This window comes from Rahnella sp. 1L-D-7-B-C2 (assembly GCF_057290995.1).
This window is the reverse complement of record NZ_JBXAVQ010000013.1, coordinates 57,209-114,879: the sequence shown is the minus strand read 5'-3', so window position 1 is coordinate 114,879 and position 57,671 is coordinate 57,209. Positions and strand designations below refer to the sequence as shown.

Annotated in this window: 42 protein-coding genes and 1 tRNA gene (2 of these 43 running past the window's edge); 24 read left to right on the top strand and 19 right to left on the bottom strand. The window is 53.8% G+C overall.

What is annotated here, in order from left to right; all coding sequences use genetic code 11:
- The 4 genes in view from AC0Z7K_RS18485 to AC0Z7K_RS18470 are tightly spaced (at most 55 nt apart) and all read right to left on the bottom strand, a layout consistent with a single transcriptional unit that may run on beyond the window.
- Positions 1 to 583, bottom strand: the start of a protein-coding gene (locus AC0Z7K_RS18485) for a heparinase II/III domain-containing protein (protein ID WP_485615449.1). It extends 1,445 nt beyond the left edge of the window; the window shows 583 of its 2,028 coding nt (coding positions 1–583); the start codon lies at positions 581 to 583; its stop codon lies off the left edge, out of view.
- Positions 584 to 602: 19 nt separating this feature from the next.
- Positions 603 to 1,823 (bottom strand): alginate lyase family protein, encoded by a 1,221-nt coding sequence (locus AC0Z7K_RS18480; RefSeq protein ID WP_485615448.1) that lies wholly within the window; start codon positions 1,821 to 1,823, stop codon positions 603 to 605.
- Positions 1,824 to 1,856: 33 nt separating this feature from the next.
- Positions 1,857 to 2,615, bottom strand: a complete 759-nt coding sequence (locus AC0Z7K_RS18475) for an oligogalacturonate-specific porin KdgM family protein (protein WP_485615447.1) — start codon at positions 2,613 to 2,615, stop codon at positions 1,857 to 1,859.
- A 55-nt stretch (positions 2,616 to 2,670) separates the two neighbouring features.
- Positions 2,671 to 3,963: an MFS transporter gene (locus AC0Z7K_RS18470; RefSeq protein WP_485615446.1), complete on the bottom strand. Its 1,293-nt coding sequence runs from the start codon at positions 3,961 to 3,963 to the stop codon at positions 2,671 to 2,673.
- 388 nt (positions 3,964 to 4,351) lie between these two features.
- On the opposite strand from AC0Z7K_RS18470, the gene AC0Z7K_RS18465 reads away from it, so the two are divergent.
- Together AC0Z7K_RS18465 and AC0Z7K_RS18460 are read left to right on the top strand one after the other, a co-directional pair.
- Entirely contained in the window at positions 4,352 to 4,822 is a 471-nt protein-coding gene (locus tag AC0Z7K_RS18465; protein ID WP_213052046.1) for a YehS family protein, read from the top strand.
- Positions 4,823 to 5,114: 292 nt separating this feature from the next.
- Complete coding sequence (locus tag AC0Z7K_RS18460; protein ID WP_485615445.1) at positions 5,115 to 6,518, top strand: carbohydrate porin; 1,404 nt, start codon at positions 5,115 to 5,117, stop codon at positions 6,516 to 6,518.
- A 129-nt stretch (positions 6,519 to 6,647) separates the two neighbouring features.
- Here the strand turns inward: AC0Z7K_RS18460 and fadE are convergent, their stop codons facing one another.
- Positions 6,648 to 9,116: an acyl-CoA dehydrogenase FadE gene (gene fadE / locus AC0Z7K_RS18455; RefSeq protein ID WP_485615444.1), complete on the bottom strand. Its 2,469-nt coding sequence runs from the start codon at positions 9,114 to 9,116 to the stop codon at positions 6,648 to 6,650.
- 269 nt (positions 9,117 to 9,385) lie between these two features.
- Between fadE and lpcA the strand changes: the two genes are divergently transcribed.
- Together lpcA and AC0Z7K_RS18445 are read left to right on the top strand one after the other, a co-directional pair.
- Positions 9,386 to 9,967: a D-sedoheptulose 7-phosphate isomerase gene (lpcA, locus tag AC0Z7K_RS18450; protein WP_037036516.1), complete on the top strand. Its 582-nt coding sequence runs from the start codon at positions 9,386 to 9,388 to the stop codon at positions 9,965 to 9,967.
- A 26-nt stretch (positions 9,968 to 9,993) separates the two neighbouring features.
- The gene (locus AC0Z7K_RS18445) at positions 9,994 to 10,761 is read left to right on the top strand and encodes a class II glutamine amidotransferase (protein ID WP_413529072.1); all 768 of its coding nucleotides are present in this window, start codon (positions 9,994 to 9,996) and stop codon (positions 10,759 to 10,761) included.
- On the opposite strand, the gene dpaA is transcribed toward AC0Z7K_RS18445, so the two are convergent.
- The gene (gene dpaA / locus AC0Z7K_RS18440) at positions 10,732 to 11,457 is read right to left on the bottom strand and encodes a peptidoglycan meso-diaminopimelic acid protein amidase (protein WP_413529073.1); all 726 of its coding nucleotides are present in this window, start codon (positions 11,455 to 11,457) and stop codon (positions 10,732 to 10,734) included. The two genes, AC0Z7K_RS18445 and dpaA, sit on opposite strands and share 30 nt — an antisense overlap.
- Before the next feature lie 280 nt (positions 11,458 to 11,737).
- On the opposite strand from dpaA, the gene dinB reads away from it, so the two are divergent.
- Complete coding sequence (gene dinB / locus AC0Z7K_RS18435) at positions 11,738 to 12,796, top strand: DNA polymerase IV (protein ID WP_413529074.1); 1,059 nt, start codon at positions 11,738 to 11,740, stop codon at positions 12,794 to 12,796.
- Positions 12,797 to 12,837: 41 nt separating this feature from the next.
- Here dinB and pepD read toward each other — a convergent pair whose 3' ends face one another.
- Positions 12,838 to 14,298: a beta-Ala-His dipeptidase gene (gene pepD / locus AC0Z7K_RS18430; protein ID WP_413529075.1), complete on the bottom strand. Its 1,461-nt coding sequence runs from the start codon at positions 14,296 to 14,298 to the stop codon at positions 12,838 to 12,840.
- A 293-nt stretch (positions 14,299 to 14,591) separates the two neighbouring features.
- Here pepD and gpt point away from each other — a divergent pair, with 293 nt between their 5' ends.
- The 8 genes from gpt to bhsA all read left to right on the top strand — a co-directional run bounded on the left by gpt (position 14,592) and on the right by bhsA (position 20,559).
- A complete protein-coding gene (gene gpt / locus AC0Z7K_RS18425) occupies positions 14,592 to 15,050 on the top strand; it encodes a xanthine phosphoribosyltransferase (RefSeq protein ID WP_013574288.1) in 459 nt (152 codons plus the stop codon).
- Positions 15,051 to 15,227: 177 nt separating this feature from the next.
- Positions 15,228 to 16,478: an esterase FrsA gene (frsA, locus tag AC0Z7K_RS18420; protein WP_485615441.1), complete on the top strand. Its 1,251-nt coding sequence runs from the start codon at positions 15,228 to 15,230 to the stop codon at positions 16,476 to 16,478.
- A gap of 63 nt (positions 16,479 to 16,541) precedes the next feature.
- Positions 16,542 to 16,943, top strand: a complete 402-nt coding sequence (gene crl / locus AC0Z7K_RS18415) for a sigma factor-binding protein Crl (RefSeq protein ID WP_112164758.1) — start codon at positions 16,542 to 16,544, stop codon at positions 16,941 to 16,943.
- Positions 16,944 to 17,094: 151 nt separating this feature from the next.
- A complete protein-coding gene (proB, locus tag AC0Z7K_RS18410; RefSeq protein ID WP_413529077.1) occupies positions 17,095 to 18,198 on the top strand; it encodes a glutamate 5-kinase in 1,104 nt (367 codons plus the stop codon).
- A 9-nt stretch (positions 18,199 to 18,207) separates the two neighbouring features.
- Positions 18,208 to 19,461: a glutamate-5-semialdehyde dehydrogenase gene (gene proA / locus AC0Z7K_RS18405; RefSeq protein WP_485615438.1), complete on the top strand. Its 1,254-nt coding sequence runs from the start codon at positions 18,208 to 18,210 to the stop codon at positions 19,459 to 19,461.
- 159 nt (positions 19,462 to 19,620) lie between these two features.
- A tRNA-Thr gene (locus AC0Z7K_RS18400) sits at positions 19,621 to 19,696 on the top strand.
- A gap of 254 nt (positions 19,697 to 19,950) precedes the next feature.
- Entirely contained in the window at positions 19,951 to 20,061 is a 111-nt protein-coding gene (locus AC0Z7K_RS18395) for a helix-turn-helix domain-containing protein (protein WP_485615460.1), read from the top strand.
- Positions 20,062 to 20,301: 240 nt separating this feature from the next.
- Positions 20,302 to 20,559, top strand: a complete 258-nt coding sequence (bhsA, locus tag AC0Z7K_RS18390) for a multiple stress resistance protein BhsA (protein WP_413529079.1) — start codon at positions 20,302 to 20,304, stop codon at positions 20,557 to 20,559.
- 61 nt (positions 20,560 to 20,620) lie between these two features.
- On the opposite strand, the gene AC0Z7K_RS18385 is transcribed toward bhsA, so the two are convergent.
- Positions 20,621 to 20,848 (bottom strand): hypothetical protein, encoded by a 228-nt coding sequence (locus AC0Z7K_RS18385; RefSeq protein WP_413529080.1) that lies wholly within the window; start codon positions 20,846 to 20,848, stop codon positions 20,621 to 20,623.
- Between the two features lie 151 nt (positions 20,849 to 20,999).
- Complete coding sequence (locus AC0Z7K_RS18380; RefSeq protein ID WP_413529514.1) at positions 21,000 to 22,685, bottom strand: NAD-dependent malic enzyme; 1,686 nt, start codon at positions 22,683 to 22,685, stop codon at positions 21,000 to 21,002.
- 495 nt (positions 22,686 to 23,180) lie between these two features.
- Between AC0Z7K_RS18380 and AC0Z7K_RS18375 the strand changes: the two genes are divergently transcribed.
- Positions 23,181 to 24,125 (top strand): AEC family transporter, encoded by a 945-nt coding sequence (locus tag AC0Z7K_RS18375; protein ID WP_413529081.1) that lies wholly within the window; start codon positions 23,181 to 23,183, stop codon positions 24,123 to 24,125.
- 21 nt (positions 24,126 to 24,146) lie between these two features.
- Here AC0Z7K_RS18375 and AC0Z7K_RS18370 read toward each other — a convergent pair whose 3' ends face one another.
- From AC0Z7K_RS18370 to AC0Z7K_RS18360, 3 genes are all read right to left on the bottom strand, one after another.
- A complete protein-coding gene (locus tag AC0Z7K_RS18370) occupies positions 24,147 to 25,448 on the bottom strand; it encodes a Fic family protein (protein ID WP_413529082.1) in 1,302 nt (433 codons plus the stop codon).
- Between the two features lie 141 nt (positions 25,449 to 25,589).
- Positions 25,590 to 27,236 (bottom strand): class I fumarate hydratase FumA, encoded by a 1,647-nt coding sequence (gene fumA, locus AC0Z7K_RS18365; protein WP_413529083.1) that lies wholly within the window; start codon positions 27,234 to 27,236, stop codon positions 25,590 to 25,592.
- Between the two features lie 192 nt (positions 27,237 to 27,428).
- A complete protein-coding gene (locus AC0Z7K_RS18360) occupies positions 27,429 to 28,940 on the bottom strand; it encodes an anion permease (protein WP_274611820.1) in 1,512 nt (503 codons plus the stop codon).
- A 700-nt stretch (positions 28,941 to 29,640) separates the two neighbouring features.
- Between AC0Z7K_RS18360 and AC0Z7K_RS18355 the strand changes: the two genes are divergently transcribed.
- Together AC0Z7K_RS18355 and AC0Z7K_RS18350 are read left to right on the top strand one after the other, a co-directional pair.
- Complete coding sequence (locus tag AC0Z7K_RS18355; RefSeq protein ID WP_485615435.1) at positions 29,641 to 32,418, top strand: flavocytochrome c; 2,778 nt, start codon at positions 29,641 to 29,643, stop codon at positions 32,416 to 32,418.
- 63 nt (positions 32,419 to 32,481) lie between these two features.
- Entirely contained in the window at positions 32,482 to 33,441 is a 960-nt protein-coding gene (locus AC0Z7K_RS18350; protein ID WP_485615433.1) for an FAD:protein FMN transferase, read from the top strand.
- Here AC0Z7K_RS18350 and dcuR read toward each other — a convergent pair.
- Both dcuR and AC0Z7K_RS18340 read right to left on the bottom strand, forming a co-directional pair.
- Positions 33,435 to 34,154, bottom strand: coding sequence for a two-component system response regulator DcuR (gene dcuR, locus AC0Z7K_RS18345; protein ID WP_413529086.1), 720 nt, complete (start codon positions 34,152 to 34,154; stop codon positions 33,435 to 33,437). The genes AC0Z7K_RS18350 and dcuR overlap by 7 nt on opposite strands.
- A complete protein-coding gene (locus AC0Z7K_RS18340; RefSeq protein WP_485615431.1) occupies positions 34,151 to 35,776 on the bottom strand; it encodes a sensor histidine kinase in 1,626 nt (541 codons plus the stop codon). The genes dcuR and AC0Z7K_RS18340 overlap by 4 nt, the downstream gene beginning before the upstream one ends.
- A gap of 210 nt (positions 35,777 to 35,986) precedes the next feature.
- Here AC0Z7K_RS18340 and AC0Z7K_RS18335 point away from each other — a divergent pair, with 210 nt between their 5' ends.
- Positions 35,987 to 37,144 carry a M20 aminoacylase family protein gene (locus AC0Z7K_RS18335; RefSeq protein WP_485615430.1) on the top strand — a complete coding sequence of 386 codons (1,158 nt, stop codon included), beginning with the start codon at positions 35,987 to 35,989 and terminating at the stop codon, positions 37,142 to 37,144.
- Positions 37,145 to 37,263: 119 nt separating this feature from the next.
- On the opposite strand, the gene AC0Z7K_RS18330 is transcribed toward AC0Z7K_RS18335, so the two are convergent.
- Positions 37,264 to 37,863, bottom strand: coding sequence for a CatB-related O-acetyltransferase (locus tag AC0Z7K_RS18330; protein WP_485615429.1), 600 nt, complete (start codon positions 37,861 to 37,863; stop codon positions 37,264 to 37,266).
- Between the two features lie 646 nt (positions 37,864 to 38,509).
- On the opposite strand from AC0Z7K_RS18330, the gene AC0Z7K_RS18325 reads away from it, so the two are divergent.
- The 3 genes from AC0Z7K_RS18325 to AC0Z7K_RS18315 are packed head-to-tail and all read left to right on the top strand — an operon-like array spanning position 38,510 to position 44,804.
- Entirely contained in the window at positions 38,510 to 40,843 is a 2,334-nt protein-coding gene (locus AC0Z7K_RS18325) for a type I restriction-modification system subunit M (protein WP_485615428.1), read from the top strand.
- Complete coding sequence (locus tag AC0Z7K_RS18320) at positions 40,840 to 41,559, top strand: restriction endonuclease subunit S (RefSeq protein ID WP_485615427.1); 720 nt, start codon at positions 40,840 to 40,842, stop codon at positions 41,557 to 41,559. Before AC0Z7K_RS18325 ends, AC0Z7K_RS18320 begins: the two co-directional genes overlap by 4 nt.
- Positions 41,556 to 44,804 (top strand): type I restriction endonuclease subunit R, encoded by a 3,249-nt coding sequence (locus tag AC0Z7K_RS18315; RefSeq protein WP_485615426.1) that lies wholly within the window; start codon positions 41,556 to 41,558, stop codon positions 44,802 to 44,804. Before AC0Z7K_RS18320 ends, AC0Z7K_RS18315 begins: the two co-directional genes overlap by 4 nt.
- A gap of 72 nt (positions 44,805 to 44,876) precedes the next feature.
- On the opposite strand, the gene AC0Z7K_RS18310 is transcribed toward AC0Z7K_RS18315, so the two are convergent.
- A complete protein-coding gene (locus tag AC0Z7K_RS18310) occupies positions 44,877 to 45,185 on the bottom strand; it encodes an Rdx family protein (RefSeq protein ID WP_485615425.1) in 309 nt (102 codons plus the stop codon).
- A gap of 806 nt (positions 45,186 to 45,991) precedes the next feature.
- Here AC0Z7K_RS18310 and recC point away from each other — a divergent pair.
- Genes recC through recD form a run of 3 tightly spaced genes read left to right on the top strand, consistent with a single transcriptional unit; the run spans position 45,992 to position 55,199 of the window.
- Positions 45,992 to 49,435, top strand: a complete 3,444-nt coding sequence (gene recC / locus AC0Z7K_RS18305) for an exodeoxyribonuclease V subunit gamma (RefSeq protein ID WP_485615459.1) — start codon at positions 45,992 to 45,994, stop codon at positions 49,433 to 49,435.
- The gene (recB, locus tag AC0Z7K_RS18300) at positions 49,432 to 53,148 is read left to right on the top strand and encodes an exodeoxyribonuclease V subunit beta (protein ID WP_485615424.1); all 3,717 of its coding nucleotides are present in this window, start codon (positions 49,432 to 49,434) and stop codon (positions 53,146 to 53,148) included. The genes recC and recB overlap by 4 nt, the downstream gene beginning before the upstream one ends.
- Entirely contained in the window at positions 53,145 to 55,199 is a 2,055-nt protein-coding gene (gene recD / locus AC0Z7K_RS18295) for an exodeoxyribonuclease V subunit alpha (RefSeq protein WP_485615423.1), read from the top strand. The genes recB and recD overlap by 4 nt, the downstream gene beginning before the upstream one ends.
- A gap of 17 nt (positions 55,200 to 55,216) precedes the next feature.
- Here the strand turns inward: recD and AC0Z7K_RS18290 are convergent, their stop codons facing one another.
- The 3 genes from AC0Z7K_RS18290 to AC0Z7K_RS18280 form a co-directional block, all read right to left on the bottom strand.
- A complete protein-coding gene (locus tag AC0Z7K_RS18290) occupies positions 55,217 to 55,459 on the bottom strand; it encodes a hypothetical protein (protein WP_413529098.1) in 243 nt (80 codons plus the stop codon).
- A 45-nt stretch (positions 55,460 to 55,504) separates the two neighbouring features.
- Positions 55,505 to 55,612, bottom strand: coding sequence for a small membrane protein YniD (yniD, locus tag AC0Z7K_RS18285; RefSeq protein WP_112164783.1), 108 nt, complete (start codon positions 55,610 to 55,612; stop codon positions 55,505 to 55,507).
- A 352-nt stretch (positions 55,613 to 55,964) separates the two neighbouring features.
- Positions 55,965 to 57,146 carry an MFS transporter gene (locus AC0Z7K_RS18280; RefSeq protein WP_485615421.1) on the bottom strand — a complete coding sequence of 394 codons (1,182 nt, stop codon included), beginning with the start codon at positions 57,144 to 57,146 and terminating at the stop codon, positions 55,965 to 55,967.
- A gap of 115 nt (positions 57,147 to 57,261) precedes the next feature.
- Here AC0Z7K_RS18280 and AC0Z7K_RS18275 point away from each other — a divergent pair, with 115 nt between their 5' ends.
- On the top strand, positions 57,262 to 57,671 hold the start of the coding sequence (locus AC0Z7K_RS18275) for a LysR family transcriptional regulator (protein WP_485615419.1). The gene runs 502 nt beyond the window's last position; only the first 410 of its 912 coding nucleotides appear in the window; it begins with the start codon at positions 57,262 to 57,264; its stop codon lies off the right edge, out of view.

The following is a 57,671-nucleotide window of genomic DNA, read 5'->3' as shown; positions in this document are numbered from 1 at the left end:
GCATCAGGAAATCCGCGCCTTCGCGCAGCAGCCGGACTTCAATTTCATTACGCTGATCTGCCGTCAGCGCATCGCGGATGAAGTCATACCCCAACGCGAATTGCAGATGGCAGTTGGCTTCACACAATGTTTGCGCATTGGCTTTGCCGGGGCCGTTATACGGAATGTCTCCATGCTCCTGATAATCCGGATAATATTTCGCGTAGTTCAGCAGGAGTTCGCGGACTTTCTCCAGATAGCGCACGTCGCCAGTGAGTTGCCACAGCAAACCGAGTTCCTGACAGGCTTTAGCATTCAGGCCGTTGAGCCAGCGCCACCATGCACCGTCATAAGGTTCGCCGCGAAAGACATGGCCGTCAGCCGGGCAACGGTGCGCCCTGGGCGAATTATATTCCCACTCCAGCCTCACCGCGTGCTGCGGGCAAAAATAGTAATGATTCCAGGTAGCGATGCCGGTTTCCGGAACCCGAGCCGGGTGCAACAGCACCACGGCGTTGTCGTGTTCGAGGGCATTAATGAGCTGTGGCGTGGCACGTAACCGCTGCCGGATATGCTGCATTTCATCCGCAGTGAATTGCTTCATGGTCGTAAGACTCCTCGCCTTAAGGCACCAGTGGCGCAGTGACGGTTAACAGATTAATGTTTTCAGGATATGCCAGCGTCAGCCGTTGTGCCTTTTCCTGGAACACGGCATCTTTCGGATAGGCGCGGCTGGCGGCGAGCATATTGCCGACGGCCTCTTCTTCATCAAATTTCAGCTCCGGATAGGTCCAGTCAGCCGGTTTACCGACCGGTTTGGCTGCCACCAGCAGCGCCTGTCTGAGCGTATGATCGTCAATATTCGACTGCCATAAATCCACGCCTGTAAGTTCGCCATAGCGTGCCAGACGTTGATAGGCTGAAAGCGCAAACTGTGTGTAATGCCACGAACGGGTACGTTCTATTTCTGCCGTGAGATGACCTTCGCGGTCGACCTGCGCCGTCAGGTGGCGCAGCTGCGCGACGCGCATTTGGCGTTTGGCAATATCAGGATGATCGCTGAACAGTGAAAACGCCACCACTTGCGCATCGAAGAAAGCGCCGTGATTATTGTGCCAGTTACCTTCTTCAAAACCGTTATCGCTGGTCAGCAGCCATTGTGAAAACTGCCCGTACCAATTTTTTATCGCCTGATAATCGGCGTCTTTCAGCGTGTCCGAGGGACGGATCAGCTCGATGGTATCCATTACATCAATCAATACCCGGCTGTCGATGATCCCGATCCCGCGCCCGTCAACCACGCCAGGGATCGCTTGTGCATGTGCCATATTCGGATTCATCCGGGTTTGCGGGCGGACAAACCAGACGCGCGCCATTTCTGCGGCTTTTGCCGCATAGGTTTTATTGCCTGAGAAATAATAGGCCAGCCCGAGCGCCCGCATATCGCTGCCAAAATGCGCCATTCTGACGCTGTCGGTCGCGTCGGTTTTGCTCTCAGGATTGGTCTGACCGTCTTTGCGGATGTAGGGCAGATGGCTGGAGGTATCAGGATTCGGCCACCAGTAAGGCCCGAAGCTGTAGTAATCATGTTTATCGCCGGAAGAGGGCGTCAGGAGTTTTTGTGTGACGCTCGGGGCCGGCTGTTTCAACGCGGCGTCCGCCGAGGCCAGCAGGGCACGGTAGGCGGGTTGCAGCGCGCTGTTCTTATCCGCCAGACTGTGTCTGGTTTGCGCCAGCGTCGCGGCCTCATAGGTAAAATAACGCGCGTTCGCCGCCTGGCTGACGCCGCTGAATAATACCAGCAGCACGCAGCTGCTCAGTACAAATATCGGTAATTTTTTCATTGTTCAGTTTCTCATTAAATAAGTGGGAGCATATTAAAGATTGAAAGTAATGCCGATGCGGTAACGGGATTCCGCTTTATCACCTTCGCCGTCGTAAAAACCTGTTTTATCGAGATAATCGTATTCCACATAGTTACTGACGGTGTTATTCCATTTATAACGAACGGAAAAGGCGTTTTCAGTTGACCATTGTTTTCCATTTTTATATTCATAACCATCACTGGCGTGACGATATACCGTACCCTGATAATTCACGCTCCACATGGGAGTGATTTTATAACCTAAATAAAGATCCAGGCGGTTGGCACTGTCGCGATGTGATTCTTTATTGGCATCTTTGGTTTCGTAATCATTGTAGTCATAGCGATAACGTAGACCGGTACTTAAAGTATCGGTGATTTTATAATTAAGGCGTATATAAGGGCGTAATTGTGTGCCGTTGCTACTCCAGTGAATAATGCCGCCAGGTTGAAAATTCCATTTATCACTGAGTTTATACGTATAGTTGGTTTCGATTTCATTATAATCTGCAGAAATGTCGCCCAGTGAATGTGAACTGTCACTTTTATCTGCTCCGTTAGCACCCCGGCCATTATTTTTATTGTTTTTATTATCTGTTTCCATACTGGCCCACCAGCCATTTTTCCAGCTGTTACTCACTTTAAAACGTGACTCATAAACGTGACTGGCAGCTTTATATCCGCCGCGTACATCAAATGTGACGGCATGGCTGATTAACGGCAACAAGGCGAGTAAACCACAGGCAAGACGCAGTGGCGTGTTATTCTTCATGCGGAATGTTCCTTGTGAATATTTTTCTATTTCAGCGTGACTTGATACGCTGTGATTAATTTAATTCAGGCTTGGAATGCGGCGGCAGCGGTGTGCTGATTTTTTTTGGATCACGGACCAGCATCCACAGGAAGAATGCGCCGATGAGGTCAAAGAAACCGAGCCCGACAAAGAAGGCGGTGTAGCCCAGCGTAGCAACGGTTGCCCCGAGGAACAGCGAGAACAGGAAGTTGCCTGTCCCGCCGGAAAGGGCAGCAAAACCGGTGACGGTACCGACTTCATTTTTGTTAAATAAATCCGCAGACATGGTGATGACGGTAATCGATAGGCACTGATGGGCAAATCCGGCAATACAGAACAGGCCAATCGCTACATACACGTTGCTGACCAGCCCGACGCCCGCCATTGAAAGCATCAGTAATGCCGCGAAGGTAAAAGTGATGCGGCGCGCGTTGATTATTGAGACACCGTGGCTGTTGAGTATGCGGCACATAAAGCCCGAGAACATGCAGCCAAAATCAGATGCAAGAAAGGGCAGCCAGGCAAAAATCGCAATTTCATGCAGATTCATATGGCGCACGGTAACCAAATATAACGGCATCCAGTAATGTAATGTGCCCCATGCGGGATCCGCCATAAAGCGCGGGAGAGATATTCCCCACAGATTACGGTTTCCCAACATTTCTTTTAATGGCGTACGGCGAGGTTTAATAGTCTTCGTATTGACAGCTTCCTGCCCCTGATGAATGTAGTTAATTTCTTCCTGTGTAATGGATTTATGTTTTTCCGGCGACTGATAAAATGCCAGCCATAAAAATACCCAGATCAACCCGACCGCACCGGTGATAACAAACGACATCTCCCAGTTATATTCTACTATCGCCCAGACCACTAGCGGTGGCGCCAGCATGGCACCCAGAGAGGTGCCGGTACTGTATAATCCACAGGCGATGCCGCGCTCTTTTGCCGGGAACCATTCGGCGACAACTTTCATTCCTCCTGGGTTAGCCGTAGATTCTGCCACGCCCATTAATCCGCGCAGAAACGCTAAAGGCTGCCAGGAACCGGCAAAACCGTGTGCCATGTTAAATACGGACCAGGCAACGGCAAATATCGCGAAGCCAACTTTTAAGCCTATTACGTCGATGATGTAACCGACAATCGGTGCGCCCAGTGCGTAAGTCGCCTGAAATGCACTCACGATGTAGGAATATTCTTGTTGGCTAATGCCCAGTTCTTTAATCAGGGTCGGTGCAGCGACACCCAGCGCACTGCGAGATAAATAGTTAGTGATAGTACCTAGCGTGACTAAAGCAATAATCCACCAGCGGAGTCCTTTAATTTTCATACATTACCTTCTCTCGTAGAATAATTTATAAAACACATTTAAATTAAAAATGAAACGATGTTTTATTATGCTTTTTATCTGGGGGTTAATAATGTGATTGATCTCAAATTAAATTAGATCTATATAATTAATGCATTTATGGGGATATATTCATATTTTGTATGAATACTGAATGGCATCGGGGAGCACCGGACGGGCAGACAGAGCGAAGAGGCGGCTTGGAAGGGATTCAGGGTACAGGTTTCATGATGGCAGGCATTTTCCTGACACTTTGCCACAATTAACAGGCGACCCGCGCGCTCAGGCTTGTATAATGCCCGCCTTCGAGGTGCGTAGGGGTAAACCCGGTGGCATTTCCTCGGTTTACTTTTAACAGGAATACAGAATTATGATGCACAACCATGTCTTACGCAGCGTCCGCTACATGCTGGATATGAGCGAAGGTCAACTGATTGAGATCCTCAAGACAACGGGCACGCCGGTCAGCCCTGACGTAATGTCCCGTTATCTGAAAAAAGAAGACGAAGAAGGTTATATGGAAGTGCCTGACGAAGTGATGGCCAATTTCCTCAATGGCCTGATTACCTTCAAACGTGGCAAAGACGATCGCTTCCCGGCGCCGGAAGTGGAAAAACGTCTGACCAATAACATCATGCTGAAAAAACTCCGTGTGGCGTTTGAGCTGAAAACCGAAGATTTGATCGCCGTGCTGAATGCGGCGGACTTCAAAGTCTCTGAAGGTGAACTGAGCGCGTTCTTCCGCAAAGAAGGCCACAAGAACTACCGTCCGTGCGGCGATCAGGTTTTGCGCTATTTCCTCAAAGGTCTGACTGCGAAAGTCCGCCCTAAAAAAAGCTGAGTATTGTTGATTCAGCCGATAAATAATTAAATCGTATTTATCTAAATAATCTATTAACGGGGCGCTTTGAATAAAGGCGCCCCGTGTTACGTTTATTGGTTTTGTAGGTACGAAATTTCGTTATACCAGTTTTACTTCACGTTTCATCGGATAGTATTTTGACAGTTTATTCCTCCCGCCTTTATCTTCTCATCTCGCCAATATTCCTCTGGCTTTTATTCATATAAATATTACAGCTCAATTTAATTAATTGATGAACGTCAATCTGGGTATAAGAAAAGGACATCAACACATGAGAAGAATTAAGCCGATTGCATTATTGATTGGTCTTGCTGTGTCGGGTTCCGCGCTGGCTTCTGGTTCGTCCTCCAGTCTGGAAGCCCGAATGGCACTGCTTGAGCAACGTCTTCAGCAGGCTGAGGCTCGGGCAGATACAGCAGAGAAACAGATCCAACAGTTGAAAAAACAAGATGTACAACGCGAGCAGGAAATAGCCAGCGTAAAAGAAGCCACGCCTGTCGAAGTAAAATCTGATGGTATTTCCACAACCAAACCTTTAACGCTTAACGGTTTCGATAATTTGAAACTGTATGGTGACGTGGAATTTAACGTAGACGGCGCAAGCCGTACCGGTCAATTAATATCGGCTAAAAGCGGTGACGGAAATAAATGGGCGGGCAGCAATGAACGCTGGGATGTTAACGGCCGTTTGTTGATTGGCCTTGATGGTTACCGCCGTAATGACAACGGACAATTCTCTGGTTTCTCCGTGCAGCCGACTGCGGATCTCAACGGGTCGACCAATGTCGATGATGCGGCATTCTTCTTCGGTGAAGAGAAAAACTGGATGGCGAAAATTGGACGCTTCGAAGCGTACGATATGTTCCCGCTGAATCAGGATACCTTTATCGAATACTCCGGTAACACCGCCAACGATTTGTACGCTGATGGCTACGGCTATGTGTACATGATGAAAGAAGGGCGCGGACGTAGCGACAGCGGCGGTAATATTCTGCTGAACAAAAATATCGGTAACTGGTATTTCGAGCTGAACACGCTGATGGAAAACGGCACCTCGCTGTTTGCCGATCAAAATTACCACGGCAACAAACTCGAACAGGATAAAAACGTCGCGTACCTGCGTCCGATCATTGCCTGGAAAGGGGATGCGTTCTCCATTGCGGCGGCAATGGAAACCAACGTCGTCAATAATGCTTACGGTTATAAAAACGATCAGGGTGAAACCATCGATCAGTCCAAACGTAACGGTTACGGTATGACGATGACGTGGAACGGTCAGAAAGCCGATCCGCAGGATGGCATTGTGGCGAACCTGAGTACGGCGTACATGGATGCTTCCGACGAGAAAGACTTTACCGTCGGCACCAATGCGCTGTGGAAGAACTTCGAACTGGGTTACATCTTCGCGCATAACCGCATTGAAGAGTTCAATGCCAACGGCCTGCGTCCGGTGGATAACGATAACGCCGGTGATGACTGGTTCAGCGAACCGGGCAGCTACGATATTCATACTATCCACGCGAGTTACCTGATCCCGAACGTGATGGACATGAAAAACTTCAACGTCTATCTGGGCGCGTATGTGTCGATGCTGGAAGCAGATAAAAACTACAGCAACGATAACGACAGCGATCAGCGGTATGGCGGGCGTGTCCGCTTTAAATACTTCTTCTGATTACCCGTCAGATTTCGCGCTGCCGCCTTTCTGCAACCCGAATTATTTAGGGTAATCCTCAGAAAGGTTGAAAACAAAAAGCCTGAGTGTGTGAACACCCAGGCTTTTTTGATCCGTTACTCTTTGGGATTACGCGGCTTCGGTATGACGCGGTTTCGCTTCATCCTTTTTTACGCTGGCTTCCTCTTGCTTTGGCTGGTGTGCGGCCAGTTCGTGCGGTTCGAACTCGTCAACGTTGATAGACCGCAGACGGCTCTCTTCCGCGCGACTGAGAATACGCGCATCGTCGGCGCTCAGATGACCGGCATCCAGACCTTTTTGCGCCAGAATATCCAGACGGGTGAACGGCAGCTTTTTCCCCATCGCCTCGCACAGGCGTTTATGAACCGGTTCGGCAGCCAGAATATCTTCCAGCGCCTGCTCCAGCAGACCGACCGGGTTGTGCTCGCTTGGCGTCAGATACTGACCGCGACCGATGCGGCTGCGGGTCGCGGATGGCACTTGCAGAATACGCGCCAGCTCGTGATCCAGACGGTCGGACGGTGCCGCGTGAGCGCCGCCGAGCGGGAACACCACCAGACGCATCACGCCTGCGACAAAGCGGTTAGGGAAGTTACGCAGCAAATCGTCAATCGCCACTTCTGCCTGATGCAGACAATCCTGCACGCCCCAGTGAACCAGCGGTAAATCAGCTTCGTGACAACCTTCTTCATCAAAACGTTTCAGCGTGGCGGTCGCCAGATACATCTGGCTGAGGATATCGCCGAGGCGCGCCGAAATACGTTCACGACGTTTCAGGCTGCCGCCGAGCACGCCCATCGACACGTCGGCCAGCAGCGCCAGGTTGGCACTCAGACGGTTGATGTGCTGATAGTAGCGGGCAGTGGCGTCGTTCACCGGCGTATCGCTGGTACGGCCGCGGGTCAGGCCGAGCCAGAAACTACGCATCGTGTTGCCGCCGACGTGGCCAAGATGTCCGAACAGTGCGCGGTCAAAATCAACCAGATCGTTTTTCTCTGCCGCCGCCATTTCACGCAGAACGTAAGGATGACAACGGATCGCGCCCTGACCGAAAATAATCATGCTACGGGTGAGAATATTGGCACCTTCAACGGTAATCGCGATTGGCGCGCCCTGATAGGTACGGGCCACAAAGTTGCTTTTACCGAGCATAATGCCTTTCCCGCCGGTGATATCCATTGCATCCATCACGGCGCGCTGGCCACGGTGCGTACAGTGGTATTTCACAATCGCCGACAGCACCGCCGGTTTTTCGCCAAGCATGATGCCGTTGGTGATAAGCGTCGCCGCAGCGTCCATCACGTAAGCGTTACCCGCAATGCGCGCCAGCGGTTCTTCGATACCTTCCATTTTGCCGATCGGCAGTTTGAACTGACGGCGGATATAGGCGTAAGCGCCGGTCGCCAGCGCCAGTGATTTCAGGCTGCCGGTTGAGTTGGATGGCAGCGTAATGCCACGGCCAACCGACAAACATTCCACCAGCATACGCCAGCCCTGGCCGGCCATTTTCGGGCCGCCGATGATGTAGTCGATAGGCACGAAGATGTCATTACCACGCGTAGGGCCGTTCTGGAACGGGACGTTAAGCGGGAAGTGACGATGGCCGATTTCTACGCCTTTAGTATCCGTTGGGATCAGCGCACAGGTGATGCCCAGTTCTGTATCATTGCCGAGCAGGTGATCGGGATCTTTCAGTTTGAACGCCAGACCGAGCACGGTGGCAATCGGGGCGAGCGTGATGTAACGCTTATTCCACGTCAGGCGCATGCCGAGCACTTCTTTGCCCTGCCACTGGCCTTTACAGACGATACCGAAATCCGGGATCGCACCGGCATCAGAACCGGCTTCGGGGCTGGTCAGCGCGAAACACGGAATTTCCAGACCTTCGGCCAGACGTGGCAGATAGTGATCCTTTTGTTCTTCAGTGCCGTAATGTTGCAGCAGCTCGCCCGGACCGAGGGAATTCGGCACGCCGACGGTGATCGCCAGTATCCCTGATACCCCCGCCAGTTTCTGTAAAACGCGCGCCTGAGCGTAAGCGGAGAATTCCAGACCGCCGTATTCTTTCTTAATGATCATCGCGAAGAAGCGATGTTCTTTCAGATACGCCCAAAGCTCCGGCGGCAAATCGGCCAGTTCATGGGTTATCTCAAAATCATTCGCCATGCGGCAGGCTTCTTCCACCGGCCCGTCGATAAAGCGCTGCTCTTCTTCGGTCAGGCGTTGTTCCGGGTAATCTTGCAACTTTTTCCAGTCTGGCTTACCGCCAAACAGATCGCCTTCCCACCACGTCGTACCGGCTTCAATGGCTTCTTTTTCCGTGCGGGACATGGCGGGCATGACCTTGCGGAAGGTGCGAAGCGCCGGTCCCGAGAATAATGCGCGGCGTACGGCAGGGATGTTCAGTGGCAATAAAATGATCGCCAGCGGCAGCAACAGCCACAGCGTCCACAGGTTGATTGCGCCCATCACGGCGGTAAACGCCAGCAAAATCAGGCTGCTAAGCGGGAGATTGACGCGGTGATAGAACAGCGCGCCCAGGATAACGATAAATGCAACAATGCTAAGAACCATCATAGTAAAGCCCCTGAGTAGTAGGAGGTCTGACCTGTTGTAGGGATATAATGGTTTTAGTCCATGCTCATTTCTTTATCAATGTGTTTACATACTAATTACAACACAGCTCACAAACCGGCCGCACGAAGCGTCAAAAATGGAAACTATCGGAATCATTACCGCTTCATTGCTTCTCGGCGATCCGCCGATCCGTTACACTGCACAGCGGAAAGTTTTATTGCTATCGGCCGCGTACAACACGGCTGCAAATGGACATAAAAGAGGTTGCTATGTACCAGGACATTATCCGTACTGAACTGAACGAAGCTGCTGAAACGCTGAATAAATTTATCAGCGATCCGGCAAATATTGAGTCTATTCAACGTGCAGCAGTACTGCTGGCAGATTCCTTTAAAGCGGGCGGGAAAGTGATTTCCTGCGGCAACGGCGGTTCCCACTGCGACGCTATGCACTTCGCGGAAGAACTGACGGGCCGCTACCGCGAAAACCGTCCGGGCTATCCGGCGATTGCGATTTCCGACGTCAGCCACATCTCTTGTGTCGGCAACGATTTCGGTTACGAATACATTTTCTCCCGCTATCTTGAAGCCGTAGGCCAGAAAGGCGACGTGCTGCTCGGCATCTCGACTTCAGGCAATTCCGGCAACGTGATTAAAGCCATCGAAGCGGCCCGTGCCAAAGGCATGAAAGTCATTACCCTGACCGGTAAAGACGGCGGTAAAATGGACGGTTCTGCCGACGTGGAAATTCGCGTTCCGCACTTTGGTTTTGCAGACCGTGTGCAGGAAATCCATATTAAAGTCATTCATATTTTAATTCTCTTGATCGAAAAAGAGATGGCGAAGGCATAAGACCTTTGTTGTAAAGGAGGCGGGAGATGTGCGAATTGCTCGGGATGAGCGCTAACGTTCCTACTGATATTTGCTTTAGCTTCAGTGGATTAGTGCAGCGCGGTGGCGGGACAGGCCCGCATAAAGACGGTTGGGGCATTACCTTTTACGAGGGGAATGGCTGTCGTACTTTTAAAGATCCGCTGCCGAGCTTTAATTCGCCCATCGCCCGCCTGGTTCAGGAATACCCAATCAAATCTTGTGCGGTGATTTCCCATATCCGTCAGGCAAACCGTGGCGAAGTGGCACTGGAGAATACCCATCCGTTTACCCGCGAACTGTGGGGCCGCAACTGGACCTATGCGCACAACGGTCAGCTGCGCGGTTATCGCCAGCTCGATACCGGCACGCTGCGCCCGATAGGTCAGACCGACAGCGAATATGCTTTTTGCTGGCTGCTGCACAAGTTGACGGAACGTTATCCGCGCCGGCCTGCGAGCTGGCCGGCGGTATTTCGCTATATTGCGTCGCTGGCGGATGAGTTACGGCAGAAAGGGGTGTTTAACATGCTGTTGTCGGACGGGCATTTTGTGATGGCCTATTGTTCGACAAATTTGTATTGGATCACCCGCCGCGCCCCGTTTGGCAAGGCCACGTTGTTAGATCAGGATGTGGAGATTGATTTTCAGCAGCAGACGACACCCAATGATGTCGTCACCGTGATTGCCACGCAACCGCTGACTGCAAACGAAACCTGGAACAAAATTGCCCCAGGCGAGTTCGCGTTATTTCACCTGGGTGAACGCCAGCTGTGAGGACAGCGGGGTATTGGACAGCGGCTGAAGCACTTCATATTTACCGTCAGTCACCACCACGTTCGGTGCCTGATGGTGTTTCTCAAAGTACGCATATCCCGGCTGAAGTTGACGCCAGAAGTTAATGTAGCTTGAGTTTTTATGTGCCTGCATGTTGGCATCCGTCATACGGAACGGGTAAATGCTGATCTGCAGATTACGCTGACCATACTGGAAAGCGGCCTGAACATAGGTGAAGATTTCATCCATGTAGCCGTCGGTCATTGCATAGCAACCAATGGATTTACAGTTACCGTGGATCATCAGGTACTTGCCTGAGTAACCCTGGGAAATGTCATAGGCGTTCGGGAAACCGATATTGATCGCGCGATAAAAGCGGCTGTCTGGTTTCAGGTGGTGGATATCCACATTGTAGAAACCTTCCGGGCTTTTGAAGTCGCCTTCACGACGTTTATTCCCCAAACCACCAGAAAAGTCACAGATACCATAGCTGCCGATCAGACGAAATTCGCCGTCGAGCTGGGCGTACAATTCGAGTTTACGTTCTTGCTTGAAAATCTGGATATATACCGGAGCGCCTAACAACTGCTTTTTAAGCGCAGCGTTAACCGGGACAGGTTCGCTGGCCACGGCGTAATTTGCTGTAAATAAAGGCAAACTGAGGAGCATCGCAAGGAACAGCGCGATTCTGATCATTCTAAATCCTGCTTAATAATAATTCTGATGTTTTGTCTGAAGATGTCACCATCTTTAAGACCGCCACTGATTGATTCTTATGTACTGACTGTCTGAAACGTTGCCATATTAATACTGATTAAATTTTTAGCAATCACCAAATAATGAATAATAGATTTCTTAATGTTAATTGTTTGTACTTGCCATCAGGCCAGATTCATTAAGTGAAATTAACCATTATTTTCTGTGTTTGAAATTGCATCTCTTCACTGTATACTTATACAGTTATCAGGGGAGGGCTATGCGTAAAATCATTCACGTGGATATGGACTGCTTTTTCGCGGCCGTTGAGATGCGCGATGATCCGTCCCTGCGCGACATTCCGATCGCCATCGGCGGCAGCCGCGATCGTCGTGGTGTGATAAGCACCGCCAACTATCCGGCCCGTAAATTCGGCGTCCACAGCGCGATGCCCACCGGGATGGCGCTGAAACTTTGCCCGCACCTGAAAGTCATCCCTGGCAGAATGGAAGCCTATAAAGAAGCCTCTAACCACATCCGTGAAATCTTTGCGCGTTATACGCCGCTTATCGAACCTTTGTCCCTCGACGAAGCCTATCTGGATGTCTCCGATGCCACCCAGTGCAACGGCTCCGCCACGCTTATCGCCGCAGAAATTCGTCAGGCGATCTCTGATGAAATCAATCTGACCGCTTCGGCTGGTATCGCGCCCATCAAGTTTCTGGCGAAAATCGCCTCTGACCTGAATAAACCCAACGGCCAGTTCGTGATCACGCCGGATAAAGTCGACGCGTTTTTACAAGATTTACCGCTGAGCAAAATTCCCGGCGTCGGAAAAGTGACCGCCCAGCGCTTGCAGGAACACGGACTTATTACCTGCGGCGATGTGCAACGCTATGATCTGGCCGCGTTGCTCAAAGGTTTTGGCAAGTTTGGCCGTGTCCTGTGGGAGCGCTGTCAGGGTATCGACGAGCGTGAAATTTCCGCTGAACGGCTGCGGAAATCGGTGGGCGTCGAGCGGACGCTGGCGGAAGACATACACAGTTGGGAAGAGTGTGCGGCGTTGATCGAACGCTTATATCCCGAACTGCATACGCGGCTGAGCAAAGTCAGTCCTACTCTTCGCATCGCGCGCCAAGGCGTAAAACTCAAATTTCATGATTTTCAGCAGACCACGCAGGAACACGTCTGGCCGGTGCTCAATAAAGAAGATTTACTGAAAGTGGCACGTGAAGCCTGGGATCAACGGCGGGGCGGGCGTGGCGTCAGGCTGGTCGGGTTGCACGTAACGTTGCAGGATCCGCAGATAGAGCGGCAGTTGCTGTTGCCCTGGGAATAATGTTAGCTCCTCCCCCTTCGCAGGGGGAGGAGCTAAAACAATTACTTACGCTCAGGAATCGCTTTCAGCAACGCCGTCAGCAGTTTCCAATACAGTTCAACGCTTTCGATTTCAACCTGCTCATCCGGCGAGTGCGGGCCGGTGATGGTTGGCCCGATGGAGACCATGTCCATATCCGGGTACGGTTTTTTGAACAGACCGCATTCCAGACCGGCGTGGATCACCATGATGTTCGGAGTTTTATTGAACAGCGTTTCGTAAGTTTCACGCACCAGCGTCATGACCGGTGAGCTTGGCTCTGGTTTCCAGCCCGGATAGCTGCCTTTTGCCAGACTTTTCGCGCCAGACAACGCGCTGAGTGAGTTCAGCATGCTGACCACGTACTCTTTCCCGCTGTCGATCAGCGAACGGATCAGGCTGTTGATCGCCACTTCGTCCTCTTTCATGGTGACAACGCCGACGTTCAGGGAGGTTTCGACCACGCCTTTCACGTCATCGCTCATGCGGATCACACCGTTTGGTGTGGCATTGAGCAGTGCGAGGAATTTGTCCTGTGAGTCGACAGTCAGCACTTTCGCCGGGCTTTCAGCCGGTTCAACCACCAGCGCGATTTTCTTCTCTACCGCAGACAGTTCGAACTGGATCGTCGCCAGGAATTCCTGCGCAGCCGCTTTCAGCGCGTCAGCTTTGTCAGAAGCAATAGCCAGCGTGGCGATGGCTTCGCGTGGGATCGCGTTACGCAGCGTGCCGCCGGTGAAGTCCAGCAGGCGCAGACCGAGGGATTGCGCGTGATCGGCCAGGAAACGGGCCAGCAGTTTGCTGGCATTGCCCAGACCCAGATGAATATCAGCGCCTGAGTGACCGCCTTTAAGACCTTTCAGGGTCAGTTTCAGCGTGCTGAAACCGGCCGGAACGGCTTCGCGGCTTAATGGCAGCGTGGCAGTGAAATCGATCCCGCCCGCGCAACCCATGTAGATTTCGCCTTCGGTTTCGGAATCGGTGTTGATCAGGATTTCAGACTGTAACCAGTTTGGTTGCAGGCCGAATGCGCCCGCCATACCGGTTTCTTCAGTCATAGTCAGCAGCACTTCCAGCGGGCCGTGTTCGACGCTTTCATCCGCCAGAACCGCCAGCGCAGAGGCCAGACCAATGCCGTTATCAGCACCCAGCGTGGTGCCGCGTGCTTTTACCCAACCGTCTTCGATGAACGGCTGGATGGGATCTTTAGTGAAATCATGAACGGTATCGTTGTTCTTCTGCGGCACCATGTCGAGGTGAGCCTGCAGGGCGACGGCTTTGCGGTTTTCCATGCCCTGGGTGGCCGGTTTGCGCAGCAAAATGTTGCCGACCTCATCACGCTCAGCGTGGATACCTTTTTCCTGTGCCCATTCAACGATGTGATTTGCCAGCGCTTCTTCATGATAAGAAGGGTGCGGAATTGAACATACTTTGGCAAAAATATCCCACAACGGTTGTGGCGAAAGCTGAGACAGTTCAGACACTATAAGTCTCCTGTAACAGTCAGCTCATTCAGGCTCCATGTGCAGGCGAACTGATTGAGATGCTGTAGGTTTAAGGTTAAGTAATCCCCGCCAGACGTTGTGGCGAGTGGCCTGACAGAATATCACTTAATCTTACGCTGTGCGCGTATGCGGGCAGAAAATCCAGGGTTTTTGGGCACCTGATGCCAGATAATCGCTGGTTTTTGTGAGCCAGAATCTCTATAATCCCGCGCAACCTTTTTTCCCCCGAATACATTCTTAGAAGCCGTCTTTTCACTGGCTGGGACACCTTTATGAGCGAAAAATACGTTGTAACCTGGGACATGCTGCAAATCCACGCCCGCACGATGGCTAAACGCCTGCTGCCGGCAGAACAATGGAAAGGCATTATTGCAGTCAGCCGTGGTGGTCTGGTTCCGGCAGCGTTGCTGGCGCGTGAACTGTGTATCCGTCACGTAGACACCGTCTGCATCTCCAGCTACGACCATGACAATCAGCGCGAAATGCAAGTGCTGAAACGCGCAGAAGGCGACGGGGAAGGCTTTATCGTAATCGACGATCTGGTAGACACCGGCGGCACCGCGAAAGCCATCCGTGAGATGTACCCGAAAGCTCACTTCATCACTATCTTTGCTAAACCCGCTGGCGCACCGCTGGTCGATGACTACGTGATAGACATCCCGCAGAACACCTGGATCGAACAGCCGTGGGATATGGGCGTGGTGTTTGTTCCTCCTTTAGTGGGAAAATGATTTACTGCGCTTGATAAAAGACGCCTGGCTCATTGCCGGGCGTTTTGCTTTCATTGACTTGAAATCCCTTCTGTTTGACCTCACTCCTGTCTTGTCGCACCGTTAACACGTTATAATGCCGTCATGAAAGGGTGGCCTGCGGGCGACCATCTGCTTGCTAACGGAGGATTACGCATTATGGCGCCAGTCAATCTCACGGAAAAACTGTTCAAACCTTCCTTCAAATACCCGGAAACCTCGACGCTGGTCCGTCGCGTTCATCATCACAATGCCAACCCGCCGATGCACTCTGCGCTGGAAGGGGATACGGTGAATTGCTGGTACCGGACCATTAACCGTTTGATGTGGATGTGGCGCGGCGTAGATCCGCTCGAAGTGGAAGAGGTGCTGTCGCGCATTGCGGTGTGCAAAGCCGAGCACAGCGATCCGCTGCTGCTCGATACGGTCATCGGCTATCGCAACGGCAACTGGATTTATGAATGGTCGAATCAGGCCATGCTCTGGCAGAAGAAAGCCGCAGAAGAGCAGGATGCGGATCTGGCCAGCGAATACTGGCTGAAAGCCGCCAACCTTTACAGCATCGCCGGTTACCCGCATCTGAAGGGCGATACGCTGGCAGAACAGGCCGAGGCGCTGGCGAACAAAGCGTTCGAGAAATCTTCCGAGCATTCGCCTTATGAACTCAAAGAGCTGGATTTTGCGATCCCCGGCGGCGCGCCGATCACCGGTTTCCTGCACCTGCCGAACGAAGGCAAAGCGCCGTTCCCGACGGTGATGGTTTGCGGTGGTCTGGATACGCTACAAAGTGACCATCAGCGCCTGTTCCGCTCTTATCTCGCGCCAATGGGCATTGCGATGCTGACTATCGACATGCCATCGATCGGGTTTTCCGCGAAGTGGAAACTGACGCAGGATACCAGCTTCCTGCATCAGCAGGTGCTACAGCAGTTGCCGAATGTTCCTTGGGTGGATGCCGGTCGCGTCAGCCTGCTTGGTTACCGTTTTGGCGCCAACGTTGCCGTGCGTCTGGCGTATCTCGAACCGCGCCGCGTGCGCGCTGTCGCCACACTCGGCGCGCTGGTGCACACGCTGCTCAGTGACCCAAAATGTCAGGAGCAGGTGCCGGATATGTACATGGACGTGCTCGCCAGCCGCATCGGCATGTCCAGTGCGTCGGACTCGGCGCTGAAAACCGAATTTAATCGTTATTCTCTGAAAATGCAGGGCCTTCTGGGGCGCAGAACGCCGACGCCAATGCTGGCTGCCTACTGGGAGAACGACGTGTTCAGCCCGAAGAGCGAAGCCAAGCTGATAGCGGATTCCTCCTCTGACGGCAAGCTGATGGCTATCCAGAGCGAGCCGCTTTATCAGCATTTTGATCGTGCATTACATGAGATTTGCGGCTGGCTGCAAAAGAGAATGCAATAACTTAATGGTTGCTTATTCTTAACGTTTTGCTAAAAAGGAGCGTCTATATATGGAGGTTGTACTATGACGTTACCAAGTGGTCATCCTAAAAGCAGGCTAATGAAACGTTTCGGTACGTTAGGGCCGTACATTAGAGAAGGGAAATGCGAGAACGACCGCTTTTTCTTTGACTGCTTAGCTGTCTGTGTCAACGTGAAGCCCGCGCCAGAGAAGCGTGAGTTCTGGGGCTGGTGGATTGAGTTACAGGCCGAAGCCGAACGTTTTACCTATGTGTATCACTTCGGTTTGTTCGACAAAGAAGGCGACTGGAAGGCTCAAAACATTAAGGATGCTGAAGTCCGCGAGAAGCTTGAGACGACGTTGGTAGGGTTTCACAAAAAACTCAATGCCATGATCGTAGAGATGTCGCTCAAACTGGAACCCGCTGATGATTTCAGCGAAGAACCGGTGAAGCTTTCCGCCTGATCTTTTGCACCATTGCGTACTACCCATTCCCATCATGAATGCTGCTATTATAGCGTTATGCCGGTTGGCATAACGCTTCTCTCCTGATACAAACACATCAAAGCAAAGCGTTTCATTTCAATCAAACACACTAATTAAACGGCAGATGACTATGAGTGGCAGCCAAACACTGGTTGTAAAACTGGGCACCAGCGTGCTCACTGGCGGTTCCCGCCGCCTCAACCGGGCTCACATTGTTGAGCTTGTCCGCCAGTGCGCGCAGCAACATGCGGCAGGGCATCGGATTGTGATTGTGACCTCGGGCGCGATAGCCGCCGGGCGCGAACACCTTGGCTACCCCGAACTCCCCGCCACCATTGCTTCCAAACAGCTGCTGGCTGCCGTCGGGCAAAGCCGTTTAATTCAGCTCTGGGAGCAATTGTTCTCTATTTACGGTATCCACATTGGCCAGATGCTGCTGACCCGTGCCGATCTGGAAGACCGTGAGCGTTTTCTGAACGCCCGCGACACCATGAATGCGCTGCTCGATAACCATATTGTACCGGTGATTAACGAGAACGATGCGGTTGCGACGGCGGAGATCAAAGTTGGTGATAACGATAATTTATCGGCGCTGGCGGCGATCCTGGCCGGTGCAGATAAACTGCTGCTGCTGACCGATCAGCGCGGCCTGTTCACCGCCGATCCGCGCACTAACCCCGAAGCGGAGCTTATCCGTGAGATCACTACCATCGATGACGCCCTGCGCGGCATCGCCGGTGACAGCGTCTCCGGCCTCGGCACCGGCGGTATGGCCACCAAATTGCAGGCGGCGGACGTCGCGTGCCGTGCGGGTGTTGATACCATTATTGCCGCCGGGAGTTTGCCGGGGGTGATCGCGGATGTGATCAACGGCGTGTCCGTCGGTACACGTTTCCATGCGATGGAGACGCCGCTGGAGAACCGTAAGCGCTGGATCTTCGGTGCTCCACCTGCCGGTGAAATCACCATTGATGATGGTGCGGTTGCGGCGATGCTTGAGCGCGGCAGTTCGTTGCTGCCCAAAGGCATCCGCGAAGTGAAAGGTGATTTCTCGCGTGGTGAGGTGATCCGCATCCGTAATCTGAACGGGCGTGACCTGGCGCACGGCGTCAGCCGCTATAACAGCGATGCGATGCGCATGATTGCCGGTCATCATTCCCAGCAGATCAGCGAAATTCTCGGTTACGAGTACGGCCCGGTGGCCGTTCATCGTGACGACATGATTGTCAGTTAAGGAGTTACCATGCTTAACGAGATGGGCAAGGCCGCGAAAGCCGCGTCCTGGCAGCTTGCCACCCTCAGCACCGCGCAGAAAAACCGCGCGCTGAGGCTGATGGCCGATATGCTCGAGGCCAACAGCCAGAGCATTATTCTTGCCAACGAGCTCGACATGTCCACTGCACGTGAAAGCGGCATGAGCGAAGCCTTATTAGACCGCCTGTTGCTGACGCCCGCCCGTTTATCGGCGATTGCCAGCGACGTGCGCGACGTCTGCCGCCTGGGTGATCCGGTCGGGCAGGTGATCGACGGTTCATTGCAGGACAGCGGTCTGCGCCTTGAGCGCCGCCGTGTGCCGCTCGGCGTGATCGGCGTGATTTATGAAGCGCGCCCGAACGTCACCATCGACGTCGCCAGCCTGTGTCTGAAAACCGGTAACGCGGTGATCCTGCGCGGCGGTAAAGAGACGCATCACACCAATCAGGCGACGGTCAAAGTCATTCAGCAGGCGCTGGAAGAGTGCGGATTGCCGAAAGCCGCCGTTCAGGCTATCGACAGCCCGGATCGCGCGCTGGTGGCCGAGCTGCTACGTCTGGATAAATACGTCGACATGCTGATCCCACGCGGTGGCGCGGCACTGCATAAGCTGTGCCGCGAGCAGTCGACCATTCCGGTGATCACCGGCGGTATCGGTGTGTGTCATACCTTCGTCGATGAGATCGTTGATTTCGACAAAGCGCTGACCATCATCGAAAGCGCGAAAGTGCAACGTCCGAGCGCCTGTAACAGCCTGGAAACCGTGCTAGTGCATCAGGCGATTGCCGCGCGTTTCCTGCCGGAACTGAGCGCCAGAATGCACCGCGCAGGCGTGACGCTGCACGCCAGCGACTCCGCTATGGCGCATCTGAAAAACGGCCCGGCGAACGTGCTGGCGGTGACAGAAGAGGATTATCAGGATGAATGGTTGTCGCTGGATCTGAACGTCACCGTGGTCGCCGATCTCGATGCCGCCGTGGCGCATATCCGCACCTACGGCACCGAACATTCGGATGCGATCCTCACCCGTTCGATCAGCAGTGCGGACCGCTTCGTGCGTGAAGTTGATTCCTCGGCGGTGTACGTCAACGCCAGCACCCGTTTCACCGACGGCGGCCAGTTCGGTTTAGGCGCAGAAGTGGCGGTCAGCACGCAAAAACTGCACGCCCGCGGCCCGATGGGATTAGAAGCCCTGACGACCTACAAATGGATTGGTTACGGCGACGATTTAGTGCGTCCGTAATGCCGCTGCACCGGTGGATTTTTGTTCATGAAACCGGTGCAAATTCATTAATTTGCGCAGAATGACGAGAAAACCAGCAAACGCACCTGTGGGGGCTTGACTGCGGCATCAAATTTCAATAATTTATCACCCCGTAGTTCCCCGGTAACACCTCAAAATGCCGACTTAGCTCAGTAGGTAGAGCAACTGACTTGTAATCAGTAGGTCACCAGTTCGATTCCGGTAGTCGGCACCATTTTAGTTATTCCCAATCTTCTTTTTAAGTTCATCCGGTATAAAGGGTGGCGTTTTCTTGTGCGACAACGCATGGCATTTCGGGCATACAGATATTAAATATTTGGTGGATCGATTTGGTCACTTTCTTCAATTTCTATTTCATCGCGGCACTTCGCAAGAAAGGGACTACGCTGGCATCAGTTTGACGCGCTGGGGGCTAAGTTCTTCAACGCATCTCCATGCTTTAGCAAGGCCCTGGCCGAAAGGTGAGGCATTATCTGTCAGGCAATCGGTATTGCGCCGCACAGGATCTGGCCGGGCCGTTACTATGACGAGCCTGGTAATCTGATTGCCCGGCCGCCGCGCGCGCCGAACAAATCATAATCATGCTTACAGGTGACCAATTCCCTCCGTCGCCTGTCTCCCAATTCCTTAAACACGTTTTTACCCTCCCGTCACTCGATCGCACAATAAGTTAACACTCATTAAACAAATTACTTGCGTAAACTTCCCGCACTCTCTATTATTTACTTATCGAACGTTAATTAATAACTAGCGTTGACCCGAAACCGGGGTTGCTGAAGAAGGTAACCCGCACAACATTGACTGACAGGACAAAACATCATGAAAACCATCGCAATGACAATCGCCGCTCTGACACTGGCTACCGCTTCATTTTCTACTCTGGCAGCAACTGAAGTTCAGTCTGCTCCGGCCGGTCAGCAGGCAATCGGTGTGGTAAGCGCATCATCAGTGGGTGATCTTTCTGGTCTGCAATCAGAACTGAAAGCCAAAGCTAATGAGGCGGGTGCAAGTTCATACCGCATCATCGGTGCTTCCGGTAACAACCAGATGTACGGTACCGCTGAGCTGTATAAATAAGCTCAAATGAGTGATTTAACGAAGTAAGCAGAAGAGGCGGCGATTGCCGCCTTTTTCGTTTTTAGTGGAATTTATGAAAGTAATTATTTTGGATCTTGCGGTTGATAAAGGCGTGAAGTCCGCTGCCGGATTTTGCCATCGCCTTCATCAGGGTGACGTCTGTCTGCCCTGGCCGGACGGCGTTGTAGATGTAATGCCAGCCATCTTTAAACTTCAGTGTGATTGAATCTTCCGTTATAGCGAAAGCGACGATACCTGAATTTCCTCCCCGATTTTGGTACCTTTCCATATCATCCCTCCCAAATTCATGACGTCATTAAGACAAAATCATCATAGCCCTTAAGTGGCTGCGGATTTGTGAGATGAGATGACTTTTGAAATGTCCGCACTTTCTGATGAGAGATGCAGCCGGTACGCAGGTACCGGCTGTGAGGAAGGGATCAGAAAGAGGAGCGTTTGTAAGGCAGATAGGTAGCCTGCCAGAATTCGGAATCCAGCCGGGTTTGCAGCGTTTCTTCTGAGACCACCGGCGCAACGCCTTCGCGCTGAGCCGTGCGGGCGACTTCCACTGCAATCACTTTCGATACTTTCTGAATATCCCCGAGCGCAGGTAACAATGAACCTTCACCGGTGGTCGCCAGCGGCGAGAGGCTTGCCAGCGCCTGACTGGCGGCCAGTAACATGCCGTCGGTGACGCGGCGCGCTCTGGAGGCCAGGATCCCCAGCCCCAGTCCAGGGAAGATATAGGCATTGTTACACTGCGGGATCGGGTAAGTGCGATCCTGATAATGCACCGGGGCAAATGGGCTGCCGGTGGCCATCAGCGCCGCGCCTTCGGTCCACGCAATCACATCCTGCGGACGGGCTTCGGCGCGGGACGTTGGGTTAGACAGCGGCATGATGATCGGGTGATGGCAGTGGTGATGCATCTCACGGATGATCTCTTCGGTGAACAGGCCCGGCTGCCCGGAAACACCAATCAAGATGGTTGGTTGGGAATGTCGCACCACATCGAGCAATGAGATGTTTTGCGCATCCACCGGCCACTGGCTGACTTTTTCTTTCGGCGTGACCAGTTTGCGCTGAAAATCGAGCAGGTTCGGCATGTCATCGGTCAATAAACCAAAGCGATCTACCATAAACACCTGACTGCGCGCTTCGTCCTCGGTGGCACCTTCGGCAATCATCTGCGCGATAATCTTCTCGGCGATCCCGCAACCGGCAGAACCAGCCCCTAAAAACGTTACGCGTTGATCGCGCAGCTGCGTGCCCGCCGCGTGGCTGGCGGCAATCAGGCAGCCCAGCGTGACCGCCGCCGTTCCCTGGATATCATCGTTAAAACAGCAAAGCTGGTCGCGATAACGCTCGAGCAGCGGCATCGCGTTGGTCTGAGCAAAATCTTCGAACTGCAGCAGCACGTCCGGCCAGCGCGTTTTCACCGCCTGAATGAACAGATCCATAAACTCATTGTATTCGCCGTCGGTAATACGCGGATGACGCCAGCCCATATACAGCGGATCGGCAATGCGCTGGGCATTGTTGGTGCCGACATCCAGCATAATCGGCAAGGTATTGGCCGGATTGATGCCGCCGCAGGAAGTGTAGAGCGACAGTTTGCCGATCGGGATCCCCATGCCGCCAATCCCCTGATCGCCGAGCCCGAGAATGCGTTCGCCGTCGGTGACGACGATCACACGGATATCGTTTTTGGAAAAGTTTTGCAGCATCTCGTCGATATGATCACGATCCGGATAGGCGATGAACAGGCCGCGCGCGCGACGGTAGATATCTGAAAAGTGCTCGCACGCTTCGCCGACGGTCGGGGTGTAAATGATCGGCAACATCTCTTCAAGATGGGAATTCACCAGGTTATAGAACAACGTTTCGTTGGTGTCCTGGATATTACGCAAATAAATGTGCTTGGAGATATCGCGTTTGAAATCAGAAAACTGAGAATAGGCGCGGTCAGTTTGCTCGCTGATGGTTTCAACCTGATTTGGCAACAAACCGTTAAGATTCAGCGCCAGACGCTCTTCGTGGGTGAAGGCGGAACCTTTGTTCAGCAGCGGATTTTCCAGCAACAGCGAGCCAGTGTAGTGCGTGTAGAGTGGGCGTTTTTTTAACATCATTTAAAGCCTTTTTGAGTATGAACTCAGTGATTTCCCGGAGCATGATTTTTGGTCTCCGGATCCCTCGCAGTAAAACCCCATGATCAATTGAAACAATGTGCAGATAGTTAATGCCGCATAGCCGACTGTTATTTTATCAGACGTCTTTTAAAAACATGTCTGTTCGATTTTTTATAACACGCGGCAGGTTGATATTTCGATTACTTAAATTACAAAAGTGTTTTAATACTTACTTAGTGATTATTTACTACAGTATGTTGTTGGATTTTTCAGGATGTATCTGCGCCGATGGTTATATTTTACAATCTTAAGGTAAATTCACTTAAAAAATTTAAGCTATTGATTTATATTACAATGATGATTAAGTAATTATTGTTATTTCGGTTGGTTAAGTGGATGTGATGATTATCACAATTGCCTGGTATGTTAATGGATATAAATACTCGCCACTTTGTTCGCCCGATCAATGATAAAAATTAAAAAGGTTATATTATGCCAACGTTACTCTTATCCTCATTATTTCCTTTAGTTTTTGTAATGCTTTTAGGCTGGTTGAGTGGAAAACTCGGATATATGAAGCGTGACGACGCGACGGTATTAGCGACCGTGGTGATCCGCTTCGCCTTGCCTTTACATCTTTTTATCGGCGCGCTGCACACCGATCCTTCCAAATTACAGAATTTATCTTTTATGGCAGTTCTGGTCATCGGCCTGATGGGCTCCTACCTGCTGACGCTATGCATCTCCCGTTTCCTGTTCCGACACGATATTAAGACTAGCGCGATCCAGTCGCTGGTCTGTGCGTTTCCTGATATGGCCTACTTTGGTGCGCCTGTTCTCGCGGTGCTTATCGGGCCGGAAGGGTTCCTTGGCGTGCTGATTGGCAATCTGATCACCAGCGTGCTGATGATCCCACTGACCATTGTGCTGATCCGTATGGGCGATAAAAACAGTGAGCTGGCGGAGCAGGGTAGTCTGGGCAACATGATCCTGACCAATCTGTTTAAAGCGGCACGTAATCCGATTGTCTGGATCCCGGTGCTTGGCGTGGTGATGAGTCTGGCAGGGATTAAAATCCCTGAGCTGCTCTCCTCCTCCGTTGAAATGATGGGCAAAACCGCTGGCGGGATTTCACTGTTCGCGCTGGGGCTGCTGTTCTTTGGGGAACGCCCGTCGCTAAACATTCACACCTTCACTAATATCGGCATTAAGAACCTGATCCAGCCCGCGATCATGGCCGCCGCCGGGCTGGCGTTTGGTCTCAGCCACACGCTGATGCAGCAGGTGGTGATCATCGGCGCGACGCCATCGGCCATCGCCGCGGGTATGTTCGCGGTGCGTAGCGATACCTATGTGGAATCCGCCTCGTCGTCGATCCTGATCGGCACCGCCGTCGGGATTTTTACGGAAGGGGTGATGATTTATATGATGTCGTAGCGGCAGTTTGAAGGCTGGAGCTCAGATGAGGTCTTTTACCGGCACGTAAACGCTCTGCTGCCCGTTTGTTTTCTGCTCGTCAGCAATCTTTTCGCTCACCAGCACCCGCAGGTCGTTTCTGGCGGTGTTGTCCGAAACCCCCAGTTTTTCACTGATTTCTGCCGCAGTAAATTCTTTATCGGGCTCGGCCAGCATGATATTGACCAGCGTCACCTGACGCTGGCTCAGCCGTTGTAGTGCGCCGGACTCAAACAATTTTCGGTCTATGAACGCCCGACGATTCACTATCTTCGCGATGTATTCTTCGAATTTATCCAGCGCGCGTTTCACAATCCCCATCTGATATTCCAGAAAGTACGTCAGATCCATTTCGTCGTTTTCTGTGTACTGATAGCTATGGGCATATTTCACTGGTGCGGCGTAGAGCAGGCTGCTGATCGATATATAGCGGAAAGCCTGATAGCCTGATTTCAGCATAAACCAGTAAAACAGCGCCCGGCTGGTGCGGCCGTTTCCGTCCCTGAAAGGATGTTCATGGGCTACCATAAAATGCAGAATGCACGCGCGCACCAGCGGATGAATATAGGTGCCTGACGCCGCATTAACCCACGAACAAACCTGTTCAAGCCGTTCAGTTATCAGCTCTGCCAGCGGCGGCTGATGGACGATGTTACCGTCGTAATCGGCGATTACCACGTTATCTGTTTTGCGGAACTTACCCGGCTGATACTTTCTGTCGTTAATGCCTGCCATACCGACGGCGTGAAAATGGCGGATCAGACCGATAGTCAGCGGTTCATCCAGATGCGCGGAAATCTCAGTCATCAGCCGGGCGTTTCCGGCAATCATCTGCTCGCCTTCAGTGCGCGGTTTCCGTCCTGATTCGAGCATTGCCCGCGCCATCAGCGTGGTGGTATTAGCGCCTTCAAGCTGCGAGCTGGTGATCGGCTCATCGAGCTGTAACTGGCTGAGCGTCGCGCCTATGCCCTGCAGCCTTTCCCGCTGTTGATTTAACGCCTGAGTGGTCGCGGTTTTATCCACCCGCTCGCAGGCCTGCGCCATTAACGGTGTTTTATTGAAGCCGGCCTGCTGGCCCTGAGCGTTAAAATACTCAATGAATTGCATCGCGAAAGCGCGCGTACGGCGGGTAAAACTCCAGGCCATCACTGGATCTGCGCCTTTGACAACGCGATACTGGAAATCGTCCCACGGCAAATAGCGCCCTTGCGCATCCACTAACCGGGAGTAAGTCAGGTATTGCTCGAACAGCTCACCGCTGATTTGATTCAGAGGGATTAACGGAGGGGGCGGTTTGATACTCATGGGTAAACTATCTCAAAAATAGAAATTATTGAGATAGTTTACGCCGCATTTTAGTGACGTCAAATTGTACACTCGTAAGTAAGGGCATAAAAAAAGCCCGCCGTTTCCGGCAGGCCTTTTGTTTAAATCAAAGACTGACTTCTACTTTACGCACTTCGCGCAAGTATTGGCATGGATCTGCTCGAAGAAGTCATTACCTTTGTCATCCACCAGAATGAATGCCGGGAAGTCTTCCACTTCAATTTTCCAGATTGCTTCCATCCCTAATTCAGGGTATTCCACGCATTCCAGGCTCTTGATGCTTTGCTGTGCCAGAACCGCTGCCGGGCCGCCGATGCTGCCCAGATAGAAGCCGCCGTGTTTTTGACACGCGTCCGTTACCTGTTTGCTGCGGTTACCTTTCGCCAGCATGATCATGCTGCCGCCGTTAGCCTGTAGCTGATCCACGTAGGAATCCATGCGGCCAGCGGTGGTCGGGCCGAGGGAACCGGATGCATAACCTTCAGGCGTTTTCGCCGGGCCGGCGTAGTAAATCGGGTGATCTTTGATGTACTGCGGTAAACCCTCGCCGTTATCCAGACGCTCTTTCAGTTTGGCGTGCGCAATATCGCGACCCACGATGATGGTACCGGTCAGGGAGAGACGCGTAGACACCGGATACTCAGACAGCTGAGCGAGAATTTCAGGCATCGGACGGTTAAGATCCACCTTCACCACACCGGCTTCGCCTTGCTGACGCAATGCTTCAGGAATGTACTGGCCCGGATTATCTTCCAGTTTTTCGATCCAGATGCCGTCGCGGTTGATTTTGGCTTTGATGTTACGGTCTGCGGAACAGGAAACACCCATGCCGACCGGGCAGGATGCGCCGTGACGTGGCAGACGTACGACGCGGATGTCGTGCGCAAAGTATTTGCCGCCGAACTGTGCGCCCAGGCCGAGATTATTCGCCTCGACCAGCAGCTCCTGTTCCAGATTCACATCGCGGAACGCCTGACCGTGTTCGTTGCCTTCGGTTGGCAGGCCGTCGTAATAATGCGTGGACGCCAGTTTAACGGTTTTCAGCGTGGCTTCAGCGGAAGTCCCGCCGATCACAAATGCGATATGATACGGAGGGCAGGCCGCTGTACCGAGCGTGCGCATTTTCTCGACCAGATAGCCTTTCAGCTTCGCCGGCGTGATCAGCGCTTTGGTTTCCTGATACAGATAGGTTTTGTTCGCGGACCCGCCGCCTTTAGCGATGCAAAGGAATTTGTACTCGTCGCCATCGACGCTGTAGAGGTCGATTTGCGCCGGCAGGTTGGTGCCGGTGTTCACTTCTTTATACATATCCAGCGCGGCATTCTGCGAGTAGCGCAGGTTGTCTTCGATGAACGTGTTATATACGCCTTTCGACAGGCTGGCTTCGTCGCCGCCACCGGTCCAGACGCGCTGGCCTTTTTTACCCATGATGATCGCGGTGCCAGTGTCCTGACAGGTCGGCAAAATGCCTTTCGCGGCGATCTCAGAGTTTCTCAGAAATTGCAGCGCAACGTATTTGTCGTTTTCGCTGGATTCCGGATCGTGAAGAATGGACGCCACCTGTTGCTGATGCGCAGGGCGCAGCATGAATGAGGCATCGTGGAAGGCGTGTTGTGCCAGCAGGGTTAGCGCTTCAGGTTCGACTTTTAACACATCCTGGCCGTCAAAGTTGCTTACGGAAACATGATCTTTGGTCAGCAGGTAGTATTCGGTCGTGTCTTTGGTAACGGGGAACGGGTCTTGATAATGGAATGGTTTGTTCGACATTGTTTTCTCACTTTATCCGTTATTGCCGCCACTAGCAGGACTTCTCGTTTCGGGTGAATCAGGGATAAATCGGGCGACGTTTATATGCTTTCTCTATGTTGCCAGCCTTATACACAGGCTGGCAACGTGGTTTATATGTTTTCTTCCAGTAAATGTTCTGTTAAAGCTTTGTAGGTGATTTTATCCCCTACTTCAGAACATCATCATCATCCACGGATAACCAATCAGCAGCAGCGCGGCGAGGAAAATCGCACCAAAGATAGTACCCAGACGCCAGTAGTCTTTGGTTGGCAGATAGCCGCTGCCGTAGTAAATCGGGCTTGGGCCGGTGCCGTATGGCGTGATGATCCCCATGATACCCAGCGATGTGACCATCAGCAGACAGAACACTTGCATGTTGATGCCCGGAATGGCGGCACCGATGGTCAGCATGGCCGGTAACAGCGCGGTGGTGTGCGCCGTGGTGCTGGCAAACAGGTAGTGCAGCAGATAAAACGCCAGCAGCAGCACGATAGTCGCGGTACCCGGCGAGATACCGCCCATAGTAGCCGCGCCTTCTTTACCCAGCCAGGCGATGAAACCGGTGCGGGACAAGCCGTCAGCCAGTGCTACCAGCGTGGCGAACCAGGCGAAGGTGTTCCAGGCCGGTTTGTTGCTGGTAATATCGTTCCAGTTGAGAACGCCGGTCCATAACATCAGAACCACTACCAGCAGTGCTGCCATGGCCGGTTCGATAAAGCTGGCGGCAAAAATCCACATAGCTAATGCACAGCACACGAAGACCAGCAGGAGAATTTCGTGACGGGACATTCTGCCCAGTTTGGCCAGCTCGGCGGTCGCCCAACGCGGCACTTCATCATTGATTTTCACTTCCGGCGGGTAGAACCAGTATGCCAGCAGCGGCATGGTCAGCAGCAGCAGCAAACCGACCGGCAGGAAGGCGAAGAACCAGGTACCCCAGGAAATGTTGATCCCGGTGATGCTGTTCACGATGCCCAGCGCCAGCAGGTTAGGAGCCAGAGCAGACAGGAACATGGAGCTGGTGATGCACGCGGCGGTGATCGCCACCCACATCAGGTATGAACCGATTTTACGGGCACTCGGGTCATTCGGCTTGGAGCCGTACAGCGGCGGCAGGTTAGCGATAATCGGGTAGATTGTACCGCCGCTGCGCGCGGTGTTAGACGGGGTGAACGGAGCCAGCAGTAAATCGGCAAAGGTAATGGCATAACCCAGCGTCAGGCTGCGGCGGCCAAGATATTTCACCAGAATCAGCGCCAGACGGCGGCCGAACTGGGTCTTATCGTAGCCTGCGGCAAACATGAATGCGCCGAAGATGAGCCAGACCGTGGAGTTACCGAAGCCGCTCACTGCCCATTTAAAGGACTGTGCCGCCATTTTGAATTTAGGGTCAGCGAGTTCCGCCGGGCTAAACAGCAACCACTGGCTGAATAACGCAATGACAACCACGCCGGTCAGGCCGATCACCGCGCCGGGTAAAGGTTCGAAGATAAGGCCCACGATCACACCGACAAAGATGGCGAAGAAGTGCCATGCATGGGGTTCTAAACCGTTGGGGACAGGAGCGAGTAACAACAACACTGCAACCAGCACAGGTAAGAACATCAGAAGAAGGCGGTTTTTCTTGCCTCCAGCTGGTTTGTTCGCCTGCGGTGTAACCGTAGTTTTTGAAATATCTGTCATTTTATTTGTCTACAAGTAGTTGAGAATAGGTTTGCTGATACATAGGTAAGATGATTATGCTTTTTTTAGTTACTCAAGTTTCTTTAGTTATTTAATGGTGGCATTTAAATTGCTCCATTATTGTTATTTGAGTTTAGTTATTCTCATTCCCCTTAAGAGGGAGGATATTTTTATATAATGCGTTTTTCGTAGTTATTACTGTTGATCTCGATCAAGAAAATACGGAGCTGTGTAAATTTAAGAAAAGATAATGAGAAAGGATGCCGTATTTGTTTTTATCAATTAATTCCCACTGTCTGGCAGGGTTATTTTCAGTGTCTACGCCCTGTGAAAAAAATGAGTAGTAAAACGGCCTTGAAATGCCACTTCTGACCGCACGGATCCACCAAGAAACAGCCTCGGTGCGCTGTGCCGTGATGTCAGTTGCTCCTGCCTAAATGTAATATTTCAGCTTTTAATGACAGGTAAAACGGTTCGTAATTTAAATTAATGTGATCGTTTAATAACATGGTTAACATTAATTTAATAATGCGGGTATTCCATTAATGGATAAATAGTTAATAAACTAACGTTACACCTTTTGAAAGTAAAGATATCGTTATATTACTCCTATGACATCGGCCGCAAATAAAATTAATAAAATAAATCCGATAACGAATTCACAGATTATTAAATATTTCTAAATTTGGAGCTGGATATTATGAGCCATAACCCGCAATTATTGAGCCCGTTCACTCTGCCAAATGGCACCGTGCTGAAAAACCGTGTGCTGATGGCACCGATGACCACCTGTACCGGTTTTTTCGACGGCACTGTGACCAGCGAACTGGTCGAATACTACCGCGCACGTGCCGGCAGCATCGGCACGGTGATCGTCGAGTGCTGCTTTATCGATGACAAAGGGCTGGCGTTCCCTGGTGCGATTGGCATCGATAACGACAGCAAAATTGACGGTCTGGCAAAAATCGCCGACGCCGTGAAATCTCAGGGTTCCAAAGCGGTGTTACAGATTTATCACGGCGGCCGCATGAGCGAACCTAAACTGATTGGTGGCCAGACCCCGGTCGCACCAAGTGCACTGGCCGCGCCGCGTGATGGCGCAGCGATGCCGGTCGCGCTGACCGCAGAAGAAGTGGACGGCATGATAACCAAATTCGGTGAAGGCGTGCGTCGTGCCATCGAAGCCGGTTTCGATGGCGTGGAAATCCACGGTGCCAACACCTATCTCATTCAGCAGTTCTTCTCACCGAACTCCAACCAGCGCGACGATAAGTGGGGCGGCAGCCGCGAAAATCGGGCCCGTTTCCCGCTGGCCATTCTCGATATCACCCACAGCATGGCGCAGAAATACGCCGATTCTTCTTTCATCATCGGTTACCGTTTCTCGCCGGAAGAGCTGGAAGAGCCGGGCATCCGTTTCGCAGACACGATGTATCTGCTGGAGCAACTGGCGGCGCGCGGTCTGGATTATCTGCACTTCTCTCTGGGCTACTCGCTGCGTCCTTCTATTGTCGATACCACTGACCCGACGCCGCTTATCGACAAATACGTCACGATGCGCTCTGACACACTGGCGAAAATCCCGGTGATGGGCGTCGGCGGAATCGTTAATAAAGCCGACGCTGAACTGGCGATGGCCCACGGTTACGACATGATTGCCATCGGCAAAGCCTGCATCGCCTATCCCGACTGGACCGACCGTATTGCCAGTGACCAGAAACTCGAACTGTTCATCGACAGCACCCAACGCGAGGCGCTGACCATTCCTGAACCGCTGTGGCGCTTCTCGCTGGTGGACGCAATGATCCGCGACATGAGCATGACCTCGAAGAAATTCAAGGCCGGTGTGTTCCGGGAAAAAGTGCAGGATCCGGTCAATGAACTGGCGATCAACGTCAGTCTGGAAACTGACCGCATTGCCGATATCGAACTGCAAGCCGGCGCCGACGTTGACGTTGAATTCACCACCAGTTTCGACATCATCCGCACGCGTATTCTTGATGCCAACAGCCCGCACGTTGATGCGGTCACCGGTGCAACCGAGCAGAGTGAAGCGGTGAAAAAAGCCGTCTCCAAAGCCATCGCCAAATCATGCAAAGCGCAGCTGCTGGAAGAGGGCGGCAGCCTGTCTGAACCGCAAAGCTACGACGTTGTGGTCGTCGGCAGCGGCGGTGCCGGTCTGGCAGCGGCGATTCAGGCGTGTGATGAAGGGGCGAAAGTGCTGATCGTGGAAAAAATGTCGACCATCGGCGGCAACACCATCAAGGCGTCGGTCGGCATGAATGCTGCGGATACCCGTTATCAGAAACTGAAAGGCATCGAAGACAGCAAAGAGTTGTTCTATCAGGAAACCCTGAAAGGCGGCCAGTTCAAGAACAACACCGTGCTGCTCAAAGAGTTCGTCGAGCGCGCTCCGCAGGCGGTCGAATGGCTGGCTGAGCACAACATTGAGCTGAGCGACATCACCATTACCGGCGGTATGAGCATCGACCGCACGCACCGTCCGGCAGATCGTAGCGCCGTCGGCGGCTTCCTGATCAGCGGTCTGGTGAAGAATCTCAACAAACGTAACATCGACGTGATGCTCGATACGTCCGTCACCGAAATTCGTTATCACGAGGGTGCGGTGCAGGGCGTGGAACTGCTGAACGACGACAACGACGTGCTGATCGTCAACGCTAAAAGTGTGATTGTGGCGACCGGCGGTTTCAGCGCCAACAGTGAAATGGTGGTGAAATATCGCCCTGAGCTGGACGGTTTTGTGACCACCAACCACAAAGGCGCGACCGGCAGCGGCATCGCAATTTTGCAGAAAATCGGTGCAGGTACTGTGGATATGGGCGAAATTCAAATCCACCCGACCGTGGAGCAAACCACGTCCTACCTGATTTCCGAAGCCATCCGTGGCGGCGGTGCGATTCTGGTCAGTCAGGCGGGTAAGCGGTTCTTCAATGAAATGGAAACCCGTGACAAAGTGTCGGCGAACATCATCGCCCTGCCGGAGAAATTTGCTTATGTAGTCTTTGATGAGCAGATTCGCCTGAATAACAAAGCGGCGGATGAATACATCGCGCGCGGTTTCGTGATCAGTGCAGCCTCACCGGTGGAACTGGCGGCAAAACTGGAAATGGATCACCACGCGCTGCTCGCCACGCTGGAAAGCTATAACGTGGCCGTTGATAAACAGGACGACGTCGAATTTGGCCGTAAAACGGCGCTGCGCCATCCGATCAATCAGGGGCCGTTTTACGCGATCCGTATTGCGCCGGGCGTGCATCACACCATGGGCGGTGTGACCATCAACACCGACACCTGCGTGCTGGATGCCAACGAACAGGTTATCCGCGGTGCGTTTGCGGCGGGTGAAGTGGCCGGCGGGATCCACGGCGCGAACCGCATCGGCGGGAATGCCGTTGCAGATATCATCATCTTCGGTATTCTGGCGGGACGTAATGCCGCCATCCATGCTCTGCGGTAACGGTTAACAGCCTGCGTTGCGCCCTGTGGCGCAGGTTTCACTTCTTCAGTTCAGAGACTTTCTATGACGCCAGACGCCCGTATTTATGCTTATTCCGCTGTTTTGATGGGTTCCCCCATTCTTCTCAAGCTGTTTGAACATAATGAGGGTCTGGCGTCTCGCGTTTTCCGGCTCATCAAACAGCAGGAAAATATCTTCACGGTCAACCGGCACGATTCCGAGGTCATGGCAATCAACCATGCGGCGGGCAGCCATGCGGTGGCGGTCAGTCAGCCGGTGTTTAACCTGATCCGCTGCGCGAAGGCGGTCAGCGAGTTGCCGGACAGCAGTTTCAACTTCACCATCGGCCCGCTGGTCAAACGCTGGAAAATCGGCTTCAGCGGTAACAGCGTGCCCGACGCCGCCGATCTCCGTGCGCTGCTCCCGCTGACAAATCCTCATGATGTGGTTCTTGACGGATCCACACGCTCGGTCTTTCTGCAAAAAGCCGGAATGGAAATCGACCTCGGGGCGATCGCCAAGGGCTATATTGCCGACGTGGTGCGGGATTTTCTGGTGCAGGAAAAGGTGGAGAATGCGCTGATAAATTTAGGCGGGAATGTGCAAACGCTGGGCACAGGCGGGGAAGGGGCGTGGGCAATCGGCCTGAAAACGCCGTTTTCAGCACCGGATGCGCTGATCGGAGTGATTAATGTGAACGGTAAATCCGTGGTGACGTCCGGCATTTACGAACGATATTTCGAATGCGATGGCCGCCGCTACCACCACATTCTCGATCCTAAAACCGGTTACCCGCTGGATAACGAACTGCTCAGCGTGACGGTTATTTCTGATGACTCCATCGACGGCGACATTTACACCACGCTGCTGTACGGCATGGGCGTCGAAAAAAGCCTGCGGTATCTGCGGAATATCCCGGATATCGAGGCCATTTTCGTCACCAAAGATCAGCAGGTGATTTTCTCCTCACAGCGTCAGTTTAGCTTCACGCTGCTGGATAACGCTTTCCGTCCGGTTTACTGACAGTACTGTTTCAGCAACGAATAATGCTCCGCCTGCAAACGGTAGCGATACACCGGTCGTCCGGTCACGCCGTAATGAATGCTGGTGAACAAAATGTGGCTGTCAGCCAGCCAGATCAGGTATTTACGGCAAGACACGCGCGAGATATTCACGGAGTGTGCCAGCTCATCCGTTGAGAATTCCGTCTCCGGATGGGCATCAATCCACAGGCACAGCGTGCGCAGCGTCTGCGGCGTCAGGCCTTTTGGCAACTTTTTGGTGTCCGCTGTCGCCTGATTATTACCGTGAATTAACCGGTCAACGTCGGACTGCTCGTAATATTGCTGATTATCCATCAGCGCTTTCTTCTGCTTCCAGCCAGTCAGTGCCTCTTCAAAGCGCGAGAACTGGAACGGTTTGATCAGATAATCTACCACGCCGTAATTCAGCGATTTCTTGATAGTTTTAGCATCTGCCGCAGATGAAATCACAATCACATCCACCGGACGCCTGGCGTTTCGCAGCTCCGGCAGCAAATCCAGCCCGTTGTCCTGCTGCATATAGACATCCAGCAGGATCAGGTCGATCGGCAGCTGATTATTCAGCACCATGTCTTTCGCCTGCTGTAACGTCGAAGCCGTTCCGCAGCACGTAAACCCGGCAATCTGGCCCACGTAGCAGCGGTTGAGCTCTGCGACCATGGCGTCATCATCGACTACCAGCACATTGATCATGCAGTTTTCCTCTCACCATCCCACGGAAGTTGAACAAAAAATTGAGTGTAAACGTCAGGTTCAGACTCAACGGCAATCGTTCCGCCCAGGTTTTCTAATTGTTGTTTTGCCAGGAATAACCCGACTCCGCGATCAAAGCCTTTCGACGAGACCCCTTTTTCGAAAATAGCCTCAAGGTCATCTGGTGGGATGCCGGGACCATCGTCGCTGACCACGCAGGCCAGCCAGCCATTCTGATAATGCAGTAATACGCTCACTTCTCCGTCCGGCTGTTCCGCCAGCGCATCCAGCGCATTCTCAATCAGATTGCCGAGCACGGTTATCAGCGCTGCCACCTGATTTTCGTTAGTGTTGTCGGGGAGCAGGCTGTCATCGCTCAACGTCAGTAAATGGCGCGTGTCCGACGCACGGTTAATCTTGCTCAACAGAAAGCCCGCAATCACCGGTGATTTGATTTTCAACAGCAAGGAGCCAATTTCTGCCTGGTAGTTATTGGCCGTTTTGAGAATGTAATCTTCCAGCTGCGCATAGCTTTTCATGTGCAGCAATCCAAGAATCACATGCAGCTTATTCATGAATTCGTGTGAGCGTTCACGTAACGAATCGGCGTAGTTTACCATGCCGCTCAGACGCTGCATCAACTGGCTGACTTCGGTCTTATCCCTGAAGGTACAGATGGCCCCGATAATCACGCCATTGCTGCGCACCGGCACGGTATTACTCAGCAGATAGCGGCCTTTAAAGTTGATCTCTTCGTCGCGGCGCGGAATGCCGGTGCGTAACACGTCGCACAGCGCGATCAGCAGCGGCTGCGGCTCGCGGTTGTCCTCCGGACGGGTGCTTAACTGCGTGCCGGTTTCCAAAAACATCTGTCGGGCTTCCTGATTGATAAGCGTGACCTGCGCGCCGTCATCAATAGCGATCACCCCTTCCTTGATCGACTGCAACATTGCCTGACGCTGTTCAAACAGCGTCGAGATTTCATAGGGTTCCAGCCCGAAGAGAATGCGCTTGAGCATTTTCACTAAAATCCAGGTGCCCAGTCCGCCGACCATCATGCCGAACAACACTGTCCATAAAATGCTCCAGCGGCTTTTGTCGATCTGCTCGGTCACTTTCACCAGCGAAATGCCGATCGCTACCACGCCAATCTGGTGATGATTCTCGTCATAAATCGGCGTGAACACCCGCAGCGCTTTATCCAGCGTGCCTTTATTGATCGAGACGTTCTCTTTGCCCAGCAGCGCCGGATCGATATCGTTGCCGATAAAGTGATGGCTGATCACGTCCGCATTTGGATGTGAATAACGGATGCCGTCCATATTGGTCACGACCACGAACAGCAGATCATTACGTTTTTGCACAGCGCTGGCGATGGGCTGAATAATGCCACTGTCGGGCGACAGAGAGAGTGCGTGTTTGATTTCAGGCAAATCCGCCAGCGTGCGCGCCACGGCCAGCGCTTTATCTTTCACGCCGTCGCGGGTGGTATCACTGACCTGAACAAAGTACAGAAAATGCACCACCAGCAGGACAGAAATGATCACGGCGCTGATCATCAGGCTGACAGATGTGCTGAGTTTCATGGGGTGCTTACGCACGGGATGCGGCGAGTCGCTCATTGAAGCCCCGGTAACCATAATTGATGGCTTATGGTCTATGTTTGCGCCCCCGGCGTCTACCCCAATGCGGCATTTATCCCGCTGCTTTGACATCCTTTTTCGCCATTGCTTTCACGTTTATCTGTTCACGCGCGAATGTGATACTTTGAACCAGCATATTGCCGCTGAGCGACTCGCTCCGGCAGGAATTCAGATCAGCACAGAGGGTTTATGGCAGTCATTTCCCGAGAGATTATTGAGCAGGCGAAAATCTGGCGCAGGGATTTCCACACCCGCCCCGAACTTGGACTGAAAGAATACGGCACTGCCAGAACCATCAGCGAACTGTTGTTGTCGTTCGGCCTTGACGTCCATACCGGCATTGCTGAGACCGGGATTGTCGCGACGCTTCGAAACGGCGAAGGCCCGTCGATTGGCCTGCGGGCAGACATCGATGCACTGCCGATCCAGGAACTCAATGAGTTTGACCACATCTCCCAGCATCCCGGTCTGATGCACGCCTGCGGGCACGACGGCCATACCGCCATTCTGCTCGGCACGGCGCGTCACCTGAGTGAAAACCGTCACTTTCGCGGCACCGTCCATTTCATTTTCCAGCCTGCTGAAGAGAACGTCGGCGGCGGTGAGATGATGGTCAAAGAAGGGCTGTTTGAACGCTTCCCGATGCAGGCGGTTTACGCGCTGCACAACTGGCCGGGTCTGCCGGTCGGCGAAGTCGCGGTCAGTCAGGGGCCGATGATGGCTTCGCAGGATAATTTCTACATCACGCTGACCGGAAAGGGCTGCCATGCGGCGATGCCTGAACTGGGCGCGGATCCGGTCGTGGCCGGCGCACAGCTGATTTTATCGCTACAAAGCCTGATTTCCCGCCGCCTGTCGCCGCTGGAACAGACGGTGATCAGCCTCACTCAGTTACAGGCGGGCGAAGCGATTAACGTTATTCCGGAAACGCTGCACATGTCAGGCACGTTGCGTTGCCTGAGCCGCACGACGCGGGAAACCTGCTGGCGGCTGATTGAAGAATATGTTCAGGCCGTGCCGCAACCCTACGGTGTGAAAGGCGAGGTGCGCTGGGAGTTTGGGTATCCGGTGACGCAAAACCATCCGGCGCAGGCGGCGATTTTGCGTGATGCAGCACAGAACGCGCCGGGCATTACACAGGTGCATTTCAACAATGCGCCGTCGATGGCCGCCGAAGATTTTGCTTATCTGCTCGAAGCCTGTCCGGGTGCCTATTTCTGGCTGGGCGCTGATGGCACCACGCCTTCCGCCTCACTGCACAGCCCGCGCTACGATTTTAACGATGACATCATTCCGCTGGGCATCGGCGTGCTGGCTACCCTGGTGGAGCGGGAACTTAAAGCCTGACCGTCAGTAAGCCGGTTGCCGGTTAATTATAACTGGCAACCACTTCGACAATACTTTTGGCCGGGCTTTTAGCGTACGCGCAATTGAGTTGAATCGGCGTAACGACATTATTGCTGTTTTTATAACCTCGCCAGTTCTTGGGCGATATTCATCATTTTATACTGATGTTTACTTATTTCACCACGGGCTATTTTTTCTTCCATCTGTTGGATGAAATAAAGAATGTCATCCGACTGACTAACATCTGGCAGATCGGTAATTTTATAATCCCACCATTCAATCGCCTGAAGGCGTTCGATGATTTCTGGCGCAAAGCGGTATTTAATGATCTTAGCCGGAATACCGCCGACGATGGCGTAAGGCGGCACATCACCGGTGACCACGGCATTGGCCGCAATGATTGCGCCATTACCGATAGTGATGCCGCCTTTTAATACGGCGTGTTCCCCCACCCAGACATCATGACCTAATATCGTCGCCGGCGGCATATAGTCGAACCCGGCAATGTTCAGCGTTTCCCCGAATTGCTCCTGTGCCACTTTCGAGAAAAAATCATGATACGTCAGCGGGCTGGTGGTAAACCGGTGTATGGGATGTTGCGGCCCCATCACCCGCACGCCTGCCGCCAGGCTGCAAAATCGGCCGGTTTTGAGGTTATTAGGTAATTTACTGCACGCGTAAGAATACGCGCCCATCGAACAGAAACTTTTTCGCGGCATTGAGGCATATTCTTCGACCCAAACATCCGCGGTAAATTTTAGTTTCTCCCCTTTTTTTAAAAGGAATAAATTTCTCTTCTTATATATCCCTTCCACCATTTCCGGGAATTTAAGATGGACCTTATGTCGTAAACAATAATCCTCATGTTTTTGAGTCCATCGAAACTGAACGGGATACTTCATTCCTTATTCCTCAAAGGCTAAACGCTGTCTTTATATATTCTTATCGCAATTCTAGCATAAAACAGACGTAACAAAAATCTGAGGTCGGCCGGAATAACCTCAGGAGGGCGAAGAAGTAAAGCCAAAGCCCACCGGAGAATAAGGTCCCGGGGCTGTGATGATCGTTTCAGGCAGGCGGCGTGATCAGACCCTGAAATGCCCGACCGCGATGGCCTGACTGTTGTATTTATTGGCAACGCGGTAACTGAGGAACGCATTGACAGCCAGCGAGCAAATCACAATTGAAATGCTGGCCACGAGGATGCGTCAACAGAGGGGCTTAAGCAGGAAATGGGTTGTATTCTAATCGCTTAAGGAAACAGGTAAATAATTGAATTTTATGGTTTTGTTGTTCTTTTTTTATTTTGGGAGTTAAATAAAGACCACTTTTTTAATGTGACTTTATTCAATTACGGAAAACATCATGCCTAAAACGGACTTTTCCCAAACGGCCGCCTTTATCTGGTCGGTCGCTGATTTGCTGCGCGGTGATTTCAAACAATCCCAGTATGGCCGCGTGATCCTGCCCTTCACTTTGCTTCGTCGTCTTGAATGCGTGCTGGAAAAAAGCAAAGCGGCGGTGGTGGCGCAGGCCGAAAAAATTATAACCATGAACCTGCCGGAAGAGGCGCAGGAAAAGCTGATACTTCGCGCCACCGAAGGGCTGTCGTTCTTTAATACCTCGCCGATGAATCTCGGCAACCTCGGGCAGAAAGACATCAAAGATAATCTGGCGAATTACGTTCAGAGCTTCTCCCGCGACGCCCGCGAAATCTTCGAGCACTTTAACTTCAGCGAATTCGTCGGTCAGCTGGACACTGCCAACCTGTTATTCAAGGTCGTCCAGAAGTTTGCCACCACCGATTTAAGCCCGGCCGCCGTGTCGAATCACGGTATGGGCGCGGTATTTGAAGAGCTGATCCGCCGCTTCGCCGAGGGTTCGAACGAAACCGCCGGGGAACATTTCACGCCGCGTGATATCGTCCGCCTCACCACCGCGCTGGTGTTTATGCACGACGACCAGGCGCTGACAAAAGAGGGCATTATTCGCACGGTTTATGACCCGACGGCGGGCACCGGCGGATTCTTATCGGCGGGGATGGAATACGTCACCGAGCTGAACCCTAACGCCGTGATACGCGCTTTCGGGCAGGAGCTGAACCCGGAATCCTACGCCATCTGCAAAGCCGACATGCTGATCAAAGGGCAGGACGTCAGCCTGATCAAACTCGGTAATACGCTTTCCAGTGACCAGCTTCCCGCTGAAAAATTCGACTACATGCTCTCCAACCCGCCATTCGGTGTGGACTGGAAGAAGATCGAAGGTGACATCAGCGACGAACATACGGTCAAAGGCTTTGATGGCCGTTTTGGCGCAGGTCTGCCGCGTGTGTCTGACGGTTCGCTGCTGTTCCTGCTGCATCTCATCAGCAAAATGCGCGACGGCAGCCGCATCGGTATTATCCTCAACGGTTCGCCTCTGTTTACCGGCGGAGCGGGGAGTGGCGAAAGCGAGATCCGTCGTTATATCCTCGAAGCCGATCTGCTCGAAGGTATCATCGCGCTGCCAACCGACATGTTCTACAACACCGGCATTTCCACCTACGTGTGGATTTTGTCGAACCGCAAAGACCCGGTGCGCAAAGGCAAAGTCCAGCTGATCGACGGCTCCAGCCTGTGCGGCAAAATGCGCAAATCTCTCGGCTCGAAGCGCAACCTGATGGGCGAAGACGATATCCGCCTGATCACCCGCACTTTTGGCGATTTTGAGCACATTGCGCCGACGCCGCTGGGAGAATTAGGACTGGAGAAAGCGCCGGAGCAAAAATACGGCCGTGGCCGCCAGTCCGCGACAGGTAAAACCGAAGCGCCGAAAACTTTCGCCAGCAAAATCTTCAGCAGCACCGATTTTGGCTATCGTCGTCTGACCATCGAACGCCCGCTGCGCCTCTCGGCACAAATCACCGATGCGGCCATCAGTGCGCTGCGTTTCGCACCGAAGCCGTTTAATATTCCGATGGAACGCCTGTATCAGGATTTCGCCGCCCCCTGGGATACGCGGACATACGGCAATTTTACGGATGTCGAAACCGAGGCCCGTGCCATTATCAAAGTTGATTTCCCTGAGCTGAAAGAAAAACAGATCAAAGATCTGCTCGATCCGAAAATCTGGCTGGCGCAGCGTTCGCTGATGGAAAAAGCCCGCGAAATTCAGACAGCCTTTGGCAGCACGGCAGGCGGAAAAAACACCGCGAGTGATGATTTCAATCAGTTTGAACAGGCGCTTAAAAGTGCGCTGAGCATTGCTGATGTCAAACTTGATAGCAAAGAGAAAAAGCAGTTCACCGAGGCCGTGACCCGCAAAAATCCTGCCGCTGAGCCGGTAGTCAAAAGGGTTCTGAAAGAAAGCGAACAGCCGCTCTATGGGGCGTTCCGTTATAAAGACAAGGTTGTCGAATTTGAGCAGGACGGCGATTTACGCGACAACGAAAACGTTCCGCTTAATCCTTCCGTCGTAACCAGTCAGCTAATCGAAAGTTATTTCGAACGGGAGGTAAAACCGCACGTCAGTGACGCCTGGATTAACGCCGACAAACGCGATGCCAAAGACAACGAGATCGGCATCGTCGGCTACGAGATCCCGTTCAACCGGCATTTTTATGTCTACCAGCCTCCGCGAGACCTGAAAGAGATTGACGCCGATCTTGACGCCATCAGCGCCGAAATCATGAAGCTGTTGCAGGAGGTGCACTCATGAGCGGGCGTTATAAGGCGTATGGAGAATATAGGGATTCTGGGGTGGAGTGGTGTAAGAAACTACCGCTGAAATGGGAAGGATCGAATCTTAGGTGGGTATCACATATTTATGCGGGCGGAACACCGTCTAAAAATATTATAGAGTATTGGGAAAATGGTATTGTTCCTTGGATAAATTCTGGTGCAGTAAATCAAGCTTATGTAGTAACGCCCTCAACATATATTTCTAGAGCTGCATTTGAAAATAGCAGTGCTAAATGGATACCAAGGGAGGCATTAGTTATTGCGCTGGCAGGGCAGGGAAAAACCAAGGGAATGGTTGCACAGCTAAGTATCGACACGACTTGCAATCAGTCAATGGCTGCTATTGTTTTAAATAAAATGGCTCATTCACGGTATGTGTTTTGGTGGCTAACATCCAACTATCAAAATATACGTAATATGGCTGGTGGAGATTTAAGAGAAGGATTAAACCTTGAACTTCTTGGAGATATACAATGTCCTCAACCTTCTGATGACGAATGTTTGAAGATTTCTGCTTTCCTCGATCAAGAAACCGCCAAAATCGATATCCTGATCGAACTACAACAGCAACAGATCGAACTTCTAAAAGAACGCCGCACTGCCCTAATCTCCGCTGCCGTCACCGGTAAAATCGATGTGCGCGACTGGCAGGTACCTGTCACGCAAACGGAATCCGACGAGGTGATGGCATGATGGCGGATCCTACCAAAGAGCGTATTTTTCAGGATGAGATTGTGATGCAGCTGTGCGAAAACGGCTGGATCACCGGTAAACCGGGCGGCTACGATCGCCAGCGTGCGCTGTATACACAGGACGCGCTGGCCTTTGTACAAACCACGCAGCCGAAAGAATGGGAGAAGCTGGCGCGGGTATATCCGCAGGATACCGAACGGCATTTCCTCGACGCGCTGGTGGTGCAGTTGCAAAAAGCCGATACCCACGCCACCGACAAACTTTCCCGTACATACGGCACGCTGGGAGTGCTGCGCCACGATTTAAAAATCCGTAATGCCTGCTTTTCGCTCTGTCAGTTTAAGCCTGAACATAGCCTGAACCCGGAGACGCTGGCGCGTTACCGGCAAAATATCTGCCGCGTGGTGCCGGAGCTGGTGTACAGCCCTTACGCCAGCGCGGAGCATTTCGCGATCACCGGGACGAAAGCCAAAAGGTGGCGCATCGATCTGGTGTTGTTCGTCAACGGCCTGCCAGTCGCCACGCTGGAGCTGAAATCCGAGTTTAAACAATCGGTACAAAGCGCTATCGCACAATACAAAACCACGCGCCTGCCGAAAGATCCGCTGACCAAAAAGACCGAGCCACTGCTGACCTTTAAACGCGGCGCGCTGGTGCATTTTGCCGTCAGCCAGTACGACGTCTTTATGACCACCCGGCTGGCGGGTGATCAGACCTGTTTCCTGCCATTCAACAAAGGCACGCCTGACGGCGGAAAGGGCAATCCGACGCCTGCCGATCAGACCCGTTACGCCACCGATTACCTGTGGAATGAGGTGCTGCTGCCCGATAATCTGCTGACGATTTTAGGCCGTTACGTGCATCTGCAAATCGAAGAAAAAGAGGACTGGCAGGGGCTGAAATACAAAAAAGAGACGCTGATTTTCCCGCGTTATCATCAGTGGGATGTGGTGAACAAACTGCTACGCGCCGCGGTGGAAGAGGGCTGCGGGCATAAATATCTTATCCAGCACAGCGCCGGTTCCGGCAAATCCAACTCGATTGCCTGGGTGGCGCATCAGCTTTCTACACTGTATTGCGCCAGCGGCGAAAAGCAGTTTCATTCGGTGATTGTCGTCACCGACCGTACGGTGCTCGACGACCAGTTGCAGGACACTATTTACCAGTTTGAACATGCCGAAGGCGTAGTCGGACGCATCAATAACAAAGAGGGTGATGGCTCGAAAGCCGAGAAACTGGCCGCCGCGCTGGAACATTCCCAGCCGATCATTATCGTCACTATCCAGACTTTCCCGTTTGTGCTCAAGGCCATCGAAAACAACCTGAGCCTTAAAAAGCGTCAGTACGCGGTGATCGCCGATGAGGCGCACTCCTCGCAAAGCGGGTCGACGGCGCGACAGCTGAAAGAAGTGCTGATGCTGGAAGAGGCGGACGATGATTCGGAACTGAGCCCGCAGGACATTATGGAAGCCACCATGGCGGCGCGTCGCGGCAGCGATAATCTCAATTACTACGCTTTTACTGCCACGCCTAAGGCCAAAACCCTCGAGCTTTTTGGCCGTTTACCGAACCCGCAAGAACCGGCGTCGAAAACCAATAAACCGGCAGCGTTCCACGTCTATTCTATGCGTCAGGCGATTGAGGAAGGCTTTATTCTCGATGTCCTGAAAAATTACGTCACCTATTCCGTGGCTTATAAACTGGCGCAAAAGCACGCCGATGCGGATAAAGAAGTCGACAGCAAAAAGGCCCGGAACCGGCTCAGTCATTGGGTGCGGCTGCACGATTACAACATTTCTCAGAAAGTGAAAGTGATCGTCGAGCACTACACAAAACACGTCATGAACCTGCTCGGCGGGCAGGCGAAAGCGATGGTGGTGACCAGTTCGCGTAAGGAAGCCGTTCGCTACAAACTGGCGTTCGATAAATACATCATTGAAAATAATTACCAGAAAATCAGCGCGATGGTGGCGTTCTCTGGCGAAGTGGAATTTCACGAGAATGACCCTGACAGTCTGCCGTTCCTCAACCATAAGTTCACCGAGATGAATATGAATCCGGGGCTTAAAGGGCGCGATATGCGCAAAGCGTTCGACAGCGATGATTATCAGGTGATGTTGGTTGCCAACAAATTCCAGACCGGTTTTGATCAGCCAAAATTGTGTGCGATGTACGTCGATAAACCGCTCGGCGGTGTCGAGTGTGTGCAAACCCTTTCGCGCCTGAACCGCACGTATCAGGGGAAAACGGACTCCTGCACCTTTATTCTCGATTTCTACAACCAGCCGGACGATATTTTACAGGCGTTCCAGCCCTATTATCAGACGGCGGCGCTGCTGGACGTCAGCGATCCGGCGCTGGTGTTTGAGCTGTTCGAAAAGCTGCGTGCCAGCGGTGTTTTCCTGTGGAATGAGGTCGAACAGTTTTGTACTGCGTTTTATGCGCAGAAGAAATCCAGTGCGGCGCTGAGCAATATCTGCAAACCGGCCGTCGACCGCTGGGAAAAGCGCTATCTTTCGGTCATTGACGCCTTTCTGCAGTCTAAAAAGATGTTCGAGCTAACCAAGGCTACGCACCAGCCGGTACTGATCGCCAATGCGGAAAACGCATTTAAAGAGTGCAAGCTGGAGAAAGACCGGCTGGAGATCTTCAGAAAAGATCTCGGCAGCTTTGTGCGTTTTTACGAGTTTATTTCGCAAATCGTCGATTACGATAATAAAGATCTGGAGAAACTTAGCCTGTTCGCCCGCCATCTGCGGCCATTGCTTAAAGATCAGAATGTGCAGGAAGATGACATCGATCTGAACGATGTGGTGATGAGTCATTACCGGCTATCGAAAATCCGCGAACAGCACATCAAACTGCAAGCTAACGGCGAAAATCAGGGGCTACAGCCCGGCAACGACGTCGGATCGGCTAAACCCAAAGACAAGAAAGAGGATTTTCTGTCGCAGGTTTTGGCGCGGCTGAATGAGCTGTTTGTTACTGAAAATTTGACGGATAAAGACCTGATCAACAACTTACAAGCTCATTGCGACAAAATTTCTGAAAACCTGACGGTTATGACGCAACTTGCCAATAACACGTCTGAGCAGGTCATGCTGGGAGATTTTCCGAAAGCGGTTGATGAGGCAATCATGGATTGTAACGTGGCCCAACAGGAAATGATGATGCAATATCTTTCCAATCCCGCCATCGCTAAAGGTTACGCAAGAGTCATTCTGGATATGCTGAAAGCAAAGTAAAACGTCCCACCACCGGAAGGCGTTTCACATCAGGCATAAAATCTGAAGGCAGGGCATTCCTGCCTTTTTCAATCACTCCGCCTGTCCAGCCTCAGAGATTTTCTTCTTATCAACGTGCCCAAGCGACCGCTCCGGAAAACAGATATCGCGCACCCGCTGTTTTAGCGCCGCCGCTTCCGGGAATCCGCCATCACGCTTGCGTTCCCAAATCAGTTCATCATCCACCTTAATTTCATAAATCCCGCCAGTGCCCGGCACCAGCGTCACCGAGGCCAGATCGGTACTGAACGAGTTCAATAGCTCCTGCGCAATCCACGCCGCACGCAGCAGCCAGTTGCATTGAGAACAATAAGTGATGGTGACAGCCGGAAGTTTTTCCATGATGAAGCCCTTTTAGACAAGTTTTTAGATTTGTAGAAAGCAGATGATGCCCTGAAAATACCATGATGTGGTGCGATTTACTGCAATCTGCACCCGTCCGCCAACTGCGGTCGCAGCCGCCCCTCATCCTCTTGATTCTCGGGGCAGGGGTGAGCATTGAGTTTAGCGTTACATCGTTTCCGTTATCCAACGGTTGCTGGCCGTTAGATCCAGTTACATACGGCCAGCAGTTGCTCACCCTGGTTGAGAAGCAGGGAGTTGCGCGGTAATGTCAGGTTTGTCTGCGTACTAAAAATTTACCTGAGGGAAAGATGCTGCTCAGGAAGAAAGGCGCAGCGGGTGATATATCCACATCCAATATTAATATTTGATATACCCTGCATCCGTCGGGTAATTTTATTCATGCCTGACTCCAAGCCAGTAAAAGCGGTTTTTAATGTTATTTAGCACTGGCGGATAAAAGTACGGCCTGATTGTTATTTATGCGGTAAACAACTAATACCGACTTTATATCAGTTAAGTTTTCATTACACAAAATGTGTTTTCTGAAATGGGGATAAATTCGGAAATTTATTTCTATTAAACAGAAAGTCATTGAGTATTAGAATGATAATGTAAAAGTTTTAATTAAAACTAATTGATTGGCTAACGAAATAGTCGGTGAAGTGATAAATCCGTATCTTTCACTGTCAGGCATTCAGTCTCCGCCGTCCCGGCCTCTTTTCCTTCCAATCCTTTCCAAATCAACGCAAAATCTCTCTCCTCAACCGGCGATAACAAGGGATGCGAGCGTGAATTCAGGTTTGATGGTGTTACACGGCAATCACTCAGAAGCGCTGAGGGACGTGCTGATCACGTGGATGGCGGCGCATCCGCTTCCGCCGCTGGAAAATGAAGTGATTCTGGTGCAAAGCAACGGTATCAATCAATGGCTGAAACTGGCGCTGGCCCGTGACCCGGAGGACGGCGGCTGTGGCATTGCGGCGGCGCTGGACATCAAACTGCCCGCACGTTTCTTCTGGCAGGTTTATCGTGCTGTGCTCGGCAAAGAGCAGGTGCCGGAATCTTCGCCGTTCGATCGCCCGTTGCTGACCTGGCGGCTGATCCGCCTTTTACCTCAGTTACTCACTGAACCGGTTTTTGCGCCACTGGCGCGTTTCTTAAAAGACGACGGTGACATGCGAAAACTGCACCAGCTGGCGCAGCGTCTGGCGGATTTGTTCGATCAGTATCAGGTGTACCGTGCCGACTGGCTGGAAGACTGGGGTAACGGGCAGGATGTGCTGCGCACCAGCCGTCAGGGTAGCGAGCCGTTGCCGGAAAACCTGCTGTGGCAGCCGCAACTGTGGCGCGCGCTGCTGGACGACGTTGATGAAAGCGAGCGCAACACCAGCCGTGCCGCGCTGCACCAGCGTTTTCTGCAACATGCGCTGACTATCCCGGAAAATGAGCGTCCGGCCGGTCTGCCTGCGCGGCTGATCGTCTTTGGTATCTCTTCATTGCCGCAACAATCTCTCGAAGTGCTGGCGATTCTTGGCCGCTGGACCCACATCTTTATGTGTGTGCATAACCCATGTGAGCACGACTGGAGCGATATCATCGCCGATAAAGATCTGCTGCGCGCTGAACGGATCCGTCAGCTGCGTAAGCCGGGCATGCCGCAGGTGATCGCCGAAGATGAACTTCACCAGCACGCCCATCCGCTGCTGGCGGCGTGGGGCAAGCAGGGGCGGGATTACATTGGCCTGCTCAATGAATACGATAATCACGAATCCTATGCTGCGCAGCTCGCGCCGGTGATCCCGCGCATCGATCTCTTCACCTCGAACGGTACCGATACGCTTTTACACCAGTTGCAGGAAGATATTTTGCAGCTGCGCCCGCTGGCGGAAACCCAGGTTCACTGGCCGCAGCTGGATGCGCAGGATGATTCCCTGCGTTTTTACATTACCCACAGCGCCCAGCGTGAAGTGGAAGTGCTGCACGACAGGCTGCTGGCCGCGCTGGCTGCGGATCCGACGCTTAAGGCGCGCGACATTATCGTGATGGTTCCGGATATCAACGGCTACGCGCCGCACATTCAGGCCGTGTTTGGTCTGATGGAGCGCAGCGATCTGCGCTATATCCCGTTCACCGTCGCCGATCAGGGGCCTCGCCAGAATAACTCGCTGCTTGGCGCGCTGGAGCGATTGCTGAATTTACCGCAGTCGCGGTTTGCGGTCAGCGATCTGCTGGATTTACTCGACGTGCCGTCGGTACGCGAGCGCTTTGCCATTGAAGAAGAACAACTGCCGCTGCTGCACCGCTGGATAAGCGCCGCCAATGTGCGCTGGGGGCTGCACGCGGAACAGCGTCAGAGCCTCGAACTGCCGCTCTCACCGGAGCAAAACAGCTGGTTCTTTGGCCTGCAACGCATGCTGCTGGGGTATGCCGTGGGCAGCGGTGAGGCGTGGGAGAATATCGAACCGCTGGATGAAATCGGCGGGCTGGATGCAGCGCTGATTGGCCCGCTGTCGCATCTTTTAAACTGCCTCGATGAAACCTGGCGTCAGCTGCGCGAACCGGCTGCACCGGCGGTCTGGGGCGAACGCCTGCGCGACATCCTTTCCCGGTATTTTACCGGTGATGACGGCGAAGACGGCTTTATTCTGGTGCGTCTGCACACCGAGCTGGAAACCTGGCTGGAAGCCTGTGAAAGCGTCAATCTGCAAGCTGAACTGCCGCTTTCCGTGGTTCGGGATCACTGGCTGGCGCAGTTCGACCAGTCCGGCCTGACGCAGCCCTTCTTCGGCGGCGCGGTCACTTTCGCGACGCTGATGCCGATGCGCGCCATACCTTTCCGTCACGTTTATCTGCTTGGTATGAACGACGGTGATTATCCGCGTAACCGCGTGCCGATGGATTTCGATCTGATGGGGCGCGATTACCGTCCGGGCGACCGTTCACGCCGCGAAGATGACCGCTATCTGTTCCTCGAGGCGCTGCTTTCCGCGCGTGAACGTTTACATATCAGCTGGGTTGGCCGCAGTATTCACGACAATAGCGAGCGGCCGCCGTCGGTGCTGGTGGCGCAGCTGCGCGACCATCTGGCGGCAGGCTGGAAACTCAACGACGACGGGGATTTGCTGCACGCGATGACCGTCGAGCATCGTCTGCAACCGTTCAATCGCGATTACTTTACGAAAGACGGCGCGTTGTTCAGTTATGCCCACGAATGGCGCGCCGGACTGGACGCCGATGCTCCGGTTACCGCAATCGCGCCGCTTGAACCACTGGAGCAAGAGAGTGCGCTGACGCTGCGTCAGTTGTCTGATTTTCTGTCGGATCCGGTGCGCAGTTTCTTCCGCCAGCGGCTGAACATCTATTTTGAGATGGAAGATCCGGGAAGCGAAGATCAGGAACCTTTCGATGTGAATGCGCTGGAAAACTGGCGATTGCAGGATGAACTGATCCGCGCGCAGAAGTGGGCGCTGGAGGCGGGTGTTTCGCGTCAGGATATATTGCGCCAGCAGCTGGAACGCATCGAACGGCGCGGCGAACTGGCGCCGGGCGAATTCGCTGCGGTACTGAGTGAAGATCTCGCCGAACCGATGGACACGCTTTTCGCCAGTTATCAGCAGGTGCTGGAGGCGTGGCCGCAGGCATTGGGCAACGAAGCGCTGTCGGCAGATATCGGCGGCATCAATGTCTCCGACTGGCTCAGCGATCTGCGTGCTAATCACAACGGCGAGCGCGCGCGCGTGGTGCTGGAAAGCGGTGGTCTGATGACCAAAGAGCGCAGCTACCGGTTCGACAAACTGCTGCCGTACTGGGTGGCGCATCTGGCCGGACACCTTAACGGGCAGCCGATGCACAGCATTATCGTCAGTAAAAACGGCACCGCTGAACTGCCGCCGCTGGAGGTTGCGCAGGCTCAGGCGCTGTGGCAAACGTTGATCGAGGCCTGGCAGCTGGGGCAACGGCGACCTCTGCCAATGGCGGTGAAAACCGCGTTCGTCTGGCTGAAAAAGGACGGCAAAGAACACAGCGCGCCGGACAGCGACGCGTGGTTTGCGGCGCGGGATGCTTATGAAAATCACGATCCGGCCAACATGAAATTCGGCGAGCGCGACAGCAACCGCTATCTGGCGCGCGCATGGCCGGACTTCGCGACGCTGTGGTCTGACGGCGAATTCGCCGTGCTCGCGGACAGCCTGCTGGCACCGCTTCGCAATCATCTTTCCCGCAGTAAGAAAGGAGGCAAGGAATGATGGATCGCACTATGTCCTCTGCCGGGACTCGCCCATCAGCGCTCAACGTGCTGAATTTTCCGCTGACCGGCAGCCGCCTGATTGAAGCCAGCGCCGGTACCGGGAAAACCTTTACCATTGCCGCGCTGTACGTGCGGCTGGTGCTCGGCCACGGCGGGGAGAATGCTTTCAACCGTCCGCTGACGCCGCCTGAAATTCTGGTGGTGACCTTCACCGATGCGGCCACCAAAGAGTTGCGCGATCGTATCCGCGTGCGTCTGTCGCAGGCAGCGGAATACTTTTTAAATCTGGACGGGTCCTCTTCTGAGGGCGACGAATTTTTGCAGACGCTGCGCGCTGAATATCCTCCTGAACAGTGGCCGGGATGCGCCCGCAAGCTGCAACTGGCGGCGGAATGGATGGATGAATCGGCGGTCTCTACCATCCACGGCTGGTGTAACCGCATGCTCGGCGAGCACGCGTTCGACAGCGACAGCCTGTTCACCCAGACGCTGGAAACCGATCAAACCGAACTGCTGATGGAGGTGGTGCGCGACTACTGGCGCAGCTTCTATTTTGCGTTGCCGGAATCCGATATCCGCACCCTGCGCGCATGGTGGCGGACGCCGGAAGAGTTACATAGCAAAGTCGCGCCGTTGCTGGAATACGCCGAAGAACTGGGCTCAGACGAAACACCCGCGCAAATCTGCGAAGCGGTCAGTCAGCAGAAAGCCGCCGAACTGTCGGCGTTGAAACAGGGCTGGCCGGAATGGACGCAGGAACTGCGCACCCTTCTTGAAGGCGCGGTGGCAGCGAAAGTGGTGGATGGCCGTAAAATTCAGGCGCGGTATTTTCTGCCGTGGCTGGAAAAACTGCACATCTGGGCGACGACCGATGAGGTTGCGCCGGATCTGAAAACCGGCTGGGAACGCCTGACGCCGGAAGGCTTAGCGGAATGCTGGAAGCAGGGCGAACCCCCTGCGCATCCGGCGATCACCGCCATGGAAACCCTGAAAGCGCGGCTGGAAAATCTGCCGGATGCCCGCAGTGGTTTGCTGCAACACGCCTGCCGGTGGATAGAAAACCGCTTCGACGCCGAGCAGCAAAAACGCGCACAGATGGGTTTTAACGATTTGCTGACCCGCCTCGACGCCGCGCTGCGCAGCGACAATGGAGAACGGCTGGCGGAGATCATCCGCACTCAGTTCCCGGTGGCGATGATCGACGAATTTCAGGACACAGATCCGCTGCAATATCGCATTTTCGACACTGTTTACCGTGTGGCGCAAAACGCCCCTGAGCAAGGGCTGATCCTGATCGGCGATCCAAAACAGGCGATTTATGCCTTCCGCGGCGCTGATATTTATACCTATCTGCGCGCCCGCCGCGACACCGGCGGACGTCACTACACGCTGGCCACCAACTTCCGTTCTACGCGCGGGATGGTGGCTGCGGTGAATGAAGTCTTTGGGCTTGCCGAAAATCGTCCTTCCGGCGAGGGGGCTTTCCTGTTCCGCCGTGGCGATGAAAATCAGGTGCCGTTCCTGCCGGTAGAAGCCAAAGGGCGTGCCGACACGCTGATAATTGATGATGCCGAAGCCGCCGCCATGACGCTGTGGTATCCGGAAAATCAGGCCGACGTGCTGCCGAAAACGCAGTATATCCAGCTGATGTCCGACGGCTGCGCGACAGAAATTGTCCGTCTGTTACGGCTTGGCCAGCAGGGCGTGGCTGGCTTCGGGCTGCCCGGCGAAACGCTGAAACCGGTGATGCCGGGCGATATCGCGGTGCTGGTGAATACCGGCCGTGAAGCCACGGCTGTCCGCACGGCGCTGTCCAAACGCGGCGTGCGCAGCGTTTATCTGTCTGATAAAGAATCAATCTTTCAAAGTGCGCAGGCGGGCGAATTACAGTACTGGCTGGCGGCCTGCGCTGCGCCGGAAAACGATCGCCTGCTGCGCGCTGCGCTCGGCACGCCGTCGCTCAATTTAAGCTGGGAAGCGCTCGATCGCCTGAATCAGGACGAGCAGGAGTGGGAGCGCTACGTTCGCCAGTTTCAGGAGTACCGCATTTGCTGGCGCAAACAGGGCATTCTGCCAATGTTGCGCCGCCTGATGTGGGAATTTGACGTGCCGCGTCGTTTGCTCGGACGCGGTGACGAACGTGCGCTGACCGATCTGCTGCATCTGTCCGAGTTGCTGCAACAGGCGAGCGTTCAGCTTGACGGCGAACACGCGCTGATCCGCTATCTGGCGGAGCAGCGTCAGGACGAACATCAGGGCGGCGATGCGCGCAAACTGCGTCTGGAAAGCGATGCCGAACTGGTGAAAGTGGTGACGGTGCATAAATCCAAAGGTCTGGAATATCCTCTGGTGTTCCTGCCCTTTGCCTGCGCCTTCCGCGCAGTGAAAAAACAGGACTCGCCGCTGAAATGGCACACGCCGGAGGGCGAACTCGAAGTGGCGTTAAGCGCCACCGACGATCAGCTGGCTCTCGCCGATCGCGAACGGCTGGGGGAAGATCTGCGTAAGTTTTACGTCGCGCTGACCCGCTCACGTTACGCGCTGTGGCTCGGCATGGCACCGCTGAAAGAGTTTGAGAAGAGCGCTCCCGGCTATTTATTTTATAAGGACAGCTTACCCGACGGAGAAACCCTCGCGGCCGACGCGCTGCCTGCCTGTTTACAGGCGCTGGAAACGGCGAATATCCGCGCATGGCCGCTGCCTGCGCCGGACGGCGCGGTGTTCCGTAATGAACAGGCGCTGCCTGCGCTCGGGCCACGTCCGCCGTTGCGCACCCATAAAGCGCCGCGCTGGTGGATATCGAGTTTCTCCGGCCTGCAAATTGCGCCCGCCGGGACGTATATCGCCTCCGACGTGGCGACCTATGAGCCGCCGGTGGAAATCGAAAGCGCGGCGCAGGATACCTATTTAGAGAGTACGGGGCTGGAAGATCTGGAACTGGCGGAAGGCGTGTTACAGCCGATGACCGGCGCGGATCAGTATGCGTTTCCGCGCGGCCCGGCACCGGGTAATTTCCTGCACGGTTTGCTGGAATGGGCGGGGGAAGAAGGGTTTGCCGCACTGACGTCGAAGCCGGAAAAAATCGCCGATCAGGTAGCGCGGCGCTGTAATACGCGCGGTTGGGAAAAATGGATCACACCGCTGACGCAATGGCTGACCGCGTTGCTTACCCAGCCGTTACCGCTGCCGGCTGGCGACGCGTTTACGCTGGCAGGACTGCCGCCGTATCAGGTGGAGATGGAGTTCTGGTTCTCGCTGACGCAGGTATCGACCCGCCGCCTCGACAAACTGGTGTCGCAATACACGCTGGACGGCGCACCGCGCGCGCCGCTGCTGGCGGAAGATCTCAACGGGATGCTCAAGGGCTTTATCGATCTGGTGTTCGAACACGACGGGCGTTATTACGTACTCGATTACAAATCCAACTGGCTGGGTAGCGATGCCAGCGGATACGATCATACGTCGATGATCCAGTCGATGTTGGATCACCGCTACGATCTGCAATTCACGCTGTACCTGTTCGCACTGCATCGCCTGCTGAAATCCCGTCTGGCGGATTATGACTACGACCGCCATATCGGCGGCGCAGTGTATTTATTCCTGCGCGGCAGCCATGCGCCGGGTAACGGCGTCTGCGTTCAGAGGCCGGATAAAGCCTTAATGGAAGAACTCGACCTGCTGTTTAGCGGTAATCAGGAGAAACGCGCATGAAAATCAACAGCCGTGAAGATATCGCACACCTGCTGGCAAGCTGGGTAGAGTGCGGCTGGCTGCGTGAGCTGGATCGCGCACTGGTGACATTTCTGGCGAAGCAGACGCCCGACGCGCATCCCTTGTTATTGCTGGCGACGGCGCTGACCAGTTATCAGCTCGGGCGCGGCCATGTGTGTCTGGATTTGCAGGCCACGCTCGACGACAGCGCCTTTTCGCTCTCGCTGCCGCCGGAGGGCGATCACGCCGACGGTGCGGTGATCCGCCCGGCTGCAGTGCTGGAAAATCTCAGCCTGACAGAATGGATGGCAGCGCTGGGACACCCGCAGCTGGTGGGCCACGGTGAGGGAAATTCGCCGCTGGTGCTCATCGGCCATCGCCTGTATCTGCGCCGTTACTGGCAGTATGAGCAGAATGTACGCGGCGCGATTGAACAACGTCTGGCGCGCAGTCAGCCGGACGCGTTGCCGGTGGCACCTCTGCGCGCGGCGCTCGATGCGCTGTTTCCTGCCAGCGGCAATAGCGGGCAAGCCAACTGGCAGAAACTGGCCTGTGCACTGGCGGCGGGCAGTGCGTTCAGCATCGTGACCGGTGGCCCCGGCACGGGGAAAACGACCACTGTGGTGCGTCTGCTGGCGTTGCTGCAAACGCTGGCGCTGGAAGACCACGGCCAGCCGCTGCGCATCCGTCTGGCGGCACCGACCGGTAAGGCGGCGGCGCGGCTCAATGAGTCAATTGCCGGTGCGGTATCTCAACTGGATTTGACCGCGGTCGGCAACGGCGACGCCGTGCGTGAAAGCATCAATACTGACGTGGTGACGCTGCACCGCCTGCTCGGCAGCCGCCCGGACACGCGGCACTTCCGCCATCATCCGGGCAATCCGCTGATGCTCGACGTGCTGGTGGTGGATGAAGCGTCGATGGTCGATCTGGAAATGATGGCTGCGCTGCTGGCGGCGTTACCGGATCAGGCGCGCCTGATTCTGCTTGGCGATAAAGATCAGCTGGCATCGGTGGAAGCGGGCGCGTTGCTCAGCGAACTTTGCCAGCGTGCGGCGGGCGGCCATTATTTGCCGAAAACCCGCGACTGGCTGCAAACCGTCACCGGGGAGAACATTCCGGATGCTCTGGTCGATGCGCACGGAACCGCGATGGATCAGGCGGTGGTGATGTTACGTCACAGCTACCGTTTTGATGCACAAAGCGGCATCGGGCGGCTGGCGGAAGCGGTCAACGATGGCGATGTGAAAGCGCTGAAGCAGGTGTGGAAGCAGGGGTACGGCGATCTGGCGCAACTGACGCTCAGCGTGGCCGACGATCAGGCGCTGCGCGACTGGGTGATTAACGGCGCGGCGGGGCAGTTTCCTGCTGCCACGGCGCGGGCAGGCGTTTCGCCGCCGGTCGGTTATCGTCACTATCTGACGATAGTGAAAAATGAGCGGCCTGAAATCGACGAACCGATGGAATCCTTCCACCGTTGGGCAACCAAAGTGCTGCTGGCCTACAGTCAGTTCCAGCTGTTATGCGCCCTGCGCGGCGGGCGGTGGGGTGTTGAAGGGCTGAATCTGCGCATTGCTGAAATTCTATGGAAAGAAGGGCTGCTGGAGGCTGCGGCAGGCTGGTATCCGGGGCGTCCGGTGCTGGTAACGCGCAATGATTACGGCCAGCGGCTGATGAACGGCGATATCGGCATTACGTTGCAAATTCCGCAAACGCTGGCGGATGGATCGACGGTGTGGGTATCGCGCGTTGCCTTTCTGGCTGGCGACGGCACCCTGAGTATCCGCTGGGTGATGCCAAGCCGTTTGCAGGCGGTGGAGACGGTGTTCGCGATGACGGTGCATAAATCGCAGGGCTCTGAATTCACCCATACCGCGCTGCTGCTGCCGGAGAATCTCAGCCCGATCCTCACCCGTGAACTGATTTACACCGGCATTACCCGTGCGCGTCACTGGTTCAGTCTGGGCTTTGTCGGAGGAATGAATGCGGTGCTGCCGGATGCGGTACAGCGCAGGGTACTGCGGGCGAGCGGACTGATTGAAACGGTGTGATCGCCTGAAAGGCAGGATCAGTAATCGTACTGCGGGATGCGGGAAGTTTTAGCGATGGCCCGGGTTTTGGAACCGGGCACTTTGGTGGCTTTGAGCGGGTCACCGGCGACAAATTCCAGCGTCGGGGAATAGTAAAACGGCAGCCAGCCGCCATAGCCATTCTCCCACTCCCAGCGAACCGGGCAGGGCCACAGAATGTCTTCGTACATAATGTAGTAGGTCCATCGCCCATGGGGACGACGCGGTTTTGGGGTTTTCATAGGGGCGTCAACTTAACTCAAAATAGTATCGCTAACAATATCAGCTCAACCCCAAATCATGGCCGCCCAGCGGAGTAACAGCAGGCCGCCGCAGATGCATAACAACACGACGACCATTTTCCAGTGTTTACTCATCATCCTTTTGGTGACCATCGGATCCTCCCTGTATTGAGCTTAGGTGTTATTGAATCCACGCTAACCGGTGATGTGCCGGTCAACGTAGTGAACCACATGTTCCTTTAACTCGGGAACGGTCTGATCGGCAAGCCACTCGAAAGCCACCAGCAGTAAGGCCGTAGTGGCGAGTACAGTCAAAATTATAGCGGCTTTTTTATGGGCTTCCATGGATCTCATCGTCTTTGCATTGCCTGTTTTTTACTCTATCAGAAAGGGCTCCCTCTGAGGAGATTTCAGGCGTTTGGTTCTGAAAGGGTTTAGGAAATTATACCCGCTCAGACGCTGCGAAACTTTGATCCTGTCCCTCCGCGACCGGATCCTTAGGATTTTATGCATATCGGGCACCTGGCTTAAAACCGTCACGTTTCGCGCACCAGGCAATTATCAGAGCAGCCAGCAACAGAATCAGCATCGCCCACGGGAAAATGCCGATCCCTGTGGTGTTAAGCAGAATGCCGCCGGACAAGCCGCCGCCGGCAATCGCCAGATTCCACGACACCACGACCAGCGATTGTGCCATATCACCCTGCTCGCCGGTGGCGTCAGCGATGGCAGTTTGCAATAACGTCGCCGCACCGCCGAAAGTCAGCCCCCAGATGGCGACGCACAGCGTCACCATCAGCGGTGAATCGCCGTCGAGCGCCAGTCCTAGGGAAATCAATGCAAACAGTGCCAGGCTGGCCAGCAGGGTTTTCCGCAGGCGTTTATCCACCTGCAAACCGGTGAAACAGATACCCGCCAGCGCGCCGATGCCGAACACCAGTAATATCTGGTCAGCCCGTTCTGCCAGGCCGGAGAGGGCAAGGAAAGGCACGATGTAGGTATAAAGCAGGTTGTGCGTCAGCATCCATAATAAGATCACCGCCAGTATGCTGCGCACGCCCGGCATTCTTATCACGTGACGCAGTGACTGGCGCTGGCCAGCCGCCTGTCCCGGATAATCTGGCACTTTGCGCATCACCCATACGACCAGCAGCAACGTGATAGCGGACATCACGCCAAACGCCATCCGCCAGCCGAGCAGGGTACCCATCCAGGTGCCGAGCGGGACGCCGACGGACAGCGCCACCGGCGCACCCAGCATCGCCACCGACAGCGCGCGGCCCTGCTGATGCACCGGCACCATGCGTCTCGCATAGCCCGCCAGTAATCCCCATGCCAGACCGGCGGCCGCACCGGCCATCCAGCGCGCGAACAGCGTCACGAGGTAATTCGTTGAAAACGTGGTGAGCGTGTTAAACACCAGAAAGCCGAGGATCGCCGTGAGCAGCGCGGTGCGCCGGTTCCAGCCGCGCGTCATCGCTGCCAGCGGGATCACCGCCATCAGCGAACCCGCAGCGTAAAGCGTGATCAGCTGTCCGGCCATTGCCTGCGAAACATTAAGTCCCGCAGCAATTTGTGGTAATAGCCCGGCGGGCAACGTTTCGGTCATGATGCCGATAAAACCGGTCATCGCCATCGCCAGCAGGGCGGAAAGCGGCAACGGTGAGGCGGACTGGGGGGAATTCATAGTGATTTATCAATGAAAGAATGTGTTCGATCACAATAGAGATCTCCCCGGTGCGGAAAAAGTAGGGTAGATTTCCAGAGTATACGGACGTTGGTGTCCGTAATCGGAGGTGGCGGTGGAAAGTCTGAGCAGTCTGAATGTGTTTGTGCACGTCGCGGAAACCCGCAGTTTCGTCGCCGCAGGGCGAATACTGGGCGTGTCGGCATCGGCGGTGGGTAAAAGCATCGCGCGGATGGAGACCAAGCTGAAGGTGCGTCTGTTCCATCGCAGCACCCGCAGCGTTACGCTGACGGCGGAAGGCGCGCTGTTTCTCGAGCGCAGCCGCCGGATTGTTGCGGAGCTGGAAGCCGCGGAAAGCGAGCTGTCGCAGCTCTCAGAAAATCCGCGCGGCAGGCTGCGTATGAGCCTGCCGCTGCTCAGTACGCTGCTGCTGCCGGTGCTCGGCGAGTTTATGCGCCGTTATCCGGACATCGAATTGGATCTGGATTTCACCGATCGCGTGGTCGATGTGGTCGAAGAGGGATT

Coding starts and splice junctions, on each gene's coding strand:
- AC0Z7K_RS18465 (WP_213052046.1), top strand. CDS start 4,352: ATGATGCACAACCATGTCTTACGCAGCGTCCGCTACATGCTGGATATG.
- AC0Z7K_RS18375 (WP_413529081.1), top strand. CDS start 23,181: ATGCCAACGTTACTCTTATCCTCATTATTTCCTTTAGTTTTTGTAATG.
- AC0Z7K_RS18460 (WP_485615445.1), top strand. CDS start 5,115: ATGAGAAGAATTAAGCCGATTGCATTATTGATTGGTCTTGCTGTGTCG.
- AC0Z7K_RS18470 (WP_485615446.1), bottom strand. CDS start 3,963: ATGAAAATTAAAGGACTCCGCTGGTGGATTATTGCTTTAGTCACGCTA.
- AC0Z7K_RS18280 (WP_485615421.1), bottom strand. CDS start 57,146: ATGAATTCCCCCCAGTCCGCCTCACCGTTGCCGCTTTCCGCCCTGCTG.
- fumA (WP_413529083.1), bottom strand. CDS start 27,236: ATGTCGAACAAACCATTCCATTATCAAGACCCGTTCCCCGTTACCAAA.
- dinB (WP_413529074.1), top strand. CDS start 11,738: ATGCGTAAAATCATTCACGTGGATATGGACTGCTTTTTCGCGGCCGTT.
- AC0Z7K_RS18310 (WP_485615425.1), bottom strand. CDS start 45,185: ATGGAAAAACTTCCGGCTGTCACCATCACTTATTGTTCTCAATGCAAC.
- AC0Z7K_RS18290 (WP_413529098.1), bottom strand. CDS start 55,459: ATGAAAACCCCAAAACCGCGTCGTCCCCATGGGCGATGGACCTACTAC.
- recC (WP_485615459.1), top strand. CDS start 45,992: ATGGTGTTACACGGCAATCACTCAGAAGCGCTGAGGGACGTGCTGATC.
- AC0Z7K_RS18445 (WP_413529072.1), top strand. CDS start 9,994: ATGTGCGAATTGCTCGGGATGAGCGCTAACGTTCCTACTGATATTTGC.
- gpt (WP_013574288.1), top strand. CDS start 14,592: ATGAGCGAAAAATACGTTGTAACCTGGGACATGCTGCAAATCCACGCC.
- dcuR (WP_413529086.1), bottom strand. CDS start 34,154: ATGATCAATGTGCTGGTAGTCGATGATGACGCCATGGTCGCAGAGCTC.
- AC0Z7K_RS18360 (WP_274611820.1), bottom strand. CDS start 28,940: ATGACAGATATTTCAAAAACTACGGTTACACCGCAGGCGAACAAACCA.
- crl (WP_112164758.1), top strand. CDS start 16,542: ATGACGTTACCAAGTGGTCATCCTAAAAGCAGGCTAATGAAACGTTTC.
- AC0Z7K_RS18325 (WP_485615428.1), top strand. CDS start 38,510: ATGCCTAAAACGGACTTTTCCCAAACGGCCGCCTTTATCTGGTCGGTC.
- AC0Z7K_RS18315 (WP_485615426.1), top strand. CDS start 41,556: ATGATGGCGGATCCTACCAAAGAGCGTATTTTTCAGGATGAGATTGTG.
- AC0Z7K_RS18475 (WP_485615447.1), bottom strand. CDS start 2,615: ATGAAGAATAACACGCCACTGCGTCTTGCCTGTGGTTTACTCGCCTTG.
- AC0Z7K_RS18380 (WP_413529514.1), bottom strand. CDS start 22,685: ATGTTAAAAAAACGCCCACTCTACACGCACTACACTGGCTCGCTGTTG.
- recD (WP_485615423.1), top strand. CDS start 53,145: ATGAAAATCAACAGCCGTGAAGATATCGCACACCTGCTGGCAAGCTGG.
- AC0Z7K_RS18350 (WP_485615433.1), top strand. CDS start 32,482: ATGACGCCAGACGCCCGTATTTATGCTTATTCCGCTGTTTTGATGGGT.
- proA (WP_485615438.1), top strand. CDS start 18,208: ATGCTTAACGAGATGGGCAAGGCCGCGAAAGCCGCGTCCTGGCAGCTT.
- AC0Z7K_RS18370 (WP_413529082.1), bottom strand. CDS start 25,448: ATGAGTATCAAACCGCCCCCTCCGTTAATCCCTCTGAATCAAATCAGC.
- recB (WP_485615424.1), top strand. CDS start 49,432: ATGATGGATCGCACTATGTCCTCTGCCGGGACTCGCCCATCAGCGCTC.
- AC0Z7K_RS18480 (WP_485615448.1), bottom strand. CDS start 1,823: ATGAAAAAATTACCGATATTTGTACTGAGCAGCTGCGTGCTGCTGGTA.
- AC0Z7K_RS18355 (WP_485615435.1), top strand. CDS start 29,641: ATGAGCCATAACCCGCAATTATTGAGCCCGTTCACTCTGCCAAATGGC.
- frsA (WP_485615441.1), top strand. CDS start 15,228: ATGGCGCCAGTCAATCTCACGGAAAAACTGTTCAAACCTTCCTTCAAA.
- AC0Z7K_RS18385 (WP_413529080.1), bottom strand. CDS start 20,848: ATGGAAAGGTACCAAAATCGGGGAGGAAATTCAGGTATCGTCGCTTTC.
- bhsA (WP_413529079.1), top strand. CDS start 20,302: ATGAAAACCATCGCAATGACAATCGCCGCTCTGACACTGGCTACCGCT.
- fadE (WP_485615444.1), bottom strand. CDS start 9,116: ATGATGGTTCTTAGCATTGTTGCATTTATCGTTATCCTGGGCGCGCTG.
- AC0Z7K_RS18340 (WP_485615431.1), bottom strand. CDS start 35,776: ATGAGCGACTCGCCGCATCCCGTGCGTAAGCACCCCATGAAACTCAGC.
- lpcA (WP_037036516.1), top strand. CDS start 9,386: ATGTACCAGGACATTATCCGTACTGAACTGAACGAAGCTGCTGAAACG.
- dpaA (WP_413529073.1), bottom strand. CDS start 11,457: ATGATCAGAATCGCGCTGTTCCTTGCGATGCTCCTCAGTTTGCCTTTA.
- AC0Z7K_RS18330 (WP_485615429.1), bottom strand. CDS start 37,863: ATGCCGCGAAAAAGTTTCTGTTCGATGGGCGCGTATTCTTACGCGTGC.
- proB (WP_413529077.1), top strand. CDS start 17,095: ATGAGTGGCAGCCAAACACTGGTTGTAAAACTGGGCACCAGCGTGCTC.
- yniD (WP_112164783.1), bottom strand. CDS start 55,612: ATGGTCACCAAAAGGATGATGAGTAAACACTGGAAAATGGTCGTCGTG.
- AC0Z7K_RS18320 (WP_485615427.1), top strand. CDS start 40,840: ATGAGCGGGCGTTATAAGGCGTATGGAGAATATAGGGATTCTGGGGTG.
- AC0Z7K_RS18335 (WP_485615430.1), top strand. CDS start 35,987: ATGGCAGTCATTTCCCGAGAGATTATTGAGCAGGCGAAAATCTGGCGC.